Here is a 57,671-nt window from a genome sequence, read left to right on the forward strand (position 1 = left end):
AAAGCAGAGCAATATTTATCCTCAGCTGGTTTATGGGATAGGATAGATTTTCATGTTGGTTATGCCCAGGAAATATTTTCGCAAACAGAGGGTATGTTCGATATTTGCTACAACGATGTCGATAAAGGCGAGTATCCTAACGTCTGGCAAATGGCAAAAAACCGAATCCGGCCGGGTGGTCTATACATCGCAGATAATGTACTTTGGCATGGACAAGTTGCAATGGAAAATTTTACTGACATTGTTTCGAACTGGACAGAAGCAATACTCACGCATAATCAGCTGATTTTCAATGATCCTGAGTTTGATGCTTTTATCAATCCAACGCGTGATGGTGTTATCGTGGCAAGGCGAAAAATGGCATAATAAAAAGTGTGAATAAAAAGATCAGAGTGAAGTGATTTGAGTTCTTTTTATGTTTATTAATCAACTTATTTAAATTATTCAGAGAGGAATATTTATGGAAATTCATGTTTACGATACCTATGTAAAGGCTAGAGATGGGCATATCATGCATTTTGATGTATTTACTTCTGTCAAGGATGAGAAGAAAGCAGTTGAATATGCTAAACAATGGCTAACTTCGATTGGGGAAGGGGAAGCAGTTGTTACTAGCAAGGAATGTAGATTCTGTCATAGTCAGGGTGCACCTGATGATGTTGTTGAGGCAATCAACAAAGATGGTTATTTCATATATAAGATGGAAGGCTGTAAATAGTAATGGCTGGACGAAGGGAAACAGCTGATAACTTTTAGGATTTTTATATAATGAGACTGACTTTTGTAAAGCAATTTACCTTTCTGACTACGCTCATGATGAGCGGATTAGTCTATGCAGCTGATCCAAAAGTGATTGGTGAATTCAATGATTGGACTGCTTATGTTTATATGGAAGGTAATAACAAGGTTTGTTATATGGTTAGCAAACCTAAAAAACAAGAAGGAAATTATACCAAGCGAGGTGATGTTTTTGCTCTTGTTACACACCGGCCTGCAGAAAAAAGTAAAAATGTCTTCAGTTTTGTTGCTGGCTATCCATTCAAGCAAGGTAGCGAGGTAACGGTGAGTGCGGGTAATCAGAATATTAAGCTATTCACTCAGAATGAAACAGCCTGGGCACCTGATGAAGAAACTGATAATAAGCTAACCAATGCGATTCGTAGTGGTAGCTCATTAGTTATTAAAGGGATATCTGCACGTGATAAAACAACGACGGATACGTTTGGATTAAAAGGTTCATCTTCTGCTTATGGCGCTATTTCCAAAGAATGTGGTATTAAATAGCTATTTCTGTGGTTAATAAAATCCAGGGTAATATGTTGTACCAGTAGCCTGCAGCTTATAAATATAAAAAGTAATATGAATGACAAAATAACTATTTATCAGAAGCCTACTTGTAGTAAGTGCAGGACTACGCTGGTATTACTGAAAGAAAGTGGAGAAGAATTCGATAGTGTCAATTACTACGAAAAGCCTATGACAGTAGAATTGTTGCGCGAGCTTCTCCACAAGCTGAATATGTCAGCACGTGATATTCTGCGCGCAGAAGAACCTATGGCTCGTGGTACGGAATCTGCAACTGATGAGGAGTTATTGCAGCTGATGATAAAAAATCCGGATCTGATCCAACGCCCTATTGTAGTGCGAGGTGATAGGGCAATATTAGGCAGGCCACCAGAAAATGTGAAAAAATTATTAGAGCAATAGAAAAATAATTTTTATTTGCTAAAGAGAAAAGGCGGTCAAAGCTTTGCCTTGCCGCCTTACTAATAACTTATAGCTCCAAGTAAAGTTTATTCTTCCGTCACGCTACTTGTTGTATTACGAGCAGGAAGTTTTTCGCGAATTCTCGCTGATTTACCAGAACGACTTCTTAAATAATAAAGTTTTGCTCGACGCACATCGCCCCGACGTTTTACTTCAATACTAGAAATAATAGGGGAATATGTCTGAAAAGTGCGCTCGACACCTTCACCACTGGATATCTTGCGTACAATAAAAGATGAATTAAGGCCACGATTGCGTTTGGCGATGACAACACCTTCATACGCTTGAACGCGCTTGCGATCACCTTCCACCACATTTACATTGACTACAACTGTATCACCAGGAGAGAAACCCGGGATAATTTTGCCAAGACGCGTAATTTCTTCTCGCTCTAATTGTTCGATCAAATTCATTCTTTTCTCCTAGTATTTTTATGGGATTAGTTTATTCTAAAATTTTGAGTTCGTTTAAATTCTTCCAATAATTCTTCTTCTTCCTTGGAAATGCCCTGTTTGTATTTGGACTCCAATAAATCAGGCCGTTTTAACCATGTTTTACCAAGAGATTGCTGCAATCGCCAGCGATTTATTTTTGCATGATTTCCTGAAAGCAAAATAGGGGGTACAGAATCTCCCCGATATATTTCTGGTCGTGTATATTGTGGATATTCTAGTAAATTATTGACAAATGAGTCTTCCCCGGCTGAATCAGCGCTACCAAGTGCCCCAGGAATTTGTCGCACTATACTATCAATCAAAACCATTGCCGCCAGCTCACCTCCTGAAATAACGTAATTTCCAATTGAAATTTCTTCGTCTACCTGGCGCATGATTATTCGCTCATCAATCCCTTCGTAACGACCACAAAGTAATATCATTCCCTGTAATTTGGATAATTGTAAAATTTTCTCATGATTAAGAAGTTTACCTTGTGGGGAAAGATAGATTACTTTTGTTTCGTTTATTCCTTCTGCTAGCTGCCTTGTTTTGGCATGGGCTATAGCCTCATCCAGAGGTTGGGCTAGCATTATCATGCCTGGCCCTCCACCGTATGGACTATCATCTACTGTGCGATAATTATCTTTTGCAAAATCACGTGGATTCCAAGTATGCAATCGAAAAATTTCATTCTTGCTTGCTCTACTTGTTATGCCATATTTTGTAATGGCATCAAGCATTTCTGGAAATAGCGTAATGACGTCAATTTCAAATGACAAGATTTTATCCTCTGTCAGTAATCCATCCCCCAATCAATCGTTATTTTGCGGGCTTTTAAATCTATGTCGACAATAACTTGATCAATAAAGGGGATCAATCTTTCTTTCTGACCTTCTCTCGCAGATTGGACCTGTAATACATCGTTGGCTCCCGTTCTTAATAAGCCAATTACGGTCCCAAATTCTTCATTCTGTAAATTAAACACACTTGTTCCTATGAGATCCGACCAGTAGTACCCTTCTTTGCCATCCTCAGCTAGATGGGGCAATTGGTCGCGAGGAACTGCTATCTGCATACCTTTTAATTGTGTTGCTTGAGTTCGATCAAGATATCCTTCAAACGCAACGATCAATTTGTTGTCATGAATATTGTATGATGCAATATTCATTGGTGACCAAGTATCATCACCTTTGCTTAGCCACCACACAGGATAAGCAAGCAAACTCTCGATATTTTCAGTATAGTGAACGATCTTAACCCAACCTAGGATACCAAAAGGACCCATGATATGACCCATGGTTACCATGGATTCAGTTGAGCATTGATTGATATTAGCTTTCTTGTGTAACTTTTTGTTGTGCACCAAATTGTTTTACCAGTCTTGTTACCGTACTGGATAATTGAGCTCCTTTAGATTGCCAATGCGTGAGTCGATCCATTTGAATACGCAGCATTTCCTCGTCCCCAGCTGCTCGGGGATTATAAAAACCAACACGCTCAATGAATCTACCATCGCGTCTGTAACGAGAATCTGCAACTACCATATTAAAAAAAGGCCTTTTTTTAGCGCCGCCGCGCGCCAGTCGAATAATAACCATATATTAATTGTATATTAACAAAACGAACTTAAAAACTGGTAATTTTATGGTAATTTTCTGTAGCTTAGCAAGCTATAAAAATAAAAAAATAAAAAACTTATTGGATTAACATGATTTGATAGATGTATTTCTGTTTATTTTTTATTTTTGACCTTTGCTTTGTAGAAGAAATGTAATAACAAGATTTATTCAGAGGAAGTAGGGATGCATACTAAGGATGATTCTCTAATTAAACCTTCTCGATCTAGCTTACTGGCAGAAGCAAATCGGTGTGTTTCTTGTGGACTTTGTTTGCCACATTGCCCAACCTATCGTTTAACGTTGTCGGAAGCTGATTCTCCGCGAGGGCGTATTGCTATGATAAACGGGGTGGTGAGCCAGCGTATTCCAATGAATGCACGTTTTGCTGAACATATAGACCGATGTTTGACTTGCCGTGCTTGTGAGGTAGCTTGCCCCAATCATGTGGCATATGGACGGCTGATCGATGAGGCGCGCGACATGATGGCAGTTTCACTATCGGACTTACCAGAGGAAGTAGTAGTAAGAAAAAAGAATTGGTTCAAGAACCTGTTGGAGAGAGTGTTTATTGATAAAACAAAGCGTTTTGATCTTGTGCGTCCACTCATCTATCTTTTCCAGAAAGTTGGCTTGCAGGAAAAATTGCAGCAAGCAAGCAATGTAAAAAGGACTAAACTCGGGCTGCTATTATCAAAATTGCCATTGATTCGCTTTCCGTTCCATGGGTGGCAAGAAATTTATCCAGCAATTGGAAGGAAGCGTGGAGAAGTGGCCTTATTTCTGGGTTGTGTAGCACGATTAGTCGATGTCGAAACGAATATTTCAGCAATTTTTGTGCTTAACCACTTGGGCTATACAGTGCATGTCCCCTATGCACAAACTTGTTGTGGAGCGTTGTACCAGCATAGCGGTCGAATAACCAAGGCAGCGTATTTAATTGAGCAGAATAGGAAAGCATTTGCTGGGTTAAACATAAAAGTAATTATCAGTACAGCGTCTGGGTGTGGTGCGCATCTGGTAGAGTCTTGCTCTCAGAATCAGATGGAAAATTTTTCTGCTCCGATAGTTGATATCAATCAATTTCTAGCTGAGCAGGATTGGAGCGAAGTCAAAATCAAAGCTTTGTCAAAAAAAGTCGTTGTGCATGATCCATGTAGTATGCGTAATGTATTGCGTTCTTCTATTTACCCTTATCGATTGCTAGCGCATATTCCTGGTATTGAACTCATCGAGCTTGCTGGCAATAGCTTCTGTTGCGGTGCGGCAGGTACCTATTTTCTCGATCAACCAGAAATTGCAGAATCATTACTAAACGATAAAATGGCAGCATTAGCGCAATCAGCAGAAGCAAGCTATCTTGCGACAACAAATATCGGTTGTTTATTACATCTTGCGAGTGGATTAAGAAATCAAGGGAAAAAAGTAGAAGTATTGCACCCAGTAACGTTGCTAGCCCGGCAAATAGGTATACAATGATAAAATGAATAATTTGATTTACTTATAATAGCCGGAATTAATGCTATGCTGAATATAGATAAGTTCATTATAGGTTTTGATAGTGCGTTGCGTACATTAGCGGTGCCAGCTCAAACATTACGTGCTGTGCCGGGAAAAAATCTGCCAGAAGGTGAATTAACTGACGAAGAAAAAAATGAATCATGTGCATTGATGCGTGTTAACCATGTTGGAGAAATATGTGCTCAGGCCCTTTATCAAGGGCAGGCACTGACTGCACGGAATCAGGAAGTACAAAACGCATTGACACAGGCTGCGCGTGAGGAAACTGAACATTTGGCGTGGACAGAACGTCGTATTGCTGAATTAGGCGGTCGGAAAAGTTTGCTCAATCCAATTTGGTATGGCGGCTCTTTTGCTATTGGTTTAGCAGCGGGGTTGCTTGGTGATAAATGGAATCTCGGTTTTCTAGCTGAAACAGAGCATCAGGTTGAAGCCCATCTTTCAGAGCATTTGCAGCGATTGCCTCATCAGGATTTGAAAAGTCGCGCTATTGTTTCACAAATGAAAATTGACGAAGCTGGTCATGCAACGATGGCAATATCACATGGCGGCACAGAATTGCCATTACCAGTAAAACTACTCATGAAAATGAGTTCAAAAGTTATGACACAAACGGCATACTGGGTTTGATGAGCAGGATTTTAGAAGGAAGCAAGAATTAACAGAAATTTTATATTTCAGATTGATCATATTTCAGATTGATCATATAGTGTGACTTGCGAGTTCGCATAGGTAGTAAAGAGATCTTTATCATGAAAAATATCAACCTGACAGATCATTTTCTGATTGCGATGCCTAATTTGGCCGATCCGTTTTTTGCAAAAACCCTTACTTATATTTGTGAGCACAATGAACACGGTGCACTTGGACTCGTGATTAATCGTCCTACAGAGCTAACTGTGGAGAAATTATTTGAGCAGCTTGGCATCCCTCTTACAGGTTCGTTCCCACCAGGGCGATTTGTATTGTTTGGTGGGCCTGTGCAGATCGACAGCGGATTTGTGTTACACCAGCCTGTAGGGAAGTGGAAATCTACGTTAGCAGTCAACCAGACAGTTGGATTGACATCTTCTGTTGATATTTTAGAAGCTATCGCAAATTGCGAAGGCCCTGAGCAAATATTGGTTACATTAGGTTATTCAGGATGGGCGCCTGGGCAGCTCGAACAAGAGCTGGCTCAAAATGCCTGGCTGACTGTTCCAGCTTCTTCTAATATAATTTTTGAAATGTCCTTCGAGGAAAGATTGCCTGCAGCAGCGCAGTTGCTGGGAATCAATTTTTCTAATTTATCGAATGATGTAGGGCATGCATAACTCGGATAACTGCATTCAAGCAACATTAACGATTAATAACTCAGTGCATGACCATGAAAATGTGTCAGAAATTGAGGGAAGATTGTCAAAGGGCACAGTGCTGGCTTTTGATTTTGGAAAGAAACGCATTGGGGTCGCTGTCGGAGAAAAGGAGATGCGGTTAGCGCATCCGCTTACGACCATTCATGGTGAAATGACCAAGCAGCGTTTTGAGGCTATTGCCAAGTTGATTGAAACATGGCAGCCCGTATTACTCGTAGTTGGATTGCCAGTGCATGCTGATGGAACGGAACATGAACTCACCCAATTAAGTCGGCGGTTTGCGCGCCGTTTGGAAGGGCGTTATAGAATTAAATCGGTTTTAGTAGATGAACGCTATACGACTATTACTGCCAGATCTGCATTAGGTGAATTGGGTATTAAAGGAAGAAAACAAAAACCCATGCTGGATCAGATTGCAGCGCAGCATATTCTGCAATCTTTTTTTGATTGTAACTATGCAACTACCTGATGCAGAAAAATTACTCGCTGATTTGACTGAGCAGCTACGTCCTGTTGTCGATGAGACTGTCGCCATGATCGGAATCCATACAGGGGGTGCATGGGTGGCAAAACGATTGCATCAGGCATTAGAGTTCAGTACGCCACTCGGTGTCCTCGACATATCTTTTTATCGCGATGATTACAGTAAAATTGGTTTGCATCCCCAAGTTAAACCATCAGATCTGCCTTTTGAAGTTGAAGACAGTCATATCATTTTAGTCGATGATGTGCTTTATACGGGCAGGACAATCCGAGCTGCTGTGAACGAGATTTTTGATTATGGGCGACCCGCAAGCATTCATTTGGCGACACTAATTGACCGAGGAGGCAGAGAGCTTCCTATTGCAGCGCAATATGTTGGCGCGGTATTATCCTTGCCGGCAGACAAAATGCTTGAATTAAAACAGGATGTTGATGGGAAGCTGAGTCTCAGCTTACGCGATATTCGTCTCCCAGAGAAATGAATAGAAATCCTCAGTTAAACAAGCACGGTGAATTACAGCACCTGCTTACTACCGAAGGATTGCCTGTGTCCATTTTGCTGCATATTTTGGACACAGCAGAATCTTTTGCTGGTGTCACTGAGCGGGAAGTCAAAAAAATTCCCCTGCTGCGTGGAAAATCAGTATTCAATCTTTTTTTTGAATCCAGTACCCGTACGCGGACAACTTTTGAGATTGCTGCCAAGCGACTGTCAGCAGATGTGATCAATCTCAATATCGCGGCTTCCGCGCAATCTAAAGGGGAGACATTACTGGATACAGTTAATAATCTTTCGGCCATGCATGCGGACATGTTCGTCGTTCGGCATGTGCAAAGTGGTGCGGCTCATATGATAGCAAGTCATGTCCGCCCAGAGATCCATGTCATCAATGCCGGTGATGGGCGTCATGCCCATCCTACGCAAGCACTGCTGGATATGTTTACCATTCGCCGTTACAAAAAAGATTTCCATAACCTTCGAGTAGCGATCGTTGGAGATATCTTGCACTCCAGGGTAGCGCGCTCACAAATTCATGCGCTGACTACACTAGGTGTGCCCGAAGTGCGCGTCATTGCACCCAAGACTTTATTACCTAGCAAAGTTGAGCGCCTTGGTGTACATGTTTATCACGAGATGGCTCAGGGATTGAAAGATATCGATGTATTAATTATGTTGCGTCTGCAAAATGAGCGAATGCTGGGAGCAAGTTTGCCCAGTACTGAAGAATATTTTAAATATTATGGGCTTACTCAGGAGAAATTATTACTGGCTAAACAGGATGCAATAGTCATGCACCCTGGGCCAATGAATCGTGGGGTCGAGATTGATTCGGCAGTAGCTGATGGGAAACAGTCGGTCATTTTGCCACAAGTGACATTTGGTATTGCGGTACGAATGGCAGTTATGTCGATTCTGGCTGGAAATTGATGAGTTCTTTGAGTTGAATCTCGAATTTAGGTTATTTACGCATAACCAACTGTTATCACTATGAAAATCCATATCAAGAATGGACGCCTAGTTGATTCGAAGAATGGTATTGATACTATCGGAGATCTTTGTATTGCTACGGGCAAAATTGTTTCAGTAAACAGCATTCCTGCAGGTTTTCAAGATTGTCGGGTGATCGATGCTACTGGATTGATTGTGTGTCCAGGCTTGGTCGATTTATCGGCACGGCTACGTGAACCCGGGCTTGAATACAAAGCCACTTTAGAATCAGAATTGCAAGCAGCTGCAGCTGGAGGAGTTACCAGCCTGGCATGCCCACCCGACACTGATCCACCGTTGGATGAGCCTGGGCTGGTTGAAATGCTAAAACATCGAACTAAAAGTTTGGATCAGGTTAATGTCTATCCAGTGGGAGCGCTTACCCAGAAACTTAAAGGCGAGCGTTTGACGGAAATGGCTGAATTGCGAGATGCAGGCTGTGTTGCCTTCAGTCATGCCGATGCACCTCTGGCCAATCTGCATGTGTTGATGCAGGCCATGCAATATGCATCGACTTTCGGTTTTAGTGTCTGGCTGCGTCCGCAGGAAGTCAGCCTCGCAAACAATGGTGTGGCGCATGATGGTGAAATCGCGACACGCCTCGGTTTGCCCCCTATTCCGGTTTGTGCAGAAACTATTGCTTTGTCGAATATCATTTATCTGGCACGTGAAACTGCTGTGAAAGTCCATCTGTGCCGAATTTCCAGCGCAGAGGGTGTATCCCTGGTGCGAGCTGCCAAGCAGCAAGGATTGCCTATCACTTGTGATGTTTCGATCAATCATGTTCATCTTTCAGAGATGGATATCGACTTCTTTGACACCAATTGTCATCTTATTCCCCCTTTGCGAAGCTTGCATGATCGAGACGCACTCTCTAAGGGGCTGATTGATGGCACCATCGATGCTATTTGCTCGGATCATGCACCGGTGGATGAGGATGCCAAGTTATTACCATTTGGACAAGCTGGAGTTGGCGCAACGGGTCTGGAATTGTTATTGTCGCTGACGTTTAAGTGGGCAACGAGTATGAATATCCCGCTGATTGAAGCGTTAAACACGGTTACGTTAGCGCCTGCCAGGATATTAGGTATTGATGCAGGGCATCTAACCCTCGGTGCGCCAGCTGATATATGTATTTTCGATCCGGAAGAATATTGGTATGTGTCTGCTTCCACGATCAAAAGTCAGGGTAAGAACACCCCATTCTTGGGTAGGGAATTGCCCGGACGGGTAAAATTTACGCTGACCGATGGCAATATTGTGTATGAAAGTTAATTTTCCGAAAATAAGATGGAAATCAGCAAACGAGATACAAAGTGCAGCATATAACAGTACATTAGGGAAAGCCTGAATAAGTGGCTATTGTGGCATATTGTTTCGTTGCACGATGCTCGCTCCTCTCGCCATCTATATAAAATATGGGGCTACGCAGAAACGAAGTTTTGCTAAAACTTACGAGTTCATTTTATCGTTTCTGTGTTCCGTGCGCATTGTGCCCGGTATCCACCTTGCTCACTTATTCAGCTCTTCCTTAAGATAGTGAGGAGTAATCACAACGTTTTTCACATAGCCTTTTAGTATTTTCTTAATCAAACAAAAGGTGCTATGAAACATGTGTTTTATTTGCATCTAAAAATAATAATTCTAGACAATTATCATTATGAATCCTTTACTTGATTTTTCTGGACTACCTCGTTTTATAGATATTAAAGCGGAACACGTTACCCCTGCAGTGGAAGAATTGCTGCATGATTGCCGAGAAGTAGTCACCAAAGCTCGTGCTGCGGTAACTCCACCTACCTGGCAAGATTTTGTGCAGCCCATGGTTGATGCAAATGAACGATTGTCACGTGCATGGGGACAAGTTTCGCATTTGAATGCTGTGATGAATAGTGCAGAATTACGTGAAGTATACAATGCTAACTTGCCGCGTATTACTCAGTATTATGCTGAATTGTCGCAGGATCAGGCATTATTTGAGAAATTTAAGCAGTTACGAGGTAGTGAGGAGTTTGACAGCCTCAGTCGTGCTCGGAAAAAGATCATTGAAAATCAATTACGTGATTTTCGCCTCGGTGGTGCTGAGCTGCCCCTAGAGAAGAAAGCGCGCTTTATGCAAATTCAGGAAGAATTATCAGCGCTTTCTGCAAAATTTAGCGATAACTTGCTCGATGCGACCAATGATTTTTTTCTACTCATAAAAAATGAAAGTGAGCTCTCGGGTATTCCTGATGATGTGCTGCATGCTGCCAGAGAGGCTGCCGAGAAAGATCCAAGTATTTCTACTCCTGGCTGGAAATTCACCTTGCATGCTCCTTCCTATTTAGCCGTTATGCAATATGCTGATAATCGGGCATTGCGCGAGAGTATGTACCGTGCCTATGTGACCCGGGCGAGTGAAATTGACAGCCTTGCGCATGGTGCATCCAACTGGGACAACATGCTGCTGATCAATAAGATTCTTCAGCTCCGACAAGAAGAAGCCAGAATGCTGGGGTTTGATTGCTATGCAGAAGTTTCTCTGGTGTCTAAAATGGCTGAATCGCCCAGGCAGGTATTGGATTTTCTAAATGAACTTGCGGCTAAGGCTCGACCCTATGCAGAGCGCGATCTGGCTGAGTTGAAGCAATTTGCTGCAGATAAACTGGAACTGGAAAAACTCGAATCATGGGATCTGGCCTATGTTAGTGAAAAGTTGCGAATGGAGCGTTATGCCTTTTCTGATCAGGAAGTCAAACAATATTTCCCTGAAAATAAAGTATTACCAGGCATGTTCAAATTAGTGGAAGCACTCTATGGCATTAGCATTAGTCAGGTGCCGCCATCCTCTAATATTCAATATTGGCATCCAGATGTAAAATTCTTCAATATCTATGATGCCAAAGGTGAGCTGGTTGGCCAATTTTATATTGATCTCTATGCGCGCCCGAGTAAGCGAGGAGGAGCATGGATGGATGATGCCATTACTCGGCGGCGTATTGAGCTGCCAGGAACTGGAAAATCGGCTATCCAGACCCCCGTGGCTTATCTGACCTGCAATTTCTCCCCCCCGGTGACAATCAATGAGCAAGTACGTCCCTCATTATTTACTCATGATGAGGTAATCGTGTTATTTCACGAATTTGGTCACGGCCTGCATCATTTGTTGACGCAGATTGAGGATTTGGGCGCCTCCGGAATCAATGGGGTGGAATGGGACGCAGTTGAGCTGCCTAGCCAGTTTATGGAAAATTTCTGCTGGGAATGGGAAGTGCTAAACCATATGACTGCCCATATCGACAGTGGTGCGTCCCTGCCGCGAGAACTATTCGACAAAATGCTGGCTGCCAAGAATTTCCAGAGTGGTATGCAGACACTGCGTCAGATTGAATTTGCCTTGTTTGATATGGGTCTGCACTATGATTTTGATCCCCATGGGGAAAAAACTGTGTTGCAGTTACTCGATGAAATTCGTAACCAGGTTGCCGTGGTCATTCCACCTGCATTTAACCGTTTCCCGAACAGTTTTTCGCATATTTTTGCGGGTGGTTATGCAGCGGGCTATTATAGCTATAAATGGGCAGAAGTTTTATCCGCCGATGCTTACAGTTTATTTGAAGAAAATGGTGCTAATCAGGTAGTTAATGCCAAGACTGGCGAGCGTTTCAGGAATGAAATTTTGGCAGTAGGTGGAAGTCGTCCAGCACTGGAGTCCTTTATTGCTTTTCGTGGTCGGGAGCCCAGCATAGATGCATTGTTGCGGCATAGTGGTATGGCAGCCTGACGGCTGTGTATAAAGTAAGAAAAAAGAGAAAGTTTGAGGAAAAAGAAATGCTGGGACAGAAGAGTTTCTAGCAGGCAAGATTTTGTCTCTGTTGACCTGCTGCTACCTGGATGCTATGTGCTCCAAAGTGGTTACCATAGCAGCTTTCATAAAGATAAACTAATTGTCCCAGTGCTCAATAAAGCATCAATAGAATAATTCTAGATTTCTCCGTTGAGCGGGATGGAGTGTGCAGTTTTGCGAGTGCGGGGCAAGGTGGGACGACGCGGAATGATCGTTCCATTCCAAGGAGTGCAGCACAGCCATGTGCTTGCAAAATCGCATAATCCGTACTGGAGCGGAAACACCCCAATTCCTTGCCCATGCAGTAACAAGTACATCTAATCTGTGCCAATATCTTTAGCAAGAAGTCTTTGAAATTATTGCAGCTCCCCAACCGCATTACTGAAAGCTGTGATAATGTTTGGGCTCACGCTAGTATAGGCGGTAATTGAGGAGTAATTGTATTTTTTTCCTTTGTTGCTGCACCTAATAAAGCAAAGCCATGAAGATTGCCTACCATATCCTGAAACAGGGCTTTAACACCATCCTGATTAGCGTCAATCTGCCACTCACCTATCACATTAGGATCTGGTGGAGAGACTACGATAGGACAAGCTGGCGTTTTAACGAATACCGGCATAGGAGGGTAGTGAACCGGTGTGGGTGTACCTGCCACAGTTGCTGCCAAGGCACGAGCTGCATGAGTAATAGGCATCACGAATGGCAGCACTTTACCGTCTACTTCAGCGCAATCACCCAGTGCAAAGATATTCGTATTCTCAGTCGTATTCTCAGTCTGTAAATATCGGTTCGTTACCACGCCATGATTTACATAAATACCAGCTGCTTTGGCTAGTTGAGTGCGTGGACGCAATCCTACGGCTGACAAAACAAGATCTGCCTCAATCATTTGATCTTCATCGATGATCAAATGATAACGGTTTCCGATTCGCTCAATCCGCTGTACCTTAGTTTTCAAATGAAATCTAATTCCTGCTGCTGTTAGCTTATCCTGTAGATACTTACCTGCCTCCTCGGGGAGTAACCTACCCAAAGGATGTGCGCCGATATGAATTACATGCACCTGATAGCCTGCTATTGCAAGATCATTGGCAAATTCACAGCCGATCAATCCTGCCCCCAGAATGGCGATTTCTTTTTTATCTTTCAGTGTTTCGCGGAAACGATGGTAATCATCGAGATCATTGACGGATAAAACTTCTTCCACTGCATTGCCTGACAAGGGCAAGCGAATCGGATCCGCTCCTACAGCCAACACCAAATGGCTATAAGATAGATTCTCTCCATTTTCAAGGAATACGGTATTGCTGGAATGTGCAATAGTATTGACGCGAGTAAACGGTCGTATCGTTATTTTTAGTTGGCTGGCCATCATTGCAGCATCAGAGCTCAAGATCGATGCTGGTGTTTTACCTGTTGCCAGCGCGTTGGACAGCATCGGTTTGGAATAAAACCCCCCATGATCGGCTGATAACATGGTAATCGGAATTTCCGTATTCAATTTGCGTAATTCTCTGGCTACAGCATAACCTGCCAGGCCGCTACCGATGATCACGAGTGATTGATGATTCATATATTTTCTACCATTTCAAAATCAACCTTGAGTACGCCACATTCAGGGCAGGCCCAGCTTTCGGGGATATCTTCCCAGCGAGTACCCGCTGGAATACCATGCTCTGGATCACCTATCGATTCGTCATAAATAAAACCGCACACTTTGCACTGATATTTCCTCATTATTTTTCAGGTCCCTCTTATCGGATGCTCAAATATGCTCTTAATTGTACCTCAACCTCAACAGGAACCTATTTTTGATTTTGCTGCTTTCTTCCCATTCCTTTTTCATGCTTGATAAAATATAACTTCAATTTATTCTAGACAGGCAGACATTGAACCATTGCCTTGTAGGGTATTCAAATATTTATTAACAAATTCTGACAGGTAGTTACTTATGAAACGTATTCTTTTATTCATTGCAACCAACCTAGCTATTTTATTATTACTAAGCATTACGCTAAGAATATTGGGCGTTGATCGCATATTAGAAGCTCAAGGTGGTGGATTAAATTACAATTCATTACTTGTGTTTGCTGCAGTCATAGGCTTTGGGGGCTCGCTTATTTCGCTTGCCATGTCTAAATGGAGTGCAAAAAATATGACAGGTGCTGTCGTCATTGACATACCTTCCAATGCTACGGAGGGCTGGCTAGTTGAAACAATACGTCGACAAGCAAAGGCCGCTGGTATTGGCATGCCAGAAGTAGCTATCTATGATTCACCCGACGTCAATGCTTTTGCTACTGGAATGAATCGAAATAATGCACTGGTAGCAGTCAGCACTGGGTTACTGCAAAAAATGCAACAAGATGAAATCGAAGCTGTCCTTGCGCACGAGGTAAGCCACGTAGCCAATGGCGATATGGTGACGCTTGCTCTAATTCAGGGGGTAGTAAACACTTTTGTAATTTTCCTAGCTCGAATTATCGGCCATGCAGTAGATCGCATTGTCTTCAGAACAGAAGAGGAGCACGGACCTGCCTACATGATTACAAGCATCATTGCAGAAATTCTGCTGGGTATCCTTGCGAGCATTATCGTAATGTGGTTTAGCAGGCAGCGTGAATTCCGGGCAGATGCAGGTAGTGCAAGTCTGGTTGGGCGCAATAAAATGATTGCTGCACTAGAACGTCTGAAACAACAATATGAACCTTCTCATTTGCCAGACAGAATGGAAGCACTCGGGATCTCAGGTCGAGGAAGTCGATTTGGCCACTTGTTTATGTCACATCCTCCACTGGATGAACGGATTGCAGCATTACGTCAGGCGGCAAGCTAAAGCTTTGGGTGGTAGGACGCCTATTCTTGGTGTCCTACCATTTATCGTTCCAAAAATAACTAGATGAGAATGATCTAATCTGTGACATAAACAACTAGTGTTTAATTGCATTAATTCATTATAAGCTTTCTGAGGTTTATATCTATAAAAAACAACTGGTTAACTAAGATAATAAAATAACTTATTTTTGCAATTAAACACTAGTTTAGTTTTTCATCATTAGACCACTTCATCTTTCTTTGTTGGAGACTATTTGGTCACTTTATTATCTTTCTTTCCCTCATCCTCGTTTTCATTATCCTTGCTTTCGTTATTTTCGTTAATTTCAAGGCCTTCATCTTCAGGTGGAGGATTACCATCGTAGACTAGATTTCTCCGCCGTTGCAGATAAGCGTCGCGTACAAATTCATATTTATCTAGCGCTGCTTCTTCAAGAGTTTTATCCGTATCTAACATCTGGGCACGCGTATCAACAGACCATCCTGCCGAAGCTGGGAGACGAACGGTCAGAAAATCAAAATTAAATGGATATATCGACCAAATTGGATGGAAAAAAGTACTATCCACTCCAATCCCCACAGCATCACGGATTGTACTAGGACCTAAGAGAGGTAGGACGAGATAAGGACCAGGGCCAATACCGTAACGACCGAGCGTCTGACCAAAATCTTCATTACGCTTGCTGATATTAATATCACTGACTGCACTAATGTCGCTTGCGAGATCGACGATACCAAACATACCAAATGTTGTATTAATAAGTACCCGGGTTGCGCTTGCTGCTGCAGTATCAAATTTCAATTGCAATAGCGCATTAGCAGTAATCACCACATCGCCAAAATTAGAAAAAACATTGCCGATGACCATCTCCAGAGGATCGGGAGTAACTGCTCGATAGCCCTTTGCTACGGGTTTCATTACATAGGCATCAAGCTTTTCATTAAATGAAAACACTGCCCGATTCATTGACTCCAGTGGGTCTCGTTTATTATTCTCGACCGAAGCACAACCAATCAGCATATACCCCAATAACATCAGAGCCGGTAATTTATAGCGATATAAGGTCATTTTTACATTTGTCAATATTATTTGTGAACAAGGCATCTTGCCATAATTATGCGATTGCGACAACTTCCTCATCGGTGGCTTCCACCCGTTCCCTGTTAAAATTTGATCAACTACCAATTAGCACGGTAATTAACGAACGGCTGCTCCTCTGTCTAGTCTCTACAGTACTCTGCTTTCTCTTGGCTAGGTACATGAGTGTCATGATGTTCATTCAGCTTTGTCGATGTGTTTGACCTACGGCTAATAAAAAGATGGCACTGACACTCCCATCCATATAAGTGTAAGAATTATAAGCGTTATTCCTATACCAATAGTGCCAACTATCATACCTACAATGATGGTTAATCCATCTTTATTAAGTAAACCTAGGGACATGATGAGAATTCCCCAACCAGGAGGGACGTTTACCAAAGGAATAGGTAGAGCTATGGAAATAGTAAATATAAAGGCAAAAATACCAATAATTCGTTCCCAGGCGCGTACGCTGATATATGTAAGCCTTGGGTGCAGATAGCTTTCAATTTTACGTAACCACGTGGTTGCTTTTTCAATCAATTTTTCCAGACTTTTTTTGCTAATTTCCTTTTTACTGATCCATCCAGGCAGCCAAGGAGATTTCATCCCCCACATCATTTGTATTGAGAAAATAAAAAGTGGAATAGAGAAAAAAGTGGTATAGCCAGGTGGAGCAGGAATAGGAAGGCAAATGGGTAAAGCTGCAATAGCAAGTAAAATACCAAACCCTCTCTCACGGAGAGAATTTTTGATTTCACCAACACTCATCTTCTCGCTAGTATTTTGTATCACCACTAATTGGAGCAATTCAGATGTAGTGCGTTCTTTGTTCTCCATTAATATTTCCTTATGATGAAACTAGGGTAATTTTATATAGATAAGTGATATTCCAGAAGGAATTTTAATGTTTCCCATAAGGTAAATAAGCTCGATGAGTGACGCATTATCTGATTTGGTTGCAGTCTGTGTTATAAGCAAATAATGGGCTAAAGAACGGTAATTCCATTTCTAAACCAAATCTGATTTTGTCGATTTCTCCTTGTCGTATTACTTATACTGCCTGCAGCTCGCCCTCGCATCATGTTTTATTTAGAAATGGAACAAATTATTTTCGGATGGTAAGAGTTGATATACCCTAAATGAAAAAGTTAGAGGTATGGTTGCATCTAAGCTATACAATTTTTATTCGATATATAACGAAGTGTGGCTGCAAGAAAGAAAAAGCAAGCCGCCCAGCTTTAAATGCTTTGCATAGCTAAATTCAAAAAAATCAGAATTATATTGAACAGGATAGGATAATGATGTTTTTGAATTTCCAGTCAGCGCATTTAAAACACTCTATCCGTGAAAACACTCTATCCGTGGATAAGGCTGTGATAATTGCTCTATATCGGTGAGAGATAATAGTTATTTCGATCGCTTAGAAAAGATGCTAATGCTTTTATTATTTTGACCAATAAACAAGATTCGAGAATGCGAATTTCATACTCCACCTTAACTGGTGAGTAATTAACATTGTTCCCGAGTTATTTTTTAATCAATTTTTAAAGCAATCCCATCTGTTTTGACTTATCTGCTCACCTAATTGCAGAATTTCATACAAGCAGATACTGGGCAGCCCGATTATCTTGCTTTACTTGATTGTTTCAAGGCTAACGTGAGCTCGTCCTTTTTTTATAAAACCTAACGCCACTGCTGCACGTTTGGTCACATCGATAATGTTGCTGTTGTGAGGAGCCAAACGATCGTTTATTTTGACAACTATACTGCGATTATTTTCAAGATTAGTAACTTTTACGAGCGTACCATAAGGAAAATCATTATGCGCTGCTGTAAACTTACTCTGATTGAAAATTTCACCATTGGCTGTTTTCTTACCTTGGTACTTATCATTGTAATGGACAGCATAACCTGTTTTGGCTAACGTGATGCCTGAGCCAAGGATTAGATAAATAATGAGGGTAGTGAGGAGCATTGAAGTAAGGCGTTTAGTCATATTTAATGTCCTCCAATGATTTATAAAATATTTTTCAGACTACTCGTGAATCAAATTTTTGAGCAAGTCGTACTAGGTATTAACCGGATTATAGTTAAATTTACTAAAACACATTGAGCTTGAGGAGATCAGTGAAATTTATTAATCATTTCATTCATGCTCATATACAGCTTCTTTTTGCATTCTTCTTCCTTGCCCACTAAATCAATCCATCCTACACTTCTGATACATTCGTTATATTCGAACTGAACCTCATTTTGCTTTTGAAGCAAATCAATTGAAGTCGAGAGTTGTTTGATGTGGGCAATAACTTTATCCAGATTAATATTTCCAACAGTATTTCCCAGCTGATCGATGCTTCTTTGGGTTACATCGAGTTTCTGTAATGGTTCATTGTTTGCGTGCTGGATTTGATTAGTAATTTCTTGTTTCGTTTCGTTGATGTAATCTTTTAGCTCATTTCCTAGCTCTCCAATACTCTTCTGAGTAAGGGTTACCAAAGTTTTTTCGTGTGCTTCAAGTTCATTCTGAACAAATGAATTGATTCCTTGTTGGAAGGTTTTTAATGAATGATCAATTGCTTGATTGAAAGATTGCATTTTATTTTCAATAAGATGACTGATATTCCTATTTTGTTTCAGAATGTCATCAGATATTTTGTCGACTGGCTCTCTCGTATTGATAATCTCTTTTTTTGCGTCGCTGATGCTTGATTTGATTTCATCGGAAACCTGATTGAAAGATTGCATTTTATTTTCAATAAGATGACTGATATTCCGATCAATCTGTTTCAGAATGTCACCAGATATTTTATCGATTGGCTCTCTTGTATTGATAATCTCTTTTTTTGCATCGCTGATGCTTGATTTGATTTCATCAGAAAAGTGTTTGTGTTTATCTTCAAGAAGGCGCAATGACTGCTTTTCATTTTCAGCAGCTAACAATGAGATGAGTAACACTTCTTTCTTTTCTTTTTGATCGAGATTGCCAATCATCTCTTCCAATATGCTGGAAGTTACTTCTTTATCGGCTAAATTTTCAATTTGATTAAGATCTGAAGCATTTAGTAATGTTTTTAGGCTGGCTTGCATTTCACCAATATTTGCTTCAGCTTTGGATATAGCAGTAGATTGGCGGAATAATTCGTAAGGTAAAAAAAGCAAAGTGAGTAGAAGACAAGTAATATAAATAACAATTTTCCAATTTCTTTTTTGTAGAATGAAACTGAAACCAAATAGGGTGAGGATCAAAATAATCGAGGGTGTCAGAATTGAAGCGATTTCGAACCAACTCCTATCTGTAACTGCACTTAAAGAAAAATTATTTAGCAGGCCAGCTATAAATTTATTTAACTCACTCATCAATCACTCCGCATAAGAACTGGAAAAATTAATAACGAAAAATACCTTTCTATATTTTTCTTATCCGTATGGTATTTGCCAATATCTTATAACTGTAAATAAATTTGATTGTATAGGCTATCAAATTTTTAGTCTGATGATTATCAGATCAGCCTGGGATATCTATGAAATCGTATTAAACAGGCATAATTACGTTCGAACATTTATAGTTTATTTGATTTCTCAGATTGATCTAGCCACGTTTCCAGCCCCATGGCGTTTAGTTCGATATCGACACGTAATAATTCATAAATCTCTGTAGGCGACCAAGTGCAGCCATGCATTGCGAGCCGTTGGCATAATAAATCTTTTAATGCTTGCACAATAAACTCATGCCTCTCTGCTGTTTTGTTAGCGGCTTGATTGGCGATATTGACAAACGCATCAATCAGATCGTGCATTTGCGTTGCATGATGCGGCAAATGACCGATACGGCTGTAGTGCGTCAGAAAAGCATATTGTGGTTGATAGCTCATAATTCGATTCAATGATGCATGGGCAGCCTCTGGATCAAATTGTACTGGGGTCGTAGTTGGAAAAACGAATTCCAGTCCATCTACATCTAGTTCCCGATAAGAAACGCCAAAGGTATCCCCTGTGAAAAAGGACTGGCTTCTTTCGTCAAAAATACAATAGTGATGACGAGCATGACCAGGAGTATCAAGCAGCAAAAGAGGACGGCCATTCAAGTCGATACGAGTTTCGTCAGGGGCTTCGAGAACACGATTTTCGTCAATGGGAGAAATTTCGCCATATAAGCGTTTAAATTCCGCTTTGCCATAAACTGCCATTACACCCGCAATTAGTTTGGCAGGATTAATCATATATTTTGCACCACGTGGATGGACAACCAATTTGGCATTGGGCAGCAATCGCATGAATTCACTTGCGCCGCCAGCATGGTCGAGATGAATGTGTGTGAGAAACACATAAGCTATTTTCTCAGGAGCAAGTTGCTTATTTTGTAGTATCTGTATGACGCCTGGCACAGAAAATTGGGTGCCTGTGTCAATCAAGGCAGCAACACCATTTTCGACAATCAGGTGGATAGCCGCGCGACCGGGGCGATGGTATTGGGCATCGATGGCAGTGATTCCAAAGTCGTAGTCGATGATATTGGGTAAATTCATATTTTTCGTTGGAATGTTTGGAGCTAAATTGAGTAATAAAATGGCTATTTCAATTTAATGAATAGGTTGTTTAAGTTGATCAAGAATGGCAGGATTCTCGAGTGTAGAGGTATCTTGAGTAATTTCTTCTCCTCTGGCAAGCGAGCGGAGTAATCGCCGCATGATTTTGCCAGAGCGTGTTTTGGGTAGATTGTCGCCAAAACGGATTTCTTCGGGCTTGGCAATTGGGCCGATTTCGTGTCCAACCCATTCTCTAAGTGAGTTGGCTATTTCAAAAGCTTGCTCGCCATGAGGGCATTTTTCTTTCAAAACGACAAATGCAACTACGACTTCTCCTTTGATTTCATGTGGCTTTCCTACGACTGCCGCTTCAGCAACCAGCGGATTGGCCACAAGCGCTGACTCAATTTCCATGGTTCCCAGACGATGACCGGATACATTCAATACATCGTCAACACGTCCCATGATCCAGAAATAGCCATCGTTATCACGATGTGCGGAGTCACCAGCTAGGTAAAAATGACCTCCACCAATATCTTGAGGAAAGTAGGTTTTCTTGAAACGCTCTGGATCTCCCCACAATGTGCGGATCTGGGAGGGAAACGGCTGCTTGATGACAAGAAATCCACCTTTTCCCTGTTCAACCTCATGGCCTGCTTCATCGATTACCGCAGCGCTGATTCCAGGTAAAGGAAACGTGCATGATCCAGGTTTGAGGGAGATCGCACCAGGAGCCGGTGCTATCATGTGGCAACCTGTTTCAGTTTGCCACCAAGTATCTACGATTGGGCAGCGGGATTGGCCCACTACGGTGTAATACCACATCCAGGCTTCGGGATTAATCGGTTCACCTACAGAGCCGAGCAGGCGCAGTGAGGACAAATCATATTGAGCAGGTAAATCTGCTCCCAATTTAATCAATGAGCGAATTGCAGTAGGCGCAGTATAGAAAGTAGTTACTTTGTGATTTTGTATAATTTTCCAAAGGCGTCCAGCATCGGGATAAGTAGGTACACCCTCGAAGACAACTTGAGTTGCCCCCATGGCCAATGGACCATACGCTACATAGCTATGACCGGTAATCCAACCAACATCGGCGGTACACCAAAAAATATCGGTCGGTTTGTAATCAAAGATCCATTGCATACTTGCCATTACACCCAGCAGATAACCTGCTGACGAGTGCTGGACGCCTTTGGGTTTGCCCGTGGAACCAGAGGTGTAGAGGGTAAATAAGGGATGCTCGGCATGGATCCATTCTGGCTCGCAGTCAGTTTGCTTGTTCTGGGTGAGCTCATGCCACCAGATATCGCGACCGGCATGCCATGGTGCGTCAATACCCATATGTTTATAAACGATAACTGATTTAACTGAGTCTGTTCCGCCCATGCTGAGGGCTTCATCGACAGTTGCTTTCAACGGGTGATTTTTACCACCACGCGTTTGCTCATCTGCAGTAATAACAGCTACTGCACCGGCGTCAACGATGCGTTCGTGTAGACTTTTAGCAGAAAATCCAGCGAATACGACCGAGTGAATAGCGCCAATGCGCGCACACGCTTGCATGGCGACAACAGCTTCAATACGCATTGGCAAGTAAATAATGATGCGATCGCCTTTTTTGATGTTAAGTGCTTTCAAGCCATTGGCAAACTGACAAACAAGCTGGTAGAGCTCGCGGTAAGTGCAACGGCTTACCTTGCCATCATCAGCCTCAAAAATAATAGCTAATTTATCCGGTTGACTGGTAAGGTGCCGATCAAGGCAATTATATGAAATATTTAGTTCACCATCCTCAAACCATTTGAAAAAAGGAGGGTCTGAATCATTCAGGACACGTGTAAAAGGTTTATGCCACAGAATATATTTTTGTGCCAACTTACTCCAGAAACCGGGGTAATCCTTCTCAGCTTCAGCACACAACGCTTGATATGCTTCCATACCAGCCAGATTAGCCTGTTCAACAAATTCCGGAAAAGGGGGAAAGACACGTGCTTCATGCAGTACGGATACGATGGTAGACATAGGACAATCCTTTATTTCATTATTTTGTGGCGAAGAATGATGAACAGGAAAATTGTACCATTCATGGGGCCGGAAGGAAGTTGCTCTTCACCATATAGCTAAATATATTGACGCTTGAATGACAACCTACTGCTTAATACTGCTTTATGGGATAATAATCTTATTATTTTGGAATATCGTAAAATGAAGACGTTATACGACAAACTTTGGGAAAGCCATGTGGTGCATGCAGAATCAGACAGCCCCGACAGCATGGTCATTCTTTACATTGATCGTCATCTGGTGCACGAAGTAACCAGTCCTCAGGCGTTCGAGGGATTGAAATTGGCTAGACGCAAACCCTGGCGAGTGAATTCGATTCTAGCGGTAGCAGATCATAATGTACCTACAACCGATCGGAGCAGTGGTATTAGCGACCCAATATCGCGCTTGCAAGTAGATACTCTGGATCAGAATTGCGAGGAGCTGGGCATAATCGAGTTCCGAATGAACGATCAGCGACAAGGGATCGTGCACGTCATTGGGCCGGAGCAGGGTGCGACGTTACCAGGGATGACAGTAGTCTGTGGAGACTCACATACCAGTACCCATGGTGCTTTTGGCTGTCTTGCCTTTGGTATCGGTACATCCGAGGTAGAGCATGTACTGGCGACCCAGTGTTTGTTGACCAAAAAATCTAAGTCGATGCAGATATTGGTCGAAGGCAAACTAGGGTATGGGGTGACGGCCAAAGATATTGCGCTGGCGATTATTGGTGAGATCGGTACAGCAGGCGGTACAGGTTATGCGATTGAATTTGCAGGGAGCGCTATACGGGCACTTTCCATGGAAGGTCGCATGACGCTTTGCAATATGGCAATTGAGGCAGGTGCGCGTGCAGGGATGATCGCGGTGGATGAAACCACGATCGAATACATTAAGGGGCGGCCTTTTGCGCCGAAAGGTGCGATATGGGAGCAAGCAGCCTCCTATTGGCGTACCTTAAAAAGCGATGAAGGAGCAGTATTTGATCGGGTAATAAAACTTAAGGCAGAACAAATCAAACCTCAGGTAACTTGGGGAACCTCTCCGGAGATGGTGACTTCAATTGACGGCAGGGTACCGAACCCGGCTTTGATAGCTGACCCAATCAAGCGCCACGATGCAGAGAATGCTCTGAAATACATGGGACTTTCACCTAATACTCCAATCGATGAGATTTTTCTTGACAAGATTTTTATTGGTTCATGCACCAATTCACGAATAGAAGATCTGCGAGAAGCTGCTTCAGTATTGAAAGGCAGGCATATTGCTCCTAATATCAAGCAAGCTCTCGTGGTTCCAGGCTCAGGTTTAGTAAAATCTCAAGCTGAGCAGGAGGGGATCGATAGAATTTTTCAGGAAGCGGGATTCGAGTGGCGAGAACCTGGTTGTTCAATGTGCCTCGCGATGAACGAAGACAGACTTATGCCAGGCGAGCGTTGTGCTTCGACATCAAATCGTAATTTTGAAGGACGGCAGGGGCCGGGAGGCAGAACACACTTGGTCAGTCCTGCCATGGCAGCAGCAGCAGCAGTAGCCGGTCATTTCGTTGATGTTCGTACGATGAATGAATAGCCTAACACTCTATTTTTGTTTAAGGAAATACAAATGAAAATGATATCTGTATCGATTGGATTGTTGTGGATTGCTCTGCGGTTGACCGGCTGTCATACCATGCAGGGACTTGGTAAGGATATCGAGAGTGGCGGTAAAGCAATCGAGAAATCTGCTCAATAAGCAAAGATATGAAAAAATTTGAGTATTGTATTGTCGTGGCAGCAGCAGTAACGGGTCATTTCGTTGATGTTTGTACGATGAATGAATGGCCTAAGACTCTATTTTTGCTTAAGGAAATATAAATGAAAATAATATCTGTATCGATTGGATTATTGTGGGTTGTTCTGCAGTTGGCTGGCTGTCATACCATGCAGGGGCTTGGTAAGGATATTCAGAGTGGCGGTGAGGCAATCGAGAAAGCTGCTCAGTAAATAGAGAATAGAGATATGAAAAAGTTTGACTATTGTAAAGGATTGGTGGTCCCGCTGGATCGCGCGAACGTGGATACGGATGCTATTATCCCTAAACAATTCCTGAAGTCGATCAAGCGTTCAGGTTTTGGTCAGTACTTATTTGATGAATGGCGTTATCTTGATCACGGTGAGCCGGGAATGGATGTATCGCAGCGTAAAATAAACCCTGATTTTGTGCTTAATCAACCTCGCTATCAGGGAGCAGAAATATTGATTGCACGTGATAATTTTGGTTGTGGTTCAAGTCGCGAGCATGCACCCTGGGCACTTCAGGATTACGGTTTTCAGGTAATTATTGCACCGAGTTTCGCTGATATTTTTTTTAACAACTGCTTCAAAATAGGATTATTACCTATTGTGCTCGATTCAAATGTGGTGAATAGGCTTATTAATGAAGTGATAGATATCAGTGGTTATTGTTTAGCCGTGAATCTTTCTGCCCAGACAGTGACGACGCCGACTAATGAAGCCTATGGCTTTGATATTGATCCATTTAGAAAACATTGTTTAATTAATGGCTTGGATGAAATCGGCTTAACTTTACAGCATGCTGATAAAATCAAACAGTTTGAGGCAAAGCGACGGAAAGAGCAGCCTTGGTTATTCGCTTGAAATAAATTTTCCGTGTCAGGAAAGAATAATATGAAAATTGCAGTTCTAGCAGGTGATGGGATCGGCCCAGAAATTACTGGGCAGGCTGAAAGAATTTTATTGGCACTTAGAAGTGATGGACTAAAACTCGAGCTGGAGCCTGGTTTATTGGGCGGGTGTGCAGTGGATGCCAGCGGCGAGCCTTTCCCGGAGATAACTCGTAAACTCGTTAAAGAAGCAGATGCTGTGCTGCTGGGGGCAGTGGGTGGTCCAAAATATGACGGTTTACCTCGGGAGAAACGTCCTGAGCAAGGATTGCTTGCTATTCGTAAAGAACTTAATTTATTTGCTAATCTACGGCCAGCTATTCTATATCCTGAATTAGCGAGTGTTTCGACCTTGAAACCCGAAATTGTCTCAGGTCTGGATATCTTGATTGTACGTGAGTTGACAGGCGATATTTATTTTGGTCGGCCACGAGGTATTGAGCGACGAGATGGTCAGCGCGTGGGTTTTAATACTATGATCTATACCGAAGCGGAAATAAGCCGAATTGCTCATGTCGCTTTTCAAGCAGCACGCAAACGAAAGGGTGGGCTATGTTCCGTGGATAAAATGAATGTGCTGGAGTGTACCCAATTATGGCGTGATGTGGTTACTGAAACAGCTAAGGAATATCCGGATGTAAACCTTTCTCATATGCTGGTAGATAATGCAGCAATGCAATTGGTGCGTAATCCCAGGCAGTTTGATGTGATCGTGACAGGCAATATGTTTGGCGATATTTTATCTGATGAAGCTTCTATGCTGACCGGCTCAATAGGTATGCTCCCTTCTGCATCGCTAGATGATCAAAACAAGGGATTGTATGAGCCCATTCATGGATCCGCACCGGATATCGCAGGAAAAGATATGGCTAACCCTTTAGCAACAATATTATCAGTAGCCATGATGCTGCGTTATTCTTTTGCTCAGGAAGAGGCTGCCTTGCGTATTGAGCATGCAGTTAGAAAGGTTTTGGCACAAGGTTTTCGTACCAATGACATTTACGAACCCGGTATGAAAAAAGTTGGTACGATAGAAATGGGTAATGCCGTGTTAGCAAATTTATAAACATGTTGTATGCAGGTGGATAGGTCAACGGCAGCGATCTCAAGCTTATTTGCCTTTTTTAATTTAGGTTTAGATTTATAGCTTGTAATTCGTCTCATTGATCACGAATTAATGGTCAAGAATTACCTCTAAGATTTCAAGATTATTCACAGCATAAAGGTTATAGAAAACTAAATGAAACAAGTAGGCTTTGTAGGCTGGCGTGGTATGGTAGGTTCTGTTCTTATGCAGCGCATGCGTGAAGAAGATGATTTTTCATTGGTAGAACCAGTATTTTTCACAACTTCTCAGAAAGGCGGGAAGGGACCGGATATCGGTAAAGATATACCGCCCCTTAAGGATGCCAGGGATGTGGCAGAACTTAAGAAGATGGATATCATCATCTCCTGCCAGGGAGGCGATTATACCAATGAAATTTTTGGTAAGTTACGTGAATCAGGTTGGAAAGGTTATTGGATCGATGCAGCATCAGCTCTTAGAATGAAAGATGATGCTGTTATCATTCTTGATCCTGTCAACATGCCTGTTATCAAGCAAGCCTTGCATGATGGCGTAAAGAATTATATCGGTGGTAACTGTACCGTTAGTTTGATGCTGATGGCAGTAGGTGGTTTGTTTGAAAAAAACATGGTCGAGTGGATGAGCGCTATGACCTATCAAGCTGCTTCGGGTGCAGGTGCTCAAAACATGAGGGAGCTACTTCTGCAAATGGGTGAAACCCACCGTGTGGCTGAGGATCTGTTGAATGATCCAGCCTCAAGCATCTTGGATATCGATCGTGAAGTTGCAGAGAAGCTACGTGACAAAGAATTTCCTGTTGAGAATTTTGGTGTGCCTTTGGCAGGAAGCTTGATTCCTTGGATTGACAAGGAAGTTGCTCATGGGCAGAGTCGTGAAGAATGGAAAGGTCAGGCCGAAACGAATAAAATCCTAGGTCATACAGATAAGCCTGTGCCCGTTGATGGTATTTGTGTTCGTGTTGGTGCAATGCGTTGCCATAGTCAAGCATTGACGATCAAACTTAAGCAAGACATTCCATTGGATGAAATTGAGGGCGTCATTGCTCAGTCAAACAATTGGGTGCGAGTAATTCCTAACGAACGAGAAAGGTCAACAAAAGAACTTACGCCAGTTGCTGTTACCGGTAAACTGGACGTCCATGTTGGGCGGTTGCGTAAGCTTAATATGGGTGGAGAGTATCTTTCTGCGTTTACTGTAGGTGATCAACTACTATGGGGAGCAGCAGAACCATTACGTAGAATGTTGCGGATACTGATTGAAAATTAAATAATTATCTCTCAAGAAATTAAGGGAACATGTCGTTTCTTTAATCTGCTCTGATCATTTAGAGTGATAGAATTGGCCTGCGATACAAAAGGTAGTTCTATGGCCTTTATTTTTGTTAGTAAAGTGGTGGCAGCATATCTTCTATTCCAAGAAATGAGAGGATATTTCTGTGAATAAGATTTATTTTAGGGCATGTTGGTTGATAGTTTTGTTAATGTTTCCTTGGTTGGCTTATACGGCTGGTCTAGGAAAATTAACTCACAGTTCATTTCTGGGGCAACCATTTAAAGCGGAGATAGAACTCGTTTCTGTAACAAAAGATGAGATACCAGCCTTAACCGCGCGTGTGGCCTCACCAGAAGCTTTTCGTCAAGCGGGTGTAATTTATGCATCTTATCATTCATCCTTGAGTGTTTCAGTAGAGAAACGCGTCAATGGCCAACCTTATATTCAAATTACTTCACCGCAAGCAGTGGATGAGCCATTCGTGAGTTTACTGATAGAACTCAACGGATCATCAGGGCGTTTATTGCGTGAATATACTGTTTTACTTGATCCGGTCGATACACAAGTAGCCGAACCAGTTAATCCGATAATCCAGCATACATCTGATCAGCCCAAAACTGCCATAACAACTGCTGAAGTGATTCAGCCAAAAATTAAGATTGATCAGAGATCAAAAGCTCGTGGAGCGGCCTCATATAAGCCGGGAATGGGCAGCACTTACGGTCCTGTTGCGCGAGGAGAAACGTTAATCGGAATTGCCAGGCAAGTTACGCCTGAGGGAGTTGATCTTAATCAAATGCTAGTTGCTCTTTATCAAGCAAATCAAAATGCATTTTTCAGAAAAAATATAAATTTGCTGAAAGCGGGGGTAATACTGCGTATTCCTGATCAAAATGAAATTTCGGCTATTAGTCAAGTAAAAGCAAGTCGTGAAATTGGAGCGCAAACCACAAACTGGCATGCTTACCGCCAAAAAGTAGCTGATGCAGCCATGGGTTCTTCATCAAAGCCAAAGGCAGAATTGAAACAATCTGCAACGGGAAGAATATCCATGACTATTCAAGAAGAAAGTTCCGTAGTCAAGAAGGCGTCGCCTGAAGAAGTATTGATACTTTCAAAAGGTGAGCAACTTGCAAACCACCAGAATATTGAAAATCTTAACGAGAAAAAAAGCAGCGCAGCCCAAGATTATGTACGAATGATGGAAGAGGATGCCATCGCTAAAGATCGTGCTCTGAAAGAGGTCAATGAACGAGTCGCTTTATTGGAGCAGAATATTGAAAGACTACAGCGTCTGCTCGAGATTAAAAGCGCAGGCATGACCGATACTCAAACCCAGGCAGAGCAATCTCTTGCCCAAGTGGCGCCAGCGTCAACGCCACCTGGTCGAAGCGAAACTGAAACAATGCTTAGTGATTCAATAGATTTAGCACCAACACAAGAAATAAATCACTCAGAACACTCTGAAAAGATCGTATCTGCACAATCTATTATTCCAGAACAGCCTATAAGCCAAGTTCCATTGCCTGATTCTTCTGAATCGATAGAGACTGCTTTATCAGATCAAATTATGGGCTTTGTTACAGATGATTTGGAATTAGCGGGGGGGGCGATTGCAGTTTTGCTCACGGGTTGGTTGGGTATATCCATGCTTCGCCGAAGAAGGAAAGGAAGTAATAACATGGATGATGATGTTTTCGACTATCTCGGAGAAACTACGAAAAATAACATGAAGGCATCGCCCATGGCAGAATTAGCGTCAGCGGAAATGATGATATTGGATAAGGTGCAGGCCGCCAGAAAGAAAGATGTGATTTCTGAGTTTTCTCAAGATTCTAAATATTTAGAATCAGAAGAATCGAAAGGTAATTTATCCGAATCTGTGTCTGAGTTCTTTTTTGGCAAAAACTTAAGTGGAAGCTTTGTCAATGATCGGAATGCTGATCCGAATCATGAGCGTGCTCAAATTGAGCTTGATCCGTCAGAAGGTATATCAGCTGAACAAGATCCTGAAACCAAATTTGATTTGGAAAATATTGACAAGAACTTTTCGATCGTTTCAGTGGATCGCGCCCAAGATACGAACGAGGCGGATATGTTTGTTACAAAAGAGCAGTCTATTTCCAGTCATGAGTTTGCTATGAATCTTGAAGCTGAGCAAACGGATAAGAAGGATTCTTCTTATGAAGAGAAGGGTATACCGTTCAGTATCGATTTTCCTCATGATTTAAAATCTTCCAACTCAATGACACCGTTAGATAAAGGAGAATCTTTATCAACACAGGACAATGCTCAATCAACTAAACTCAATCTGGCTTTGGCTGATATCAAACTCGATTTGGATGATGAACCTGAAAAGATGACTGGGAATGGAGTAGCTCATGATAAAGATGAAAGTACACCGTGGAATGAAGCTGCTGTGAAAATTGATTTGGCTCAGGCTTATCTGGAAATGGAGGATAAGGAAGGTGCCAGGAAGATCCTGGAGGAAGTCATGCGTGAAGGTAATGAGGAGCAGCAAGCTATAGCAAGATCAATGGTAGAGGATTTAAAGTAGTTATTCATTAAACCTGGATTTCTCAGCTGATCGCTTGCACTGGTGTTAACATTATGAATATAATAACCTTTCCTGTAAATTTCATTCTCATCTTCTGGATATTCCTGCTTCGGTGTGGATTGCGCTATTTTGCAAGCACATGGCTAGGTTGCAATTCCTTGGAATGGAACGATTTTTTCGCATCGTTGCGCCTTGCCTGCACTCGCAAAATTACATACTCCATTCCGTTCAACTGAAGAATTTAGGTTAAAATTTCAAAGTAATGTGATTGTGATTCCTGAAAAACAGATCGGTATTGCGATTGTTATATTCTTGTGAGAATAGCTTTAGTTCTAGAATATAGTGGGGAGCGGTATCATGGTTGGCAAAACCAGCCTGCTTGCATCTCAATTCAAAGTGAGCTAGAGACTGCATTATCTAAAATTGCTAATTGTAAAGTTGGAGTCGTTGGAGCAGGTCGAACAGACGCGGGTGTTCATGCACTATACCAAGTGATTCATTTTGAAACACCCACACGAAGACCTATGAGTGCATGGGTGAGAGGGGTTAATGCACTATTACCTGATGATATTGCCGTATTGTGGGCCTCAGAAGTGGGTGAAGCGTTTCATGCACGTTATTGTGCTATCGAACGGCGTTATCTTTATTGCTTGCTAAATCATCCTGTTCGGCCTGGGGTATCTCAAAGGAAAGTAGGATGGTTTCATAAGCCGCTAGAGCTTGAAAAAATGCAACAGGCGGCGGCCATGTTGTTGGGTGAGCATGATTTTAGCGCTTTTCGTACTGCTGAGTGTCAGGCGAAAAATCCGGTACGAAACTTAACCATGTTAGAGATCACGCAATATGGCCATTTTTTCATCTTCGAGTTCCGTGCTAATGGCTTTCTACATCATATGGTGCGTAATATTGTCGGTAGCTTAGTATATATCGGTCATGGTAAATATCCTCCTGGATGGATGCAGCTGTTGTTACAAAATCGTGATCGAACCCTTGCTGCGCCAACATTTTCTCCTCATGGGTTATACTTGGCTGGGATTAGCTATGATGCTAAATGGAATTTGCCTCCTTTCAATCAATCTCCTCTTGCAACTATTATGCTGAGTCCAAATAGGTCTCTGGTAAAAGTATAGAATCTGGTTGAAATCAAGATTGATCAAATCATATAGAGAGGTAATTTCATTTCCAAATCAAACATGACGCGAAGGCGAGCCGCAGACAGTATAAAAAATAATACGGCAAGGAGAAGCCGACAAAGTCAAGTTTGATTTAGAAATGGAATAAGAAGTGGATTATTTATATGTTTAAAATGGAGTGAGTATTTTGTGCCGATCCGTGTAAAGATTTGTGGTATAACACGCGTTGAAGATGCGCTGGTAGCGGCGCAACAGGGTGCAGACGCTATTGGATTTGTTTTCTGGCGTCAAAGTGCGCGTTTTATTTCTCCTACTCAGGCACGTGAAATCGTATTGCGCTTGCCGCCTTTCATGAATGTAGTGGGTGTTTATGTTGATCCTTCTCCAGAATGGGTGGAAGAGACTTCCATCACAGCTGGGTTGAATTTGCTCCAATTTCATGGAGAGGAGACGCCCGAATTTTGTGGTCAATTTATGTTGCCTTATATTAAAGCTTTGCGTGTCAGGAAAGAGATGGATTTGTTACAATACGGAAAGCTTTACCAGAATGCCAAAGGATTATTATTGGATACCTATACAGCAGGGATGCCAGGTGGTACTGGGCAAGTATTTGACTGGAATTTGATTCCAACAGATTTTCCTTTACCACTCGTGCTTTCAGGCGGCCTTAGTCCTGATAATGTGGTGAATGCGATTAGACAAGTTCGGCCATGGGCCGTAGATGTATCTAGCGGGGTAGAAGTCGCAAAGGGTATTAAGGACGTGAACAAAATTTCTGCTTTTATGCAAGGAGTCAAGAATTGTGAAGATTTATGATCTTCCAGACAAGCATGGGCATTTTGGCCCATATGGTGGTACATTTGTAGCAGAAACACTTATCGCAGCACTGGATGAATTACTTGCTCAGTATCAGCATTTCCGGGATGACGCCGCTTTTCAAGCGGAGTTCACTCATGAACTCAAGTATTACGTTGGGCGTCCAAGCCCAATTTACCATGCTAAGCGTTGGTCAGCTCATCTTGGTGGCGCCCAGATCTTGCTCAAGCGGGAAGATCTGAATCACACAGGTGCTCATAAGATAAACAATACTGTGGGGCAAGCATTGCTAGCAAAGCGCATGGGCAAAACCCGAGTGATTGCTGAAACAGGTGCAGGTCAGCACGGTGTCGCAAGTGCGACAGTTGCTGCGCGTTATGGCATGGAATGCGTCGTTTATATGGGCTCGGAGGATGTGAAGCGTCAGGCAACCAATGTTTATCGAATGAAATTGCTTGGTGCTACAGTTATACCGGTTGAGTCTGGTTCTCGTACGCTTAAGGATGCGTTAAATGAAGCGATGCGAGATTGGGTTACCAATGTTGAAAATACTTATTACATTATTGGCACGGTTGCAGGCCCACATCCCTATCCAATGATGGTACGGGATTTTCAAGCTGTCATTGGACGAGAAGCCAGAGTGCAAATGGAAGAGGAATATGGGCGCCAACCCGATGCATTGATTGCCTGTGTGGGAGGTGGATCAAATGCTATTGGTTTATTTTATCCTTATATAGAGGATAACAATGTTCGCATGATAGGTGTAGAGGCTGCAGGTAAGGGAATTAATACCCACCAGCACGCTGCCACCTTGGTGACAGGCAGGCCAGGAGTCTTGCATGGTAACCGTACTTACTTGATCCAGGATGATAATGGTCAGATTATCGAAACCCACTCTATTTCTGCAGGGCTGGACTATCCAGGTGTGGGTCCTGAGCATGCATGGCTCAAAGACTGTGGTCGAGCGGAATATGTGGCAGTAACGGATGATGAGGCTCTATCAGCGTTTCATGCCTTGTGCCGATTTGAAGGGATTATTCCGGCACTAGAATCGAGCCATGCCTTGGCTTACGCGGCTAAACTTGCTCCTACCCTTGGGAAAGACCAATTGCTGTTGGTCAATCTGTCAGGACGGGGTGATAAGGATATGACTACTGTTGCGCAACAATCCGGAATAGTATTTTGAATAAAATCTTCCTAGTGAAGATTCATCAAATAACAATTATGCCTGAATCCAAAAGCAATGCTTGCTTTGCGTTGACTGACTGATATTTATTTAAAGATGAATCGTATTACATCGACTTTTTCTGTACTCAAAGCACAAAATAAAAAAGCGCTGATTCCATTTATTACTGCAGGTGATCCAGAACCGGAAATGACGGTTACGTTGATGCATTTGCTGGTGCAAGCAGGGGCTGATATTATTGAATTAGGGGTGCCATTCTCTGATCCGATGGCAGATGGCCCGACTATTCAGCGTTCTTCTGAAAGAGCACTGTATCATCACACCGGTTTAAAAGATGTGTTAACCATGGTGACCGAATTTAGAAAAACAAATACGGTTACTCCCGTGGTGTTAATGGGTTATGCCAATCCAATCGAGGCGAGGGGGTATGGCAATTTTGCGATGGCGGCAAAGGAAGCTGGGGTGGATGGTGTCTTAATTGTTGATTATCCGCCGGAGGAATGTGAGGAATGGGTGCAACAACTAGAAGATCAGAAGATCGATCCTATTTTTTTATTGTCACCTACTACACCTAAAAGACGGATGGAGAAAGTAGCAAAACTGGCAAAAGGTTATGTCTACTATGTGTCATTAAAAGGTGTCACAGGGGCTTCACATCTTGATTTAGTGGATGTGCGCAATAAGCTGGCAGAGGTGCGTTCGCTCATCTCTATTCCTATTGGAGTTGGTTTTGGGATACGAGATAGCGTAGCAGCAAGGGCAGTTGCAGAGCTGGCCGATGCCGTGGTGGTCGGTAGCCGTATTATCGAAGAAATTGAAAATTCCACTCGTTCTGCTTTGCTGGATAATGTTAATAACTTAGTGAAATCCTTACGTGCAGCGCTTGATGAAATCAACGGCACAATTACCTCAGATTCTGAGTGCTAGAAAGCTATGAGTTGGTTCGAACGCATTATCCCGCCCAAAATCAAGCGTAAAGCAAATGGTGAAAAGAAGGCGGTACCGGAAGGATTGTGGAGTAAGTGCGCTTCTTGTGAGGCGGTATTGTATTACACCGATTTGGTTAAAAATCTAAACGTTTGCCCTAAGTGCAGTTATCACAATCGTATTTCTGCCAGAAAACGAATTGATATGTTACTGGACCCAGGAGGGCGTAATGAAATCGGAGCAGAAATAGCGCCACAGGATCCCCTCAAATTTAAAGATAGTAAGCGTTATATTGATCGATTGACCCAAGCTAATGAGAGTACGAATGAAGATGATGCTCTTGTAGTTATGCAGGGAAGCATCAAAGCCGTGCCAGTGGTTGTGGCTGCTTTCGAGTTTGGTTTCATGGGAGGTTCCATGGGTTCTGTCGTTGGTGAGCGCTTTGTCCGTGCTATACAAGTTTGTATCGAGCAGCATTTGCCTTTTGTATGTTTTACAGCGAGTGGGGGTGCACGCATGCAGGAAGGATTGTTTTCGCTGATGCAGATGGCAAAGACATCGGCGGCACTTACGCGACTGAGTAAGGAGAAACTACCTTTTATTTCAGTCTTGACTGACCCAACCATGGGCGGTGTTTCAGCGAGTTTTGCTTTTATTGGAGATATTGTTATTGCTGAACCGGGGGCATTGATTGGTTTTGCAGGGCCACGAGTGATTGAGCAAACAGTACGTCAGACACTTCCCGATGGATTTCAGCGAGCAGAATTTTTGCTGGAGCATGGTGCAATAGACCTCATTGTCGATCGTAGGGAGATGCGTGATAAACTGGTTAATTTATGTGCGTTATTAATGCGCGTACCCGTTCCTGTATCCAGCTAACTGGAATTTCCTTTCATGATTAGAGAAAAGTTTGATAAGCAATTATATTAATATCCGATCTGATTAATTGATAACCTAATCCTACTGCTATTCAAAAATTTCTGGTTTGTTGGAATATCTCGATGGCGGAAAAAACCGCAAAACCCACCTCGCTGACTGATTGGCTGTTGTACCTTGAACATCTTCATCCCAAAGCTATCGATATGGGATTGGCTCGAGTAAGACAAGTGAAAGATACTGCGGGTCTTATTCCCACGTTTCCGGTTATTGCAGTCGGAGGCACTAATGGGAAAGGTTCAACTTGTACCATGCTCGAGTCAATTCTAAGTTGTGCGGGATATCGCGTTGGATGTTATACCTCCCCGCATCTGCTGAAATATAATGAGCGCATTCGTATTGAGCAAAAAGCAGTTTCAGATGAGGAGCTTTGCTGCGCCTTTGATGTCATAGAATCAGCCAGATTGGGTTGCAATATCTCTCTGACTTATTTTGAGTTTGGGACACTGGCGGCAATGTATTTGTTTGCTCAATCAAAAGTGGATGTCGCGATCCTGGAAGTAGGATTAGGTGGACGTTTGGATGCTGTCAATGTGTTTGATGCAGACTGTGCCATACTGACTAATATTGATTTAGATCATATGGATTATCTTGGTACTACACGTGAAGAAATCGGAATTGAAAAGGTAGGGATTTTTAGGAAGGATAAAATTGCTATCTGTGGTGAGACAAATCTTCCGGAAGTTGTACGTAAACAGATAAATACCATAGGTGCAAAATTTATTTGTATGGGTGAAGATTTTGATTATAAGGCCGACAATATTCAGTGGAATTACAAGGGGCCAGTAGGTAGCTGTTCTTCCTTACCTTATCCAGCCTTACGTGGAAGATATCAACTAAAAAATGCCAGTGTCTGTCTAACTGCATTGAATATGCTCAGAGACAAACTACCGGTTACTGCAAATGATGTGCGGCGAGGTCTGGTAGAAATATCTTTGCCTGGTAGATTTCAGGTTTTACCAGGGAGACCGACGACAATTCTAGATGTGGCGCATAATCCTGCGGCTGCGCGAGTACTAGCGGATAATCTTGGCGCTTTAGGCTTTCATCAGTATACTTATGGAGTTATTGGCATGTTAAAGGATAAGGATATCACTTCCGTCGTGCTGGCTTTGAAAAAGTGCGTGGACACGTGGTTGGTAGCAAGTACGCATACTGCCCGTGGTGCTTCAGCGGATGAAATCATTCAGGCGCTAAAAGAAATAGGAATAACAGATGAAGATAAGATTCGTGTTTTTCCAGATACGTCAGCAGCCTATGTTTTTGCTCGTGAGCATGCAACTGAGAGTGATAGAATATGCGTATTTGGCTCGTTTTATACAGTGAGTGCTGTATTAGGGGTATTACAGAAGAACTAAGTTATAAATGATCCAAAGGTAACTTCAAATGGTCAGAAATATTAGTGAAGAAGAAGCATTACTGAGAAAACGTGCGCGAAGACGTTTAGTAGGAGCGGTTACATTGGTGATTCTATCAGTAGTATTTTTACCAATGATTCTTGACAATGAGCCGAAACAAGAGCAGCAAGAAGTTGATATTCTTATTCCGTCAGAAGATTTGGTAAGTGAATCATCTCCTTGGATGATGCCAGGCGAGTCGGCTGATCACGATAGCAATGCAAATACAAAATCGGGAGAACCCTTACCATTCAGTGTGCCAGAATTTACACGAACAGATGATGAGTCGACGGAATTATATAGTACTTCACGTATTCCGATACCTTCTTCTAAACCCCGGTTAAATAAACCTGCAATTCAAACTAATAAACCCACAATTCAAGCCGCAAGACCAGAATCTATTCAACAAGCCACAAGGCCAGAATCTACTCAGGCTGCAAAACCAGAATCCCCCAAAGCTGAGGGCACATTTGTAATACAGTTGGGTGCATTTGCTGATCCGACCAAGGCGAAGCAGCAGCAACAGAATCTTGCGGCTAGTGGTGTTGACGCTTATATTGAAACGATAAAAGTAGGTAGTAATGAAATGGTTCGTGTGCGTGTCGGTCCTTTCCCAACACGGAAGGCAGCAGAAGAGGGGTATGAGAAGCTAAAGAAAATGGGATTGAGTGGTGTTGTGACAAGTAGATAGTTTGAACTTACTCATTTTGCCTTTAAAGTAATAGTAAATGACTATTTTTGATTATATTGTTCTGGGCATAGTTTCCATTTCTGTCCTTCTTAGTATTACTCGGGGTGTGGTGCGTGAAGTGGTGTCATTGCTTGGCTGGATCATTGCTTTCTTTGTGGCAAGCCATTATGCGGCAAATTTTGAACCACTCTTACCGCAGACCGTTGAAGATGGTTCTTTGCGTATGTTGATTGTGTTTGTGATGACTTTCTTTGTGGCTTTAGTAGTAGTAATGGTGTGCTCATTGCTATTGTCCAAATTGGTCAATAGCGTTGGTCTTGGCTTTATCGATAGAATTCTGGGTGCAGTATTTGGTTTTGCGCGTGGGGTGTTAATTGTCTTATTTATAGCATTAGCTGCAGGTTTTACCACTTTGCCCCAACAATCTTTCTGGCAACAGGCATTATTGAGGGAGCCATTAGAAATGATAGCGACGCAAGCAATTCCGTGGTTGCCACAAGATCTCAAAGAGCATATAAGTTTTAATAAATGATCGATACAGATTACTGGGACGAAATAAATAAGTCTATTGATCATAAGAAATACATCCATTTGGAGTCTTTCAGATTCATTATGAAGAGCTTACTTTCTTTTTTCTGTAATCTAGGTTTATTCCGAGGTTAAATATGTGTGGGATTCTCGGTGTAGTTACTCAATCGCCAGTCAACCAAGTGCTTTATGATGGTTTGTTAATGTTACAGCACCGTGGGCAGGATGCGGCTGGTATTGTGACAGCGCAGGAAAATACTTTCCATATGCATAAGGGATTAGGCATGGTCAGGGATGTTTTCCGTACTCGTAACATGCGTGCTCTGCCGGGTAATATAGGGATAGGTCATGTACGCTATCCTACCGCTGGCTCTGCCGAATCGCCAGCTGAGGCCCAGCCATTCTATGTTAATTCGCCCTTTGGGATTGTATTGGGACATAATGGCAATTTAACTAATGCAGCTGAGCTTGATAAGCAATTGTTTCAGTCTGATCGACGTCATGTCAATACACATTCTGATTCAGAGGTGCTGCTGAATGTGTTGGCACATGAATTACAAGAGTATGCAACGAGCTATCAGTTAGATCCTGCTACAATTTTTGCTGCAGTTTCTGGAGTACATCGCCGCTGCCAAGGAGCTTACGCAGTGATAGCAATGATTGCTGGCTATGGTTTACTTGCTTTTCGTGATCCTTATGGCATTCGTCCTTTAGTTTTTGGTGCAGCAGAAACAGATCATGGAACAGAGTATATGGTGGCATCGGAAAGTGTGGCCCTTGATACGCTTGGATTTAAATTGATTCGTGATGTTGCCCCAGGCGAAGCAATTTTTATCGATGATAAAGGTTGTTTTTATAGCAAGCAGTGCGCAATTGATCCTACTCTTAATCCATGTATTTTTGAGTATGTTTATCTGGCACGTCCAGATTCAATCATGGATGGTATTTCCATATATGAAAGTCGGCTTAATATGGGAAGCAGTCTTGCGGATAAAATAAATAAAACGATGCGGCATCTTGATATCGATGTCGTGATTCCCATCCCAGAATCAAGCCGCCCAAGCGCCTTACAGCTTGCTAATCATCTCGGTATCAATTTCCGAGAAGGATTTGTTAAGAACCGTTATATTGGTAGGACCTTCATCATGCCGGGTCAGCAGCATCGACGTAAGTCAGTGCGCCAGAAACTTAATGCAATCAGCATTGAGTTTCGCGGTAAGAATGTATTGTTGGTAGATGATTCAATCGTCAGAGGAACGACTAGTCGAGAAATTGTGCAAATGGCACAAGAAGCAGGCGCACGTAAGATATATTTCGCATCAGCAGCACCTCCCGTTCGTTTCCCGAATGTTTATGGGATTGATATGCCTACCCGGCAAGAATTGATTGCAACTGATCGTGATGATGATGAGATTTGTCGGGAGATCGGGGCTGATGGTCTTGTCTATCAGGATCTGGAATCTCTCAAAAATGCGATATCATCAGTAAATTCACTCGTAAAGAATTTTGAGAGTTCTTGTTTTGATGGGAATTATATAACCAAGGATGTTACCCAAGAGTATTTAGCCAGAATTGAATTGCAACGTAATTCAGGTACGAAAATATCTCAATCTAATAAGCATAGTACTCAGCTTGATCTGGGGCTGGAATTGACAGATTCATAGAGAAAATAGACTGATTCTCGCAAGATCAATAGAATCATTGGTTCGGGGTAACAAGCAAGCAGACTTAATTTGGGAAAAAAGCCGATATGTCAGATGATTTAGAGCCAGAAACGTTAGCACTCCATACGGGTATTCATCGCAGCCAATTCAATGAGCATTCTGAGGCAATGTATCTGACCTCAAGCTTTGTTTTTGAAAGTGCTGCTCAGGCAGCTGCACGTTTTTCAGGGGAGGAGCCAGGAAATATTTATTCCCGCTTTACAAATCCTACGGTCACGGCCATGCAAGAACGACTCGCTGCATTGGAAGGCGCTGAAGCATGCGTAGCCACTTCTTCCGGCATGTCAGCTATACTCGCGTGTGTGATGGGACTACTCTCAGCCGGAGATCATATTATTGCCTCACGTAGCTTATTTGGTGCAACGGTCAGCCTCTTTACGAATATTCTCAATCGCTTCAATATTCAAACGACTTTTGTATCTGCTACTGATATAGATGAATGGCGCGCGGCAGTCAAGGTGAATACAAAGCTGTTATTTCTGGAGACACCTTCCAATCCATTGACTGAGATCTCCGATATTTCAGCGCTGTCAGCAGTTGCCAAGCAAGCGAATGCATGGCTGGTGGTAGATAATTGTTTTTGTACGCCTATCTTGCAGAAACCTTTGGAGTTGGGCGCTGATCTAGTGATTCATTCTGCAACCAAGTATCTGGACGGACAGGGTAGGGTGCTTGGTGGAGCAGTGCTGGGTAAACGTGATTTGCTGATGGACGGCGGTATTTTTGGTTTTCTACGTACAGCTGGGCCTACATTGAGTGCATTTAATGCATGGGTTATTCTGAAAGGAATGGAAACCCTTAAAATCAGGATGGAGACGCATTGTGCTCATGCCATTGAAATTGCGCGCTGGTTAGAAGCACAGAAGAGTGTTTCGCGTGTTTTTTATCCAGGGCTATCATCCCATCCACAGTATGAGCTGGCCAAGCGTCAGCAAACAGCCGGAGGAGGTATTGTTACCTTCGAAGTGAAAGGTGGAAAAGAAGCGGCATGGCGAGTAATAGATAATACGAAATTAATTTCGATCACGGCTAATCTTGGTGATGCTAAGAGCACATTGACCCATCCGGCTACAACTACGCATGGCCGAATCAGTCAAGAAGCGCGTGATGCGGCAGGAATTACTGATGGGTTACTGCGTGTTGCAGTAGGCCTTGAATCCCCCCAGGATCTTAAAGCAGATCTGGCCCGGGGGTTATTATCTTGATTTAAAACATATTATTCCGTTTCCAAATCAAAGATGACGCGAAGGCGAGCCGCAGACAGTATAAAAATAATACGGCAAGGAGAAGTCGACAAAGTCAGGTTTGATTTAGAAATGGAATTAGCAGTTTTCAACTTTTATAATCACTACATCTTCTAATGGCACATTCTGGTGTCCAGCAGAATTGCCTGTTTTTACTTTCTTAATTTTATCAACGACGTCCTTTCCTTCTACTACTTTACCAAAGACACAATAACCAAAACCCTGAGCAGTAGGCGCAGTATAGTTGAGGAAATTATTATCGTTAACGTTAATAAAAAACTGAGATGTGGCTGAATGCACATCGGATGTCCTTGCCATGGCAATGGTATAGGTATCATTTTTAAGACCATTGGCAGCTTCATTCTTGATGGGAGCAAGTGTCTTTTTTTGTTTCATGTCCGGTTCGTAGCCACCACCTTGGATCATAAATCCGTCTATGACGCGATGAAATAATGTATTGTCATAATGTCCATTATTAACATAATCCAGGAAATTTTGGGCGGTAATAGGTGCTTTGTCATTATCGAGCTCTATTCCGATGACGCCATAATTAGTATGTAGTTTTATCATGTTTATTCCTAAGTTAATGATCAGAGTGATCAGAGGAACCTGCGAGAAGCTCGATAGATTCGATTACTATAGTGTTTCTCGGAACATCGCTCGCAAAAATTCCGTTTGGTCCTGTGGGTGTCGTCGCTATTTTATTGACGACTTCCATACCTTTAGTCACTTTACCGAATACCGTATACCCATATCCTTGTGTGGTTGGGGCAGTATGATTGAGAAATGAATTATTCGCAACATTGATAAAGAATTGAGCAGTTGCTGAGTGCGGATTACTGGTTCTTGCCATAGCTATTGTGCCGATCTCATTTTTTAACCCATTAGCAGCTTCATTTTCAACAGGTTGCTTCGTTGGCTTCTGGATGAGCGATTGATCGAATCCCCCTCCTTGAATCATAAAGTTTGCAATCACACGATGAAATATTGTGCCATTATAAAAACCTTCATTTACGTAATTTAAAAAATTCTCTACTGTTTTAGGCGCTTTCTCAGGATAGAGTTCCACGGTGATTGGGCCAAGATTAGTATTTATTCTGATTTCTGGTTGAGCAGCAAAAAGTGTCGTACTGATCATCAGTAACAAGACAGAGAGAAAACGGGTCATGGTGTAGTTCCTATTCAATGAGTGCATACGCCGGATCAAAAAGTGACTCCTTCCTTATGTTACAATTCCCCGGTTTTTGTTATGAGGAAAGATGGAATTTTATCTTTTATATTAAGGATAAAATTCTATAATTCTCAAATTTTACCAAGAAGATCGTTTCTCCCACAATCATTCATTCGCTGATTCGCTGTAATGCTTAAAATTTATAACACCCTGACTCGTAAAAAAGAGAATTTCATTCCTATAAATCCTGGTGAAGTCAAAATGTATGTGTGCGGGATGACCGTTTATGATTATTGTCATCTGGGGCATGCTCGTGTTCTGGTAGTCTTCGATACTGTAGTGCGTTGGCTAGAAGTAGCTGGTTTTAAGGTAACCTATGTGCGTAATATCACTGATATTGACGATAAAATCATTAGACGTGCGCAGGAAAATAATGAATCCATCGATACCTTGACCAAACGCTTCATCGATGCCATGCATGAAGATGCAGCGATACTGGGCGTTGTTCAACCCACGCACGAACCCCGTGCTACCCAATGCATCCAAGACATGATTGTCATGATGCGTACTCTCGTTCAGAAGGGTCTTGCGTACGTTGCAGATAATGGAGATATATTTTATTCAGTTCATCAATTCCCTCATTATGGAAAACTTTCTGGTAAATCACTTGAAGATCTGCGTGCGGGTGAACGTGTAGAAATTGATCTTAATAAAAAAGATCCATTGGATTTCGTGCTATGGAAAGCCGCTAAAACCGGCGAACCTTGCTGGGATTCCCCCTGGGGAAAAGGGCGGCCAGGTTGGCATATTGAATGTTCAGCGATGAGTGAGCATTATCTGGGCGAGCACTTTGATATTCATGGTGGTGGTCAGGATCTGCAATTTCCACATCATGAGAATGAAATAGCGCAAAGCGAAGGAGCGCACGATCATCCTTATGTTAATTATTGGATACATAATGGCTTTGTGCGTGTTGATAACGAAAAGATGTCCAAATCATTGGGTAATTTTTTTACAGTACGGGAAGTTCTCACGCGCTATCAACCGGAAGTCGTGCGTTTTTTTATTTTACGTGCGCATTACCGTAGCCCCCTCAATTATTCAGATGAGCATCTAAATGATGCTAAGAGTGCGCTCGATCGGCTTTATATCGCTTTGAAAGAATATGATTTGCCAGCGACTGGCATAAGCTGGGATGAGCCGTATGCTGAACGGTTCAAGGCAGCGATGAATGACGATTTCAATACGGCCGAAGCTATCGCTGTTCTGTTTGATCTTGCGGGAGAGATCAATAGAACGAGTAGTTCCCGGCTCGCAACCCTGCTTAAAGCATTGGGTGGTACACTGGGTTTGTTACAACAAGATCCGCAAGCTTATCTGCAGCATATCCTCTCACCAGAAAAATGCTTGTTTTCGCAGGAAGATATTGAACAAATGATTCAGCAGCGTTTGGAAGCGCGGAAGAAGCGGGATTTTGTTCAGGCTGACAATATACGTAAACAGCTTGCAGCAGCAGGCATTATTCTGGAAGATGGTGCCCAGGGGACAACCTGGCGTCGTCAGTAATGCTTTTTAAGTAGTACGGAAAATGAATGATCAATAAATGCTATGCGCATGGGAATATCTGAAGCGAGCATCATGATCATACACCCACTGATTCAGGAGACGACGGGCTGAATCAATGATTTCCGATGCAGTCATTCCTATCGGGCCATTCAGGATTTCAAGTAAGGCATCCGCTGCTGCGCCATGCAGATAAACAGCTAGTAGCAGTGCGTTTTCTGATGATAACCCCTGGGCGAGTAGCGCACCTATCATACCGGATAACACATCGCCTGTTCCCGCGCTACTCAAGCCAGGATTCCCACTGGCATTGAAATAACAGTGACCGTTTGGAAGTGCACAAATACTTCCTGCCCCTTTCAGCACAAGCGAGCAATTGAAATTCTTGGCTAAATTCTCTGCTGCTTTCATGCGATTGCTCTGAACAGTGGCGATATCGGTATTGAGCAGCCGAGCTGCTTCAGCAGCATGAGGCGTGAGAAGGGATGGTGCACGGCGTGTACGTAACGCGCTAGCGAGCTCAGAATGGTACGCAATCAGATTGAGGGCGTCTGCGTCCAAAACCAGGGGTAAGGAAGTCTGCAAAGTCTTTTCCAGGCAAAGACAGGCGGCGATTTCCTTTCCCAGCCCAGGACCCACGATCAGACAAGTTAGGTGATCAAGCTCAAATAGATCGTCTACCGGACGCAGCATGAGTTCTGGCTGAGTTGGATCGACGGTGGGGAAGTGATTGGCGAGCAGACCAAGGTATACTCGGCCGGTTCCTAATTTAAGTGCGGCTGAACCTGCTAATAGCGCTGCTCCGATCATGCCTGACGATCCACCCAGGATCCCCACGCTACCAAAGATGCCTTTATGGCTATTAGCTGGGCGAGGTGGAGGCAATAATGTTTTTATCATGGTTTGATCAAGTAGCCATGATTGCGGACTTTTCATGGAGATTGCATCGAGATCCAGATTGCATAAAATGATTTCTCCGGCGTATTCGCAGCCATCATGCGTCAGAAGGCCCGGTTTCAGGCCAATGAAAGTAGCCGTGATCGTTGCTTTGATGGCAGTACTGAGTGCGATCCCGTTATCTGCGCTGAGACCACTGGGAATATCGAGCGCAAGTACTGGTAAATTCATATTGTTAACGACTTCGATCAGACGTCGATATTTTTCATCCAATTGATATTTGGCAGGGTTTAGGCCAATGCCGAATAAGCCATCGATGACCACATGCCATAAGCCGGAAGAGGGTATGTCGTTATGTAGTTCACCGCCCATACTCAGCCAGTTTTGAAAGGCCTGCTTAGCATCTTGCGATAATTTGGAAGCTTCACCAGTGAAAACTGTGGTGACCTGAAAGCCCCATGCGCGTAGATAACGTGCTGTGACAAAGGCATCTCCTCCATTATTGCCCGGTCCAGCTAGCACCAGCACTTTGTTTTTATCGTTGCTAAGCAGCCTATCTTTGGTGATATGAGCAGCAGCTAATCCAGCTTTTTCCATGAGATCTGGAGGATTGGGCAGGGCAGCAGCGAGCTGTTCAATTTCACGAATGTCAGCGGTGTAATAGACAGGGATCGGGTTATTCATCTGATTGTGTGCCTTCTCGTGTAAAATGATTATTCTCAGTTTAACTCACTATTATTTCGATGCTCCAATTTCGAGGCCATAAAGCGCAATCTCACTTTCGATTACAAAAATTATCTGATCTGATTAAATCCATCGTACCGCAATTTTCGGCTATTGACGCTGAATACTGGTATTTTTGTGAAACCAAACGTGATTTGAATCAGGATGAACTGAATATTCTGCAGAAGTTGCTTAACATTGATCCAGCTCATCAATCTCCTGTAGCGAAAGGTGTATTTTTGTTGGTTTTACCGCGTCCAGGTACCATTTCACCCTGGTCATCCAAGGCAACGGACATTGCTCATCATTGTGGGCTCGATGTGATTGAAAGGATAGAGCGAGGTGTTGCATTTTATATTCAGCATGAAACAGCACTTTCTGATGAGAACAGGCGTGCAATCGAGGCAATCATATATGATCGCATGACTGAAGCGGTTTTTCATTCTTTGTCTGAAGCTGTGGTTTTATTTCATCATATCGAACCAGCACCGCTTAAAGAAATCAATATTCTGGAAGAAGGTAGAATGGCTCTGGTTAAGGCTAATCAAGCAATGGGATTGGCCTTGTCTCCTGATGAAATTGACTATCTGCTGGATTATTTTCTTGATATTAGGCGTAATCCTACTGATGTCGAGTTGATGATGTTTGCCCAAGCAAATTCAGAACATTGTCGACATAAAATTTTTAACGCAGACTGGGTTATTGATGGCGAGCAAAAAAATCAATCGCTGTTTTCAATGATACGTCATACCCATCAACAGCATCCACAGGGTACGATTGTGGCTTATGCGGATAATGCAGCCATTATCGAAGGGGCGGCGATTAATCGCTTCTGTCCTGGGAAGGATAACGCTTATGGCTACGCACTGGAGCCTACCCATCTGCTCATGAAGGTGGAAACCCATAATCATCCGACGGCAATTTCTCCTTTTCCAGGGGCCGCAACAGGAGTAGGAGGAGAAATACGGGATGAGGGAGCGACCGGGCGGGGCGCAAAACCCAAAGCTGGATTAGCTGGCTTTTCTGTTTCCAATTTGCGTATTCCAGATTTCATTCAGCCTTGGGAAGCATTGCATGGGCAAAATGGCTATGGCAAGCCAGCCCGTATTGCCTCTGCCCTGGAAATCATGTTGACTGGGCCTATCGGTGGTGCTGCGTTCAATAATGAATTTGGCCGACCTAATCTTGCAGGTTATTTTCGAACATTCGAAGCGCAAGTTGCCGGGGAGATGCGTGGCTATCACAAGCCTATTATGCTGGCTGGAGGAATTGGGCAGATTTCTGAGCGGCATACTGCAAAGCAAGATTTCTCAAAAGATGCCGTCCTGATTCAACTGGGTGGGCCGGGCATGTTGATTGGACTGGGGGGGGGCGCAGCTTCCAGTATGGATACCGGCACTAATACGGAAGACCTGGATTTTGATTCGGTACAACGTGGTAATGCAGAAATGCAACGTCGTGCCCAGGAAGTAATCGATCGGTGTTGGCAGCTGGAACGCAGTGGGCAACCTAATCCTGTTCTTTCGATTCATGATGTCGGCGCTGGTGGGCTGTCCAATGCGTTGCCAGAACTCGTTCATGGAGCTGGCTGCGGGGGGCATTTTAATTTACAGGCGATTCCTTCGGAAGAATCGAGCATGTCGCCGATGCAGATTTGGTGTAATGAAGCGCAGGAGCGCTATGTGCTCGCCATCAGACGTGAATCGTTGACTTTATTCCAGGCAATTTGTGAACGAGAGCGATGCCCTTATGCTGTAGTCGGTGAAGCGATTATTCAGCAGCAACTCATTGTGACTGATGAGAAATCTAGCAACTTACCGATCAATATGCCGCTTTCGGTATTATTGGGTAAACCACCCAAAATGACGCGTGTTGTATCGCATATTACCAAAGTGTTTCCTCCATTTGATCTGACAGGAATACATTTACAAGAAGCTGCTTATCGGGTTCTAAGATTGCCTGCTGTCGCAGATAAAACATTTTTGATTACCATTGGTGACCGTAGTGTGGGTGGAATGACCGCGCGTGATCAGATGGTGGGACCTTGGCAAATACCGGTGGCAGATGTCGCAGTGACGGCCATGGGTTATCAGACCTATCTTGGTGAGGCATTTGCGCTCGGTGAGCGCGCGCCTCTGGCACTGATCGATCCTGCGGCTTCTGCGCGCATGGCAGTAGGAGAAGCCATTACCAATATTGCTGCTGCTGCGATAAACGATCTTAGTGAGATCAAGCTCTCTGCTAACTGGATGGCTGCTGCCGGGCATCCGGGAGAGGATGCTGCACTCTATGACGCCGTTCATGCTGTTGCAATGGAATTATGCTCACAGCTAGGGATGAGTATTCCGGTTGGCAAGGATTCCATGTCCATGAAAACTGCCTGGCAAGAATCAAATGAAAATAAAGGCGATAAACAAAAAGAGGTTATTGCGCCCCTCTCACTTATTATCTCTGCTTTTGCAAGAGTGGGTGATATTCGCAAAACACTCACCCCACAATTACGCACTGATTGTGGTGAAACCGAGCTTATTTTGATTGATCTAGGGAGAGGGAGAAACCGCCTGGGTGGTTCGGCATTGGCGCAAGTTTATGGGCAATTGGGGAATGCTGCTCCAGATATATCGAGTATCGCTGAAATAGAAAAGCTTAAACGTTTGTTTTCGGTCATACAGGAGTTGAAGCGCGCGGATCGGATCCTTGCTTATCATGACCGTTCAGATGGTGGATTGTTTGTGACTTTGTGCGAGATGGCTTTCGCTGGTCATGTAGGTATGACGATCAGTCTAGACCAGTTGTGTTTTGATCCATTGGCTAAAGATATCGGTTATGAGATCAAGCCGGAGGTGCTGCATGAAAGTTCCCTGGAACGCTTGATGGCGATTTTATTCAGTGAAGAATTGGGGGTAGTGATTCAGATCAAAGTACAACATCATGCAGCAGTGCTACAAATGTTGTCAGAAGCTGATCTAAGTGAAGATAGTTTTGTTCTGGGAAGTCTCAACGAACAGGATCAGATCTGTTTTTTATGTAACAATAAAGTCATTTTTCAGGAGAAACGGGTTAACTTGCAGCGTGCCTGGTCAGAAACGACTTACCAGATGCAGAAACTACGCGACAACCCTGCATGCGCACAGCAAGAATTTGATCGTATTCTCGATACTTCTGACCCTGGCTTGAGTGCTGAACTGACTTTTGATATCGAAGAGGATATTGCGGCACCTTTTATCCAAACGGGTATCCGACCCAAGATGGCCATTCTGCGTGAGCAAGGCGTGAATGGTCATGTTGAAATGGCGGCTGCCTTTGATCGTGCCGGATTCGAGGCTATTGATGTGCATATGAGCGATATCATGACTGGGCGCGTTTCATTAGGCGACTATAAAGGGTTTGTCGCATGTGGTGGATTTTCTTATGGAGATGTGCTTGGGGCTGGCGAAGGGTGGGCCAAATCTATCCTGTTTAATGCGCGCGCGCGCTATGAATTTGAATCTTTTTTTGAGCGTAGTGATACTTTCGCGCTGGGTGTATGCAATGGTTGCCAGATGATGAGCAATTTGCATGAAATTATTCCAGGCACCGATCATTGGCCGCACTTCGAGCGTAATGTATCCGAGCAGTTTGAAGCGCGTTTTGTCATGGTTGAGATACCAAAGAATCCCTCACTCTTCTTTGATGGCATGGTAGGAAGTCGTCTGCCTATCCAGGTAGCACATGGAGAAGGCTATGCAGCCTTCAGTAGTGATCTACAATTGGAATCGGCATCATCCTATGTCGCATTACGCTTTGTTGATCACTACGGTACGCCGACCGAGCGATATCCATTTAATCCTAATGGTTCACCGCAAGGGATGGCTGGGATGACCTCGATCGATGGTCGATTTACCATTCTGATGCCTCATCCTGAACGGGTTTTTCGTACCGTTCAGCATTCATGGCATGTGGACACCTGGCCAAAAGACTCTCCCTGGATGAGGATGTTCAGAAATGCGCGTAAATGGGTTGGGTAGGTGTTCGAAGTTAATCATGAGCTGCCTTTAGTTTTCCGATGGTATTATTACGTGACTCTCTAGATCATTAATATTTTTAAGAATAATTAATAAAATGACCAAGTGGAAAGTTAGCATCCGAAGCGGATTAGTAAGCATAATGTTGTTAGCATGGGTAGGGCATTCCGAAAATTTGCCAGCACAAATTATTCCTGCCCCTAAGCCTGAATCTGCCATTAGTGATTCTGCGCGAGAATGTGTGTCGGTAGCGCATTGGATTATTCCGGGCAAGGGCAAGACCGTCTTGTCCGATATTATTGCGCGTGCAGCAAATCAATCGGTAGTTTTACTAGGTGAAACACATGTCAATCGGGAGCACCATCTATGGCAATTACAAATGCTGGCAGCGTTGTATGCTGCTCGTCCCGATATGGTGATTGGTTTCGAAATGTTCCCACGTCGGGTCCAGAAAGTACTCGATCAATGGGTGGCGGGTGAACTGTCTGAAGCTGCTTTCCTGAAAGCTTCAGAGTGGGATACGGTATGGAGAACAGATGCCAGTCTTTATCTGCCATTATTTCATTTCGCACGCATGAATCGTATCCCGATGCGGGCACTTAATATCGATACCCAACTAAGAAAGCAGGTAGCTGAGAAAGGTTTTGACAGTGTGCCTAAGAATGAGCGTGAAGGGGTAACGCATCCAGCACCTCCCAATTCTGGGTATCTCGATTTTTTGTTACCCATATACGAGGCGCATGACCGCAAGGGTAAGAAAGAGGGAAGAAATAATCGTTATGATCCTGATTTCTTACGATTTGTTATTGGCCAGCAATTATGGGACCGGGCAATGGCTCAAGAAATTCATGCGGTATTCAGCACGCAGACTCAAGGAAAAAGCCCACTGGTTGTTGGCATTATGGGATCAGGTCACATTATGTATGGCTATGGTGTTCCCCATCAATTGAAAGATCTTGGTGTAACAAAAGTTACTTCATTGTTACCATGGGATACAAACAAATCATGTCAACAACTGGTTGCAGGTTATGCTGATGCCGTTTTTGGTGTTTCCCCCTTCGTCGCGGAAACAACACCTTTGCGCCAGCGACTGGGTATTCGCTATGAGACTGCTTTGCAGGATGGCGGAGCACGTGTTCTGCAGGTTGAAAAGGGGAGTATTGCCGAGGCGGCCAATATGCTGGAAGGCGATCTCATCACTGAGATCGCTGGATTATCGGTGATGGAAGTGGGTGATATCGTGGCTGTGGTGAAGCGTCAGGCACCGGGCACGTGGTTACCGCTGAAAATCAAGCGAGGGAATGACGAGATTGAAATTGTTGCCAAGTTTCCTGCACTAGGGAAATGAAGAAGCCATCAGACTGAGACTGGCTCGTAGCTCCTGTAAAATATCTGGGTAGGATAATTTTACAGGATTGCGTTGAGAGTCAGCTCTCTTATGGTAATGACAGCGAATCGCTTTGGCTAGATTATGGTATCACCAGTAGCAATTGATTCCGCCAAACAATCCCGCCCCAAGCGCTTTTTGTGGCATTGTCACCCGCATAGGATACACTGGTATTAACATTTATCCGCCACTTATACACATGGGTTATCGAAAATTATGGGCGCTATGCTATAGGTTATAGATTATAGGCAGCCATGATTTTTTTATGCCAACGTGATTGACCATGACACAGCTCCTTTGCTAATTTGATTTTGTGATATCTTTTCAGAGAACACTTAACAAAGCCCTTTGCTTTTTTCTTTTTGTTTATAAAGAGTAAAGTCAAGTTGATGTCTTTGAAGAAGTTTGTAAAATTCTGTCCGATTGCGTTTGGCCAATTTGGCTGCTTGCGTCACATTGCCTTCAGTAATTTTTAGTAAACGTACCAGATAATCTCTTTCAAACTGTTTGCGCGCTTCTTCAAATGATACGAGCTGCGCTTCTTCCTTATGCATCGCATCATAGACCAGCTGATGTGAAATGAGAGGGTTCGCACTCAGGACAACGCTTTGTTCTATTATATTCATTAATTGTCGAACATTACCCGGCCAGGAAGCGCTGAGCAAAAAATTGATTGCTTCTGGCGAGAATCCATTAATTTCTTTTTCGTATTTTTCGGCAAAAGTACGAAGAAAATGATTGGCCAGTAAGGGAATATCTTCACGGCGCTGAGTTAGCGAAGGAATCGTTAAACCGACCACATAGAGTCGATAATACAGATCTTCACGAAAATTCCCTGCCGTGATCTCAGCTTTGAGATCACGGTGGGTTGCAGAAATAATCCGGACGTCAATCGGGATTTGCTGCGTAGACCCGACGGGTCTAATTACCCTTTCTTGCAATGCATGCAGTAACTTTACTTGTAGCAGCAGCGGCATGTCACCAATTTCATCAAGGAATAATGTGCCACCTTCGGCTAATTGAAATAAGCCTTTATGGTCACGGATAGCGCCTGTAAAAGCCCCTTTGGCATGTCCAAATAGCTCTGATTCCAGTAATTGCTCAGGAATGGCTGCGCAATTGATGGTCACAAAGGATTGGCTACAGCGCTTGGATGCTTGATGAATAGCGCGTGCAAATAATTCTTTGCCAACACCACTTTCTCCAAGAAGTAATACACTCGCATTCCCTTCCGCAACGCGTTCCACTTTGGTCAGAATATCTTCCATTTCAGCATTTTGGGTAATGATATTTTTACGCCATTCAGCTTGGGATGCTTCATAGGGTTCGCTATTTACGTTATTGCACGTAAGTCTAAGTGCCTGATCAATTTGATCGAGCAAGGTTTTTGGATCATAAGGCTTGGTGAGGTAACCAAAAATACCACGCTGAACTGCGGTGACGGCATCTGGAATCGTGCCATAGGCTGTCAGAATAATGACCGGTAGCGTTGGATTGGCGTGATGAATATGTTCAAACAATGCCATACCGTCCATCCCACTCATTTGCATGTCACTGATGACGAGATGGGGGCGTGAGATATCCAGACAGTTTAATGCTGCTTCTGCGCTGGTAGCTACGATGGTTTCAAATCCTGCAGCCGTCAAACGTATCGAGAGTAATTCAAGAAGGTCTGAGTCGTCATCGACAAGTAAGATTTTTTTAGGCTGGATCATAATATTTTATTCAAGGTGTTATTCTACGGATTGGTTGCTTTTCCATATTTTTTATAGCGTCTATCCTATTTTTCAAGGTCTGAGCGTATTCTTCCAATGCTTGCGCTTGCTCATCCGATGCTTTTAATTTTTGCGATAAATTTCTCGCATCGGTTCTTGCAATTTGCTGCTCTCTGAGTAGAGATATTAATAATTTCCTGAAATTAGCTAAGTTAGTCGACATTGTAATATCTTGTGGCCAATTATTTAGTAAATTGAGCGCAGTCTGGATATTTGTAAAAGATGTTTTAGGTAAACTGATGAGTAAGATGTATTTAAGACGACTTTCAGCATCAGGGTTATTTTTAAAGTGTTTCTTGGCATGGTTGTATTCTGAGGCCAATTGAGTAGCATTCTTTTTCTGCAGCTGGTCATAATACAACATCAATTCATCTAAACTGTGGTATTGATCCAATTCATCTTGTTGAGGAATTTGTGTATTTAAAGAGTCTGATGATTGATGGGTAGGCGTTATTGTACATCCAATTAATACAACAGAAAATATTAGAAGTAATAACGACTTGGAAACAATACTCATGACTGGACCTCAGGATCTTGAATAGGCAAAGTTAGGCGGAAATGCGCTCCCTGACCGCCATGTTTAACAAGTTCAATATTCCCACCGTGGGCAAGTGCGTATTCCCTGGCAATCGACAATCCAAGCCCGGTTCCTCTGATATGGCTATTAGGTTTGCTACGTCCCCGATAAAAGGGCTCAAATATTTTATCCACATCAGTGATATCAATACCGCTACCATTGTCAATGATATCGAGTTGGATAGCTTGATCTATTTGTATCGCAGAGATCTTAATGCAACTTTCTTGTGGAGAGAATTTTATGGCGTTTGATAAAAGATTATCAATAATAATGCCAACTCTCTGTTTGTCACATTCGAGTATGAGATCTGGACATGTCAAATCGATTTTTATTTTTCTGCTCATGATAGACAGATTCTGATCTTTCAAAACAGTGTTGATGATATGAGCTAGATTTGTACGCTGTTTGATAAGTGCCGCTTTATCTGCCTGAAGAGCGCTAAAACTTAATAAATCTTCGATACGTTTCTGCAATTGGATACTGCTTGTGTGAAGTATATCGGCAATTTGTTGCTGTTTTATATTAAGATCGCCAGTTACTCCTTCTGCAAGGAGGTTAGCACCCTCACGAATAGCGGTGAGGGGTGTTTTAAGTTCATGGGAAACATGTCGTAAAAACTGAATTTTCTGTTCTTCCAATTTAAGCAAGCGGCGACGCATCCAGTCCAGCCGAGAACCTAAGTATTTCAAATTTTCTGGACCAGTAATTCGTACTGCTTTAGATAATTTACCTTGTCCCATACTATAAATTGCTTCGTCAAGCTGACGAAGTGGACGTACTATGAATACTGAGAAAACAAGTGCTAACAAAATAACAAATGGAATCAGAATGAGTAATTCCCACTTTACCAAAGTGCGAGCACGTAAAGCCATCTCGCTTATTTCATTTACTTTCTGTCCAATTAGCCGATAATTTTCTGTAGAAAAATTCTGCGCAAGGATAAGCAGATCAGCAAATTGGTCGAGTAAATCTCGAAGATTCTGAGGAGTATTATATAAAGTTAATATTTCACGAAAAATCGTTGTCTCTAATAATTGTAGTTTCTCCAATAAAAGCTGTTGTTCAAGGTAGGGAGAAACTTCAGCAAGCTTTATCACCGTTTTTTCAAAATTGGTGTGCGCTTGGAAGTAACCCTCCAGTAAGGATATATCTTCCAGGATGTGCGCGTGTTGTACGCTTCGCTCCATCACGATAATTTCATCAATCAGGATACTGCTGCCATGATTAATTTGCGTTGCCTGATAGATAGTTTTACGGCTTTGGTCGGCAAGCTGATCGATACGTATGGCGCTGTAGATTAGCGCAGCGATTAATGGTAACCCTACTATCGAAAAGCCAAGCAAGATCAATTTAAGAAATGACTTGGGGTTGTGACGTAGTTCTGTTTGAGGGGTAACATCCAATTTATCATCCGTTTCTGCCGTAACAGAATCCATCGTACTTCTCACTACATCTATCCTTTTTATTATCTTATCTACAGTCTGACTGTGTTTATTTTATAAAAATAAAGATGTGGGGATCTTTGGACTACAACCCATTATACCGGCTATACCGGCAAGGGAAAAAACTTTCTGATGAACGTATTAGAAATAAACGACAGACTCTGGGTTTGTTGTGTCTATATTGGTGCCGAATTTTTTGAAGCCAATTCAAATTCTTTCTTTTCGTCTCAAGATAGTATTCTGGACTTGCGGTAACATGGCTGGATAATTAAGACTGTAGTGCAAGCCACGGCTTTCATGGCGTAACATGGCGCTTTGCACAATCAAATCAGCGGTTGTAACCAGGTTACGTAGTTCTAACAAATCACCTGTCACACGAAAATTAGTATAGTACTCATTGATTTCCTCCCGTAGCAGGTTTATGCGGTTTTGAGCACGTTGCAAGCGCTTGTTGGTTCGTACGATTCCCACGTAACTCCACATGAAGCGGCGTAATTCGTCCCAGTTATGCGAAATGACGATTTCCTCATCTGCATCTGTTACCCGACTTTCATCCCATTTTGGGAGGGAGATGGGGGGCAGGGGTGGTTGACTGAGAATATCCTCGGCCGCGGCCTGGCCAAATACTAAGCACTCTAGTAAAGAATTACTGGCTAACCGGTTAGCGCCATGTAAACCAGTATGAGCGGTCTCACCTATGGCATATAAGTTGTCCAGATCAGTTTTGCCTTTCCGGTCAATAACGATACCGCCGCATGTGTAATGTGCAGCGGGAACGACTGGTATGGGTTGTCGAGTGATATCAATCCCTAATTCGTGGCATCGAGCATAAATAGTAGGGAAATGCTGCTTGAGAAAATCTGGTGATTTATGAGAAATATCCAGATATACGCAGTCAAGGCCTCTTTTTTTCATTTCAAAATCAATAGCACGTGCCACAATATCGCGTGGTGCAAGTTCCGCGCGTTCATCATGCCGGGGCATAAAGCGTTCGCCATTAGGAAGCTTTAATAATCCGCCTTCACCTCTAACGGCTTCACTAATTAGAAAAGATTTAGCATGTGGGTGATAAAGGCAGGTAGGGTGAAATTGGATGAATTCCATATTGGCTATCGTGCAACCTGCACGCCATCCCATGGCAATGCCGTCACCTGTGGCAGTATCGGGATTGGTTGTATAGAGATAGACTTTACCGGCCCCTCCTGTTGCTAATACCGTGTTGTGGGCAGAAATGGTGTGTATCTTATCTGCTTTGATATCCAATACATAAGCGCCATAGCATCGGGCATTCTGCTTATCAGAATAATGGGGTAATTTAGAACTTGTGATCAGATCAACTGCAATATGATGCTCGAGTATGACGATATTAGGATGTGTGCAAATTTTTTTGCTGAGCGTAGATTGCACTGCTTTACCGGTGGCATCATTGGTGTGGATAACTCGACGCACACTATGCCCACCTTCTTGTGTAAGGTGATAACCGGTTTCGTTATTGTTATCGCGTGTAAAGTTGACTCCTTGAGAAATGAGCCATCTGATAGCTTGCGGTCCATTTTCGACTACATAGCGTGTGATTTCCTCATCACATAAGCCGGCGCCGGCAACTAATGTGTCGCGGATATGAGCGTCAGAGGAGTCTTCCATTGAAAGTACTGCAGCAATCCCGCCTTGAGCCCAAGTACTGGAGCTATCATGTAATGATCGTTTAGTGACAATAGCTACTTTCTGATTTTGTGCTAGATTGAGGGCGAGCGTAAGCCCAGCTAAGCCACTACCGATAATCAGTGTATCAAAATGATATTGTTGCATTGATTAGTTTTAATTTATTTGTAAACTGAAGCTATTTTATTAATCATAACTCAATAACTAAAGTTTCGTTGAAACTCTTATTGAATAAAAGTAGTGAACTAATCTGGATACTTTATTGTCTTTAATCCGACTTCGAATAGTTCACGGCAGATCCCCGAACAGGTATACTTTGTTGGGTGCTCAATTTAAAATTTAAGTGGCTGCATCAAAAGTTATCTATTTTTAATTTCGGGGAAAGGACGCATGGGTGATCGTGAAATCGATCAACAATTGGTTGAACGCGTGCAGCATGGTGATAAGCATGCTTTTGATTTACTAGTGATCAAATATCAGAGAAAGCTGGCACGTTTATTATCACAATTTATTCGTGATGCTGCTGAGGTTGAAGATATTGCCCAAGAAACTTTTATTAAGGCATATCGTGCATTACCATCATTTCGTGGTGAAAGTGCCTTTTATACTTGGCTATATCGCATCGGTATCAATACAGCCAAAAATTTTCTTGTATCCCAAGGAAGAAAAGTGCCCACGACTGTTAGTGAGTTTGATAATGAAGAGGCAGAGAATTTTGAAGAAGCAGGTAGATTACGAGAAATAAGTACTCCTGAAAGTGAACTGATGAGTAAACAAATTGCTCAAACGGTTAATCAATCATTAGATGCATTACCTGAGGAATTAAGGACTGCGATTGTTCTGAGGGAAATTGAAGGTTTAAGTTATGAAGAAATTGCGAGTATTATGAATTGCCCCATTGGAACAGTTCGTTCTCGTATATTTCGTGCACGTGAGGCCATAGCTGAAAAACTGCGGCCTTTATTAGGAACAGGTAAAGACAAAAGGTGGTAATGAAGGGGTGGTTTTATGAAAAATAAAATATCAGAACTGATAGATGGTGAATTGGGTTCGGTGGATGCCGATGAAGTAATCACAGAGTTAAAGAAAAATAATGATTTATTGAATGATTGGGAAGCATATCATGTGATCAGTGAAACCCTGCGACAACCTACAGCATCATTCCGCATTAATGTGTCGAGTCGAGTGAGTGAACGCTTAGTAAGCGAACCGACCTTATTTATGCCGCGTGCATCACAAGCACACAAACGAAAATTCATTACTCTTTCAGCTGCTGCATCCTGTGCTGCCTTGGTAAGTGGATGGTTAGTGATGCAAAT

55 protein-coding genes (2 of these 55 cut by a window edge) are annotated in these 57,671 nt (G+C 42.8%); 35 read left to right on the top strand and 20 right to left on the bottom strand.

Annotated features, from left to right (window positions below):
• The 4 genes from R2Q26_RS03710 to R2Q26_RS03725 form a co-directional block, all read left to right on the top strand.
• Positions 1 to 366 carry the 3' portion of an O-methyltransferase gene (locus tag R2Q26_RS03710; protein ID WP_090568979.1) on the top strand. 324 nt of this gene lie to the left of the window's left edge, so only the last 366 of its 690 coding nucleotides appear in the window; its start codon lies off the left edge, out of view; the stop codon is at positions 364 to 366.
• Between the two features lie 94 nt (positions 367 to 460).
• A complete protein-coding gene (locus R2Q26_RS03715; RefSeq protein ID WP_317535029.1) occupies positions 461 to 718 on the top strand; it encodes a DUF2024 family protein in 258 nt (85 codons plus the stop codon).
• A gap of 50 nt (positions 719 to 768) precedes the next feature.
• Positions 769 to 1,284 carry an invasion associated locus B family protein gene (locus R2Q26_RS03720; RefSeq protein WP_090568985.1) on the top strand — a complete coding sequence of 172 codons (516 nt, stop codon included), beginning with the start codon at positions 769 to 771 and terminating at the stop codon, positions 1,282 to 1,284.
• A gap of 75 nt (positions 1,285 to 1,359) precedes the next feature.
• On the top strand, positions 1,360 to 1,707 hold the full coding sequence (locus R2Q26_RS03725) for an arsenate reductase family protein (protein ID WP_317535030.1): 348 nt from the start codon (positions 1,360 to 1,362) through the stop codon (positions 1,705 to 1,707).
• An 86-nt stretch (positions 1,708 to 1,793) separates the two neighbouring features.
• Here R2Q26_RS03725 and rplS read toward each other — a convergent pair whose 3' ends face one another.
• Genes rplS through rpsP form a run of 4 tightly spaced genes read right to left on the bottom strand, consistent with a single transcriptional unit; the run spans position 1,794 to position 3,802 of the window.
• A complete protein-coding gene (gene rplS / locus R2Q26_RS03730; RefSeq protein WP_317535031.1) occupies positions 1,794 to 2,180 on the bottom strand; it encodes a 50S ribosomal protein L19 in 387 nt (128 codons plus the stop codon).
• 26 nt (positions 2,181 to 2,206) lie between these two features.
• Positions 2,207 to 2,983: a tRNA (guanosine(37)-N1)-methyltransferase TrmD gene (gene trmD, locus R2Q26_RS03735; protein WP_317535032.1), complete on the bottom strand. Its 777-nt coding sequence runs from the start codon at positions 2,981 to 2,983 to the stop codon at positions 2,207 to 2,209.
• Positions 2,984 to 2,997: 14 nt separating this feature from the next.
• A complete protein-coding gene (gene rimM, locus R2Q26_RS03740; RefSeq protein ID WP_317535033.1) occupies positions 2,998 to 3,567 on the bottom strand; it encodes a ribosome maturation factor RimM in 570 nt (189 codons plus the stop codon).
• Positions 3,536 to 3,802 (bottom strand): 30S ribosomal protein S16, encoded by a 267-nt coding sequence (gene rpsP, locus R2Q26_RS03745; protein ID WP_317535034.1) that lies wholly within the window; start codon positions 3,800 to 3,802, stop codon positions 3,536 to 3,538. Before rpsP ends, rimM begins: the two co-directional genes overlap by 32 nt.
• Positions 3,803 to 4,006: 204 nt before the next feature.
• Between rpsP and R2Q26_RS03750 the strand changes: the two genes are divergently transcribed.
• The 8 genes from R2Q26_RS03750 (at position 4,007) to R2Q26_RS03785 (ending at position 12,431) form a co-directional block, all read left to right on the top strand.
• A complete protein-coding gene (locus R2Q26_RS03750) occupies positions 4,007 to 5,299 on the top strand; it encodes a (Fe-S)-binding protein (protein ID WP_317535035.1) in 1,293 nt (430 codons plus the stop codon).
• Between the two features lie 45 nt (positions 5,300 to 5,344).
• Positions 5,345 to 5,971 carry a 2-polyprenyl-3-methyl-6-methoxy-1,4-benzoquinone monooxygenase gene (gene coq7, locus R2Q26_RS03755; RefSeq protein ID WP_317535036.1) on the top strand — a complete coding sequence of 209 codons (627 nt, stop codon included), beginning with the start codon at positions 5,345 to 5,347 and terminating at the stop codon, positions 5,969 to 5,971.
• Between the two features lie 122 nt (positions 5,972 to 6,093).
• A complete protein-coding gene (locus R2Q26_RS03760) occupies positions 6,094 to 6,654 on the top strand; it encodes a YqgE/AlgH family protein (protein WP_090569002.1) in 561 nt (186 codons plus the stop codon).
• Entirely contained in the window at positions 6,647 to 7,165 is a 519-nt protein-coding gene (gene ruvX, locus R2Q26_RS03765) for a Holliday junction resolvase RuvX (protein WP_317535037.1), read from the top strand. The genes R2Q26_RS03760 and ruvX overlap by 8 nt, the downstream gene beginning before the upstream one ends.
• Positions 7,152 to 7,661, top strand: coding sequence for a bifunctional pyr operon transcriptional regulator/uracil phosphoribosyltransferase PyrR (gene pyrR / locus R2Q26_RS03770; protein ID WP_090569008.1), 510 nt, complete (start codon positions 7,152 to 7,154; stop codon positions 7,659 to 7,661). Before ruvX ends, pyrR begins: the two co-directional genes overlap by 14 nt.
• Complete coding sequence (locus tag R2Q26_RS03775) at positions 7,658 to 8,608, top strand: aspartate carbamoyltransferase catalytic subunit (protein ID WP_090569012.1); 951 nt, start codon at positions 7,658 to 7,660, stop codon at positions 8,606 to 8,608. Before pyrR ends, R2Q26_RS03775 begins: the two co-directional genes overlap by 4 nt.
• A gap of 60 nt (positions 8,609 to 8,668) precedes the next feature.
• The gene (locus R2Q26_RS03780) at positions 8,669 to 9,943 is read left to right on the top strand and encodes a dihydroorotase (protein ID WP_317535038.1); all 1,275 of its coding nucleotides are present in this window, start codon (positions 8,669 to 8,671) and stop codon (positions 9,941 to 9,943) included.
• A 385-nt stretch (positions 9,944 to 10,328) separates the two neighbouring features.
• A complete protein-coding gene (locus R2Q26_RS03785; RefSeq protein ID WP_317535039.1) occupies positions 10,329 to 12,431 on the top strand; it encodes a M3 family metallopeptidase in 2,103 nt (700 codons plus the stop codon).
• A 200-nt stretch (positions 12,432 to 12,631) separates the two neighbouring features.
• On the opposite strand, the gene R2Q26_RS03790 is transcribed toward R2Q26_RS03785, so the two are convergent.
• The 3 genes from R2Q26_RS03790 to R2Q26_RS03800 all read right to left on the bottom strand — a co-directional run bounded on the left by R2Q26_RS03790 (position 12,632) and on the right by R2Q26_RS03800 (position 14,231).
• Positions 12,632 to 12,811, bottom strand: a complete 180-nt coding sequence (locus R2Q26_RS03790) for a hypothetical protein (protein WP_317535040.1) — start codon at positions 12,809 to 12,811, stop codon at positions 12,632 to 12,634.
• Between the two features lie 89 nt (positions 12,812 to 12,900).
• Positions 12,901 to 14,067 (bottom strand): NAD(P)/FAD-dependent oxidoreductase, encoded by a 1,167-nt coding sequence (locus R2Q26_RS03795; RefSeq protein WP_317535041.1) that lies wholly within the window; start codon positions 14,065 to 14,067, stop codon positions 12,901 to 12,903.
• Positions 14,064 to 14,231: a rubredoxin gene (locus tag R2Q26_RS03800; RefSeq protein WP_317535042.1), complete on the bottom strand. Its 168-nt coding sequence runs from the start codon at positions 14,229 to 14,231 to the stop codon at positions 14,064 to 14,066. Before R2Q26_RS03800 ends, R2Q26_RS03795 begins: the two co-directional genes overlap by 4 nt.
• A 214-nt stretch (positions 14,232 to 14,445) precedes the next feature.
• On the opposite strand from R2Q26_RS03800, the gene htpX reads away from it, so the two are divergent.
• Complete coding sequence (gene htpX, locus R2Q26_RS03805) at positions 14,446 to 15,330, top strand: protease HtpX (protein WP_317535043.1); 885 nt, start codon at positions 14,446 to 14,448, stop codon at positions 15,328 to 15,330.
• A gap of 249 nt (positions 15,331 to 15,579) precedes the next feature.
• Here htpX and R2Q26_RS03810 read toward each other — a convergent pair whose 3' ends face one another.
• From R2Q26_RS03810 to acs, 6 genes are all read right to left on the bottom strand, one after another.
• On the bottom strand, positions 15,580 to 16,398 hold the full coding sequence (locus R2Q26_RS03810; protein WP_317535044.1) for a VacJ family lipoprotein: 819 nt from the start codon (positions 16,396 to 16,398) through the stop codon (positions 15,580 to 15,582).
• Between the two features lie 240 nt (positions 16,399 to 16,638).
• Positions 16,639 to 17,250 (bottom strand): exopolysaccharide biosynthesis protein, encoded by a 612-nt coding sequence (locus R2Q26_RS03815; protein WP_317535045.1) that lies wholly within the window; start codon positions 17,248 to 17,250, stop codon positions 16,639 to 16,641.
• Between the two features lie 796 nt (positions 17,251 to 18,046).
• Positions 18,047 to 18,409 carry a septal ring lytic transglycosylase RlpA family protein gene (locus R2Q26_RS03820; protein WP_317535046.1) on the bottom strand — a complete coding sequence of 121 codons (363 nt, stop codon included), beginning with the start codon at positions 18,407 to 18,409 and terminating at the stop codon, positions 18,047 to 18,049.
• Positions 18,410 to 18,537: 128 nt separating this feature from the next.
• On the bottom strand, positions 18,538 to 19,770 hold the full coding sequence (locus tag R2Q26_RS03825; protein ID WP_317535047.1) for a hypothetical protein: 1,233 nt from the start codon (positions 19,768 to 19,770) through the stop codon (positions 18,538 to 18,540).
• Between the two features lie 203 nt (positions 19,771 to 19,973).
• Positions 19,974 to 20,939, bottom strand: a complete 966-nt coding sequence (locus R2Q26_RS03830; protein ID WP_317535048.1) for an MBL fold metallo-hydrolase — start codon at positions 20,937 to 20,939, stop codon at positions 19,974 to 19,976.
• Positions 20,940 to 20,993: 54 nt separating this feature from the next.
• Entirely contained in the window at positions 20,994 to 22,964 is a 1,971-nt protein-coding gene (gene acs / locus R2Q26_RS03835) for an acetate--CoA ligase (protein ID WP_317535049.1), read from the bottom strand.
• 183 nt (positions 22,965 to 23,147) lie between these two features.
• Here acs and leuC point away from each other — a divergent pair, with 183 nt between their 5' ends.
• The 17 genes from leuC (at position 23,148) to R2Q26_RS03920 (ending at position 41,112) form a co-directional block, all read left to right on the top strand.
• On the top strand, positions 23,148 to 24,560 hold the full coding sequence (gene leuC, locus R2Q26_RS03840) for a 3-isopropylmalate dehydratase large subunit (protein WP_317535050.1): 1,413 nt from the start codon (positions 23,148 to 23,150) through the stop codon (positions 24,558 to 24,560).
• Positions 24,561 to 24,593: 33 nt separating this feature from the next.
• Positions 24,594 to 24,722, top strand: coding sequence for an entericidin A/B family lipoprotein (locus R2Q26_RS03845; protein ID WP_317535051.1), 129 nt, complete (start codon positions 24,594 to 24,596; stop codon positions 24,720 to 24,722).
• Positions 24,723 to 24,844: 122 nt separating this feature from the next.
• On the top strand, positions 24,845 to 24,973 hold the full coding sequence (locus tag R2Q26_RS03850; protein ID WP_317535052.1) for an entericidin A/B family lipoprotein: 129 nt from the start codon (positions 24,845 to 24,847) through the stop codon (positions 24,971 to 24,973).
• Positions 24,974 to 24,988: 15 nt separating this feature from the next.
• Positions 24,989 to 25,627: a 3-isopropylmalate dehydratase small subunit gene (gene leuD / locus R2Q26_RS03855; RefSeq protein ID WP_317535053.1), complete on the top strand. Its 639-nt coding sequence runs from the start codon at positions 24,989 to 24,991 to the stop codon at positions 25,625 to 25,627.
• Positions 25,628 to 25,657: 30 nt separating this feature from the next.
• Entirely contained in the window at positions 25,658 to 26,719 is a 1,062-nt protein-coding gene (leuB, locus tag R2Q26_RS03860) for a 3-isopropylmalate dehydrogenase (RefSeq protein WP_090566233.1), read from the top strand.
• Between the two features lie 174 nt (positions 26,720 to 26,893).
• Positions 26,894 to 28,006, top strand: a complete 1,113-nt coding sequence (asd, locus tag R2Q26_RS03865) for an aspartate-semialdehyde dehydrogenase (protein WP_090566236.1) — start codon at positions 26,894 to 26,896, stop codon at positions 28,004 to 28,006.
• Between the two features lie 712 nt (positions 28,007 to 28,718).
• Entirely contained in the window at positions 28,719 to 30,569 is a 1,851-nt protein-coding gene (locus tag R2Q26_RS03870; RefSeq protein ID WP_317535054.1) for a FimV/HubP family polar landmark protein, read from the top strand.
• Positions 30,570 to 30,883: 314 nt separating this feature from the next.
• The gene (truA, locus tag R2Q26_RS03875) at positions 30,884 to 31,699 is read left to right on the top strand and encodes a tRNA pseudouridine(38-40) synthase TruA (protein WP_317535055.1); all 816 of its coding nucleotides are present in this window, start codon (positions 30,884 to 30,886) and stop codon (positions 31,697 to 31,699) included.
• Between the two features lie 192 nt (positions 31,700 to 31,891).
• Entirely contained in the window at positions 31,892 to 32,518 is a 627-nt protein-coding gene (locus tag R2Q26_RS03880) for a phosphoribosylanthranilate isomerase (protein WP_317535056.1), read from the top strand.
• Positions 32,505 to 33,704, top strand: a complete 1,200-nt coding sequence (gene trpB, locus R2Q26_RS03885; RefSeq protein ID WP_317535057.1) for a tryptophan synthase subunit beta — start codon at positions 32,505 to 32,507, stop codon at positions 33,702 to 33,704. Before R2Q26_RS03880 ends, trpB begins: the two co-directional genes overlap by 14 nt.
• A gap of 96 nt (positions 33,705 to 33,800) precedes the next feature.
• Positions 33,801 to 34,631: a tryptophan synthase subunit alpha gene (gene trpA / locus R2Q26_RS03890; protein ID WP_317535058.1), complete on the top strand. Its 831-nt coding sequence runs from the start codon at positions 33,801 to 33,803 to the stop codon at positions 34,629 to 34,631.
• A 6-nt stretch (positions 34,632 to 34,637) separates the two neighbouring features.
• The gene (gene accD / locus R2Q26_RS03895) at positions 34,638 to 35,510 is read left to right on the top strand and encodes an acetyl-CoA carboxylase, carboxyltransferase subunit beta (protein ID WP_090566251.1); all 873 of its coding nucleotides are present in this window, start codon (positions 34,638 to 34,640) and stop codon (positions 35,508 to 35,510) included.
• Positions 35,511 to 35,632: 122 nt separating this feature from the next.
• Positions 35,633 to 36,925, top strand: coding sequence for a bifunctional tetrahydrofolate synthase/dihydrofolate synthase (folC, locus tag R2Q26_RS03900; RefSeq protein ID WP_317535059.1), 1,293 nt, complete (start codon positions 35,633 to 35,635; stop codon positions 36,923 to 36,925).
• A gap of 28 nt (positions 36,926 to 36,953) precedes the next feature.
• The gene (locus R2Q26_RS03905) at positions 36,954 to 37,655 is read left to right on the top strand and encodes an SPOR domain-containing protein (RefSeq protein WP_317535060.1); all 702 of its coding nucleotides are present in this window, start codon (positions 36,954 to 36,956) and stop codon (positions 37,653 to 37,655) included.
• A gap of 37 nt (positions 37,656 to 37,692) precedes the next feature.
• A complete protein-coding gene (locus R2Q26_RS03910; RefSeq protein ID WP_317535061.1) occupies positions 37,693 to 38,187 on the top strand; it encodes a CvpA family protein in 495 nt (164 codons plus the stop codon).
• Between the two features lie 133 nt (positions 38,188 to 38,320).
• Positions 38,321 to 39,847, top strand: coding sequence for an amidophosphoribosyltransferase (gene purF / locus R2Q26_RS03915; RefSeq protein WP_317535062.1), 1,527 nt, complete (start codon positions 38,321 to 38,323; stop codon positions 39,845 to 39,847).
• 86 nt (positions 39,848 to 39,933) lie between these two features.
• Positions 39,934 to 41,112 carry an O-succinylhomoserine sulfhydrylase gene (locus R2Q26_RS03920; RefSeq protein WP_317535063.1) on the top strand — a complete coding sequence of 393 codons (1,179 nt, stop codon included), beginning with the start codon at positions 39,934 to 39,936 and terminating at the stop codon, positions 41,110 to 41,112.
• 117 nt (positions 41,113 to 41,229) lie between these two features.
• On the opposite strand, the gene R2Q26_RS03925 is transcribed toward R2Q26_RS03920, so the two are convergent.
• Both R2Q26_RS03925 and R2Q26_RS03930 read right to left on the bottom strand, forming a co-directional pair.
• Positions 41,230 to 41,721, bottom strand: a complete 492-nt coding sequence (locus tag R2Q26_RS03925; RefSeq protein WP_317535064.1) for a peptidylprolyl isomerase — start codon at positions 41,719 to 41,721, stop codon at positions 41,230 to 41,232.
• A gap of 13 nt (positions 41,722 to 41,734) precedes the next feature.
• Positions 41,735 to 42,319 (bottom strand): peptidylprolyl isomerase, encoded by a 585-nt coding sequence (locus R2Q26_RS03930; RefSeq protein ID WP_317535065.1) that lies wholly within the window; start codon positions 42,317 to 42,319, stop codon positions 41,735 to 41,737.
• Positions 42,320 to 42,511: 192 nt separating this feature from the next.
• Between R2Q26_RS03930 and cysS the strand changes: the two genes are divergently transcribed.
• The gene (gene cysS / locus R2Q26_RS03935) at positions 42,512 to 43,888 is read left to right on the top strand and encodes a cysteine--tRNA ligase (RefSeq protein WP_317535066.1); all 1,377 of its coding nucleotides are present in this window, start codon (positions 42,512 to 42,514) and stop codon (positions 43,886 to 43,888) included.
• A 30-nt stretch (positions 43,889 to 43,918) separates the two neighbouring features.
• Here cysS and R2Q26_RS03940 read toward each other — a convergent pair whose 3' ends face one another.
• Positions 43,919 to 45,466 carry an NAD(P)H-hydrate dehydratase gene (locus tag R2Q26_RS03940; RefSeq protein WP_317535067.1) on the bottom strand — a complete coding sequence of 516 codons (1,548 nt, stop codon included), beginning with the start codon at positions 45,464 to 45,466 and terminating at the stop codon, positions 43,919 to 43,921.
• Positions 45,467 to 45,525: 59 nt separating this feature from the next.
• Here R2Q26_RS03940 and purL point away from each other — a divergent pair, with 59 nt between their 5' ends.
• Together purL and R2Q26_RS03950 are read left to right on the top strand one after the other, a co-directional pair.
• Complete coding sequence (gene purL / locus R2Q26_RS03945; protein ID WP_317535068.1) at positions 45,526 to 49,512, top strand: phosphoribosylformylglycinamidine synthase; 3,987 nt, start codon at positions 45,526 to 45,528, stop codon at positions 49,510 to 49,512.
• A 94-nt stretch (positions 49,513 to 49,606) separates the two neighbouring features.
• Entirely contained in the window at positions 49,607 to 50,857 is a 1,251-nt protein-coding gene (locus tag R2Q26_RS03950; protein ID WP_317535069.1) for a ChaN family lipoprotein, read from the top strand.
• 374 nt (positions 50,858 to 51,231) lie between these two features.
• Here the strand turns inward: R2Q26_RS03950 and R2Q26_RS03955 are convergent, their stop codons facing one another.
• The 4 genes from R2Q26_RS03955 to nadB all read right to left on the bottom strand — a co-directional run bounded on the left by R2Q26_RS03955 (position 51,232) and on the right by nadB (position 56,499).
• The gene (locus tag R2Q26_RS03955) at positions 51,232 to 52,611 is read right to left on the bottom strand and encodes a sigma 54-interacting transcriptional regulator (RefSeq protein WP_317535070.1); all 1,380 of its coding nucleotides are present in this window, start codon (positions 52,609 to 52,611) and stop codon (positions 51,232 to 51,234) included.
• Positions 52,612 to 52,621: 10 nt separating this feature from the next.
• On the bottom strand, positions 52,622 to 53,188 hold the full coding sequence (locus tag R2Q26_RS03960; protein ID WP_317535071.1) for a hypothetical protein: 567 nt from the start codon (positions 53,186 to 53,188) through the stop codon (positions 52,622 to 52,624).
• On the bottom strand, positions 53,185 to 54,684 hold the full coding sequence (locus R2Q26_RS03965; protein WP_317535072.1) for a HAMP domain-containing sensor histidine kinase: 1,500 nt from the start codon (positions 54,682 to 54,684) through the stop codon (positions 53,185 to 53,187). Before R2Q26_RS03965 ends, R2Q26_RS03960 begins: the two co-directional genes overlap by 4 nt.
• Positions 54,685 to 54,897: 213 nt before the next feature.
• The gene (gene nadB, locus R2Q26_RS03970) at positions 54,898 to 56,499 is read right to left on the bottom strand and encodes an L-aspartate oxidase (protein WP_317535073.1); all 1,602 of its coding nucleotides are present in this window, start codon (positions 56,497 to 56,499) and stop codon (positions 54,898 to 54,900) included.
• 243 nt (positions 56,500 to 56,742) lie between these two features.
• Here nadB and rpoE point away from each other — a divergent pair, with 243 nt between their 5' ends.
• Together rpoE and R2Q26_RS03980 are read left to right on the top strand one after the other, a co-directional pair.
• Positions 56,743 to 57,345, top strand: coding sequence for an RNA polymerase sigma factor RpoE (rpoE, locus tag R2Q26_RS03975; RefSeq protein ID WP_317535074.1), 603 nt, complete (start codon positions 56,743 to 56,745; stop codon positions 57,343 to 57,345).
• A 15-nt stretch (positions 57,346 to 57,360) separates the two neighbouring features.
• Positions 57,361 to 57,671, top strand: the 5' portion of a protein-coding gene (locus tag R2Q26_RS03980; RefSeq protein ID WP_317535075.1) for an RseA family anti-sigma factor. It continues 232 nt past the right edge of the window; 311 of the gene's 543 nt are visible here — the first part of the coding sequence; its start codon is at positions 57,361 to 57,363; its stop codon lies off the right edge, out of view.

It is taken from the genome of Nitrosomonas sp. Is37 (assembly GCF_033063275.1).
In the GTDB taxonomy this organism is placed as follows: Bacteria; Pseudomonadota; Gammaproteobacteria; order Burkholderiales; family Nitrosomonadaceae; genus Nitrosomonas.

Coding starts and splice junctions, on each gene's coding strand:
- R2Q26_RS03950 (WP_317535069.1), top strand. CDS start 49,607: ATGACCAAGTGGAAAGTTAGCATCCGAAGCGGATTAGTAAGCATAATG.
- R2Q26_RS03795 (WP_317535041.1), bottom strand. CDS start 14,067: ATGAATCATCAATCACTCGTGATCATCGGTAGCGGCCTGGCAGGTTAT.
- R2Q26_RS03920 (WP_317535063.1), top strand. CDS start 39,934: ATGTCAGATGATTTAGAGCCAGAAACGTTAGCACTCCATACGGGTATT.
- rpoE (WP_317535074.1), top strand. CDS start 56,743: ATGGGTGATCGTGAAATCGATCAACAATTGGTTGAACGCGTGCAGCAT.
- R2Q26_RS03775 (WP_090569012.1), top strand. CDS start 7,658: ATGAATAGAAATCCTCAGTTAAACAAGCACGGTGAATTACAGCACCTG.
- pyrR (WP_090569008.1), top strand. CDS start 7,152: ATGCAACTACCTGATGCAGAAAAATTACTCGCTGATTTGACTGAGCAG.
- R2Q26_RS03905 (WP_317535060.1), top strand. CDS start 36,954: ATGGTCAGAAATATTAGTGAAGAAGAAGCATTACTGAGAAAACGTGCG.
- R2Q26_RS03720 (WP_090568985.1), top strand. CDS start 769: ATGAGACTGACTTTTGTAAAGCAATTTACCTTTCTGACTACGCTCATG.
- leuD (WP_317535053.1), top strand. CDS start 24,989: ATGAAAAAGTTTGACTATTGTAAAGGATTGGTGGTCCCGCTGGATCGC.
- R2Q26_RS03750 (WP_317535035.1), top strand. CDS start 4,007: ATGCATACTAAGGATGATTCTCTAATTAAACCTTCTCGATCTAGCTTA.
- rpsP (WP_317535034.1), bottom strand. CDS start 3,802: ATGGTTATTATTCGACTGGCGCGCGGCGGCGCTAAAAAAAGGCCTTTT.
- acs (WP_317535049.1), bottom strand. CDS start 22,964: ATGTCTACCATCGTATCCGTACTGCATGAAGCACGTGTCTTTCCCCCT.
- R2Q26_RS03850 (WP_317535052.1), top strand. CDS start 24,845: ATGAAAATAATATCTGTATCGATTGGATTATTGTGGGTTGTTCTGCAG.
- R2Q26_RS03910 (WP_317535061.1), top strand. CDS start 37,693: ATGACTATTTTTGATTATATTGTTCTGGGCATAGTTTCCATTTCTGTC.
- R2Q26_RS03870 (WP_317535054.1), top strand. CDS start 28,719: ATGGGCAGCACTTACGGTCCTGTTGCGCGAGGAGAAACGTTAATCGGA.
- leuC (WP_317535050.1), top strand. CDS start 23,148: ATGAAGACGTTATACGACAAACTTTGGGAAAGCCATGTGGTGCATGCA.
- leuB (WP_090566233.1), top strand. CDS start 25,658: ATGAAAATTGCAGTTCTAGCAGGTGATGGGATCGGCCCAGAAATTACT.
- nadB (WP_317535073.1), bottom strand. CDS start 56,499: ATGCAACAATATCATTTTGATACACTGATTATCGGTAGTGGCTTAGCT.
- purF (WP_317535062.1), top strand. CDS start 38,321: ATGTGTGGGATTCTCGGTGTAGTTACTCAATCGCCAGTCAACCAAGTG.
- R2Q26_RS03800 (WP_317535042.1), bottom strand. CDS start 14,231: ATGAGGAAATATCAGTGCAAAGTGTGCGGTTTTATTTATGACGAATCG.
- R2Q26_RS03955 (WP_317535070.1), bottom strand. CDS start 52,611: ATGATCCAGCCTAAAAAAATCTTACTTGTCGATGACGACTCAGACCTT.
- asd (WP_090566236.1), top strand. CDS start 26,894: ATGAAACAAGTAGGCTTTGTAGGCTGGCGTGGTATGGTAGGTTCTGTT.
- R2Q26_RS03790 (WP_317535040.1), bottom strand. CDS start 12,811: ATGTACTTGTTACTGCATGGGCAAGGAATTGGGGTGTTTCCGCTCCAG.
- R2Q26_RS03965 (WP_317535072.1), bottom strand. CDS start 54,684: ATGGATTCTGTTACGGCAGAAACGGATGATAAATTGGATGTTACCCCT.
- trpA (WP_317535058.1), top strand. CDS start 33,801: ATGAATCGTATTACATCGACTTTTTCTGTACTCAAAGCACAAAATAAA.
- purL (WP_317535068.1), top strand. CDS start 45,526: ATGCTCCAATTTCGAGGCCATAAAGCGCAATCTCACTTTCGATTACAA.
- R2Q26_RS03830 (WP_317535048.1), bottom strand. CDS start 20,939: ATGAATTTACCCAATATCATCGACTACGACTTTGGAATCACTGCCATC.
- accD (WP_090566251.1), top strand. CDS start 34,638: ATGAGTTGGTTCGAACGCATTATCCCGCCCAAAATCAAGCGTAAAGCA.
- R2Q26_RS03785 (WP_317535039.1), top strand. CDS start 10,329: ATGAATCCTTTACTTGATTTTTCTGGACTACCTCGTTTTATAGATATT.
- htpX (WP_317535043.1), top strand. CDS start 14,446: ATGAAACGTATTCTTTTATTCATTGCAACCAACCTAGCTATTTTATTA.
- R2Q26_RS03760 (WP_090569002.1), top strand. CDS start 6,094: ATGAAAAATATCAACCTGACAGATCATTTTCTGATTGCGATGCCTAAT.
- R2Q26_RS03815 (WP_317535045.1), bottom strand. CDS start 17,250: ATGGAGAACAAAGAACGCACTACATCTGAATTGCTCCAATTAGTGGTG.
- R2Q26_RS03845 (WP_317535051.1), top strand. CDS start 24,594: ATGAAAATGATATCTGTATCGATTGGATTGTTGTGGATTGCTCTGCGG.
- R2Q26_RS03960 (WP_317535071.1), bottom strand. CDS start 53,188: ATGAGTATTGTTTCCAAGTCGTTATTACTTCTAATATTTTCTGTTGTA.
- R2Q26_RS03780 (WP_317535038.1), top strand. CDS start 8,669: ATGAAAATCCATATCAAGAATGGACGCCTAGTTGATTCGAAGAATGGT.
- R2Q26_RS03725 (WP_317535030.1), top strand. CDS start 1,360: ATGAATGACAAAATAACTATTTATCAGAAGCCTACTTGTAGTAAGTGC.
- ruvX (WP_317535037.1), top strand. CDS start 6,647: ATGCATAACTCGGATAACTGCATTCAAGCAACATTAACGATTAATAAC.
- rplS (WP_317535031.1), bottom strand. CDS start 2,180: ATGAATTTGATCGAACAATTAGAGCGAGAAGAAATTACGCGTCTTGGC.
- R2Q26_RS03810 (WP_317535044.1), bottom strand. CDS start 16,398: ATGACCTTATATCGCTATAAATTACCGGCTCTGATGTTATTGGGGTAT.
- R2Q26_RS03930 (WP_317535065.1), bottom strand. CDS start 42,319: ATGACCCGTTTTCTCTCTGTCTTGTTACTGATGATCAGTACGACACTT.
- cysS (WP_317535066.1), top strand. CDS start 42,512: ATGCTTAAAATTTATAACACCCTGACTCGTAAAAAAGAGAATTTCATT.
- folC (WP_317535059.1), top strand. CDS start 35,633: ATGGCGGAAAAAACCGCAAAACCCACCTCGCTGACTGATTGGCTGTTG.
- R2Q26_RS03940 (WP_317535067.1), bottom strand. CDS start 45,466: ATGAATAACCCGATCCCTGTCTATTACACCGCTGACATTCGTGAAATT.
- R2Q26_RS03925 (WP_317535064.1), bottom strand. CDS start 41,721: ATGATAAAACTACATACTAATTATGGCGTCATCGGAATAGAGCTCGAT.
- coq7 (WP_317535036.1), top strand. CDS start 5,345: ATGCTGAATATAGATAAGTTCATTATAGGTTTTGATAGTGCGTTGCGT.
- R2Q26_RS03820 (WP_317535046.1), bottom strand. CDS start 18,409: ATGACTAAACGCCTTACTTCAATGCTCCTCACTACCCTCATTATTTAT.
- R2Q26_RS03715 (WP_317535029.1), top strand. CDS start 461: ATGGAAATTCATGTTTACGATACCTATGTAAAGGCTAGAGATGGGCAT.
- R2Q26_RS03825 (WP_317535047.1), bottom strand. CDS start 19,770: ATGAGTGAGTTAAATAAATTTATAGCTGGCCTGCTAAATAATTTTTCT.